Origin of the sequence: Sinorhizobium fredii (genome assembly GCF_002944405.1) — a bacterium.
GTDB classification, from domain to species: Bacteria; Pseudomonadota; Alphaproteobacteria; order Rhizobiales; family Rhizobiaceae; genus Sinorhizobium; species Sinorhizobium fredii_C.
This window is the reverse complement of the sequence record NZ_CP024307.1, coordinates 419,701-476,231: the sequence shown is the minus strand read 5'-3', so window position 1 is coordinate 476,231 and position 56,531 is coordinate 419,701. Positions and strand designations below refer to the sequence as shown.

The following is a 56,531-nucleotide window of genomic DNA, read 5'->3' as shown; positions in this document are numbered from 1 at the left end:
CGGCGATGCTTCTGTCCATCGCCGCCACGCCCGCGGCTCGCGCCGCCGAGCTCACTGCCGCCGAGCAATGCGATCGGGAGGCCGGCAGCGAACTCGATCTCGAGCGCAACAGGGCCTTTCCGGCTGTCGCGACGCAGGATATCCGCATCGGCGTCGCACTGTCGGCCTGCCGCGAAGCCTATAACCAGAATGGCGGCGCGCGGACGCAGTTTCAGCTTGCCCGCGTGCTCGAACGCGCCGGCGAAAGGCTAAAGTCGCTTCGTATTCTCGGCGAGGCGGCGCAAAACGGCCATGCGCTGGCGATGGCTGTCTACGGCACCCGGCTGGCGGAGCGCGGCGAGCCGGAAGCGGCCTTCGAGCTCTATCAGCGCGCCGCCTCCGAGGGCAATCGCGCCGCCGCCCAGTATCTCGCCGCCGCCTATCGGGATGGTGTCGGCACGCGGGTCGACGGCGTCCTTGCGGCGCAATGGCTGGAGCGGGCGAAGACGAACGATCTCCAGTGAGGACGCTGGCTACGCGAAATCCACCGAAGCCGGCACCTCGTGTGCTTAGAGCTAGCGGATCTCGCCCGCCTGGGGGCCCCAGGTATCGGTCAGCGCAAAACCATCGGCGAGCGGATCGAACGGATCGAGCGCCAGCTGATGCAAGCCGAAGGTCCAGCCGCGGCCGGATATGGTCGGAATGATCGCCTTCCGCCCGGCGACCGTCGTCTCGGCTTCGAGGCCGACCTCGAATTCCGATCCTATGATCGAGCGCGATTTCAGGACGTCGCCCGGCTTGACCCTGCCGCGCGCATGGAGCGTCGCAAGATTTGCCGAGCTGCCGGTGCCGCAGGGCGAGCGATCGACACGGCCGGGCCACATGGTGGTGCAGGTTCTGACGGCGCCGTCTTCCTCCGTGTCGCGGAACATCACATAGGCAACGCCGCTGATCTCGGGGATTACCGGGTGCACCACCGGTATGGTGCGATTGATGATGTCCTTCAGTGCCATGCCTGCCTCGACGATCCGGCGGGCATTCGCCTTTTCGATCGTCGTGCCGATCTGGCGGACGTCAACCAGAGCGTAAAACACGCCGCCGAAGCAGAGATCGAGCTTGATGCGGCCCCATTCCGGCGTGTCCAGCTCGACATCCAGCTCCTGGACGAACGACGGAACCATGGTGAGCTTCACCCGCTCACAACGGCCGTCGCGGCAGCTGGCCGTCGCCTTCACGAGACCCGCGGCGGTGTCGAGCATCACCACGGTTTCCGGCTCCTTCATCTCGATCATGCCGGATTCGAGCAGCGCCGTCGTCACGCAGATCGAATTGGAGCCGGACATCGCATGCGCCTGGTCGGCCTGCAGGATGATGAAGCCGGCATCGGCCCCCGGCCGCGTCGGCGGCAGCAGCAGGTTGACCGAGCCAATCGATCCGGAGCGCGGCTCGAGGCAGAGGAACCGGCGCAGGCTGTCATCCACCGTGTTGATGTGGTTCAGCTGCTCGGCGATAGAATTGCCTGGGATCTTCGGCACGCCGCCGATCGCCACCTTGCCGATCTCACCCTCGCAATGGACGTCCAGCAACTGGATCGTGCGCTTCCATCTCATGACCGTCTCTCCGGATATCGACTGATATATCAGCGTCAGCAACCCATAGCGCGTTCGCCATCGAGCCGCAAGAGACTGCCTGCCGGCCCAGTCGCAAGCGTGCCTGATCGATCCACCCAAAGATGCCGCTTGACCGGCGGAGCCAAGGGGAGGAGCGTGCCGTCAGATCAGTATTGCGACGCCCCCTCATGACAAAGTTCATCATCTTCACCGATCTTCACATGGTTCCCGACGGCACGACGATCATTGGGATCGACCCCTATCGGCGGCTCGCCAACGGCATCGACCATGTCAATCGCTACCATGCCGATGCCGACCGGGTGATTTTTGCCGGCGACCTCACGCACCAGGCGGACCGTGCCTCCTATGAACGGTTGAAGGATCTGCTTTTCGAGTTGATCCCGCCCGCGGCCGTGATGCTCGGCAATCATGATCGGCGCGAAGTTTTCCTGGAAGTGTTCCGGGAGGCCGCGAGAGACGAGAACGGCTTCGTGCAGCAGGTGATCGATTTTCCCGATTGCCGGGCTGTGTTGCTCGACACGCTGTTTGCACCGCCTTACGACTATCCGATGAGCCATGCCGGCCAACTCTGCGAGAGGCGCCTCAACTGGCTCGACCGGCAGCTCGGCAGCGCCGACGACCGGCCGGTCCTCATCTTCATGCACCACCCGCCGCATGCCAGCGGATTTGCGGGCATCGACATGATCCGGCTGATCAACGAGGAGCAATTCTACGGGCTCGTGAAACGGCACGGCAATGTACGCCACATCTTTGCCGGACATGTGCATCGCACCATCAGCGGCTCCAGCCGCGGCATTCCCTTCTCGATCTTCAAGAGCCCGGTCCACCAGCAGCCGATGCCCTTCGACATCGCGGATGCATCGCTTTCCGTCGATGAGCCGGCGGCCTACGGCATCGCGGTGGTCACCGCCGATGGCGTGCTGGTGCATACCGAAGACTACGAGATCGCAAAGCGCGACGCGGCGGTGGCGTGAGACCCGCTTGGCCAGTTCCGACGCCACCGGCTTCGTGATAGGCTGGCGCCATGACCCTCTCCCTTTCCGCCAGCCGCGACTTCGCCAGTCACGATTTCGATTGCCAGAGCTGCGGCGCCTGTTGCGCCTATTCGGCCGAATGGCCGCGTTTCTCGCTGGAGACGGACGAGGAACTGGAACGAATACCGGCGGACCACGTCGCCGCCGACCTTGGCGGCATGCGCTGCGAGAACGAGCGCTGCACGGCGCTCGAGGGCACGCTCGGCAAATCTGTCGCCTGCAAGGTCTATGCGGTGCGACCGATCGTCTGCCGGACCTGCATGCCCGGAGACGACGAATGCCTGATGGCCCGACAACGGCTTTTCGGCGCCGCGGCTTGATGTGGAATCGTCTGGATCATTCTTCCTGATCCGTACATTTCACTACCTTGGTGATATGGGTAGCGAAACATCCTGGGAGATGGCGAATTTGCCGGATGGAGGTTCGGCACCATAAAGCGTATTGTTCGGCCACGAATTCCCGCGTGGAGGATCGCGTTCGATGAGCCAGACCCGACTTCAAAAACCAACCGTTACGACCGACGCCGACCCGGCGCCGTTTGCGAACTTCGCGCCGCCGATCCGGACCCAGAGCACGCTGCGTCAGGCGATCACGGCCGCCTATCGCCGGCCTGAGACGGAGTGCCTGCCGCCGCTCGTCGAGGCCGCAACACTGCCTCGGGAAATGCGGGACGCCGCCGCACGGACCGCTCGCAAGCTGGTCGAGGCACTGCGCGCCAAGCACAAGGGTTCGGGGGTCGAGGGGCTGGTGCAGGAATACTCGCTTTCGAGCCAGGAGGGCGTGGCGCTGATGTGCCTTGCCGAGGCCCTTCTCCGCATTCCCGACACGGCGACGCGCGACGCGCTGATCCGCGACAAAATCTCCGATGGCGACTGGAAATCGCATCTCGGCGGCGGCCGATCGCTCTTCGTCAACGCCGCCACCTGGGGCCTGGTCGTCACCGGCAAGCTGACGTCGACGGTCAACGACCGCAGCCTTGCCGCGGCGCTGACGCGGCTGATCTCCCGCTGCGGCGAACCGGTGATCCGCCGTGGCGTCGACATGGCGATGCGAATGATGGGCGAGCAATTCGTCACCGGCGAGACGATCGACGAGGCGCTGCGACGCTCCCGCGCGCTAGAACAGAAGGGCTTCCGCTATTCCTACGACATGCTTGGCGAAGCGGCGACGACCGCCGCGGACGCGAAGCGCTACTACAAGGACTATGAGAACGCCATCCACGCGATCGGCAAGGCTTCGGCCGGACGGGGCATCTATGAAGGTCCCGGCATCTCGATCAAGCTCTCCGCGCTCCATCCGCGCTATACGCGGGCGCAGGCGTTGAGGGTGATGGAAGAATTGCTGCCGAAGGTGAAGTCGCTCGCGATCCTCGCCAAGAGATACGATATCGGCCTCAACATCGACGCCGAAGAGGCCGACCGGCTGGAACTCTCGCTCGACCTTCTGGAAGAGCTCTGCCTCGACGCCGATCTCGCCGACTGGAACGGCATGGGCTTCGTCGTGCAGGCCTATGGCAAGCGTTGCCCCTTCGTGCTCGACTTCATCATCGACCTGGCGCGGCGCGCCGGCCGGCGCATCATGGTCAGACTCGTCAAGGGCGCCTATTGGGACGCCGAGATCAAGCGGGCGCAACTCGACGGGCTCGAAGATTTCCCGGTCTTCACCCGCAAAATTCACACCGACGTCTCCTACATTGCCTGCGCCCGCAAGCTGCTTTCGGCGACCGAGCTGGTATTCCCGCAGTTCGCCACCCACAACGCCCAGACGCTCGCCGCCATCTACCACATGGCCGGCAAGGACTTTCACGTCGGCAGATACGAATTCCAGTGCCTGCACGGCATGGGCGAGCCGCTCTATGAGGAAGTGGTGGGCCGGGAGAATCTCGGCCGGCCCTGCCGCATCTATGCGCCGGTCGGCACGCACGAAACGCTGCTTGCCTATCTCGTGCGCCGCCTGCTCGAGAACGGTGCCAACTCCTCCTTCGTGCATCGCATCGCCGATCCGATGGTCTCGATCGACGAGTTGGTCGCCGATCCCGTGGAGATCGTCCGCGCCATGCCGGTGGTCGGCGCAAAGCACGAGAAGATCGCGCTGCCGGCCGAGCTCTTCGGCGCTGCACGCCCCAATTCGGCCGGCCTCGATCTTTCCAACGAAGCGACGCTCGCCTCCCTGACGGAGACGCTGAAGGCGAGCGCCGCGATCGCCTGGACGGCGGTGCCGCAACTCGCGACCGGCGCGGCGGGCGGCGAAACCCGGCCGGTCGTCAATCCGGGCGACCATCGCGACCGCGTCGGCTCGGTCACAGAGACGTCGGAGGAGGATGCAAGACGGGCCGCTCGCCTAGCCGCCGATGCCGCCTCGAATTGGGCTGCCGTTCCGCCGGCGGAACGGGCCGCCTGCCTCGAGCGCGCCGCCGACCTGATGCAGGCACGCATGCCGACGCTTCTCGGGCTGATCATGCGCGAGGCGGGCAAGTCGGTGCTGAATGCCATTGCCGAGGTGCGCGAGGCGATCGATTTCCTGCGCTATTACGCCGAGCAGACGCGCCGCACCCTCGGTCGCGGCCATAGGGCGCTCGGCCCCGTCGTCTGCATCAGCCCGTGGAACTTCCCGCTGGCCATCTTCACCGGCCAGGTTGCTGCAGCCCTTGTCGCCGGCAACCCGGTGCTCGCCAAGCCGGCGGAGGAAACGCCCCTGATCGCCGCCGAGGGCGTGCGCCTTCTGCATGAGGCCGGCGTGCCGGCAAGCGCGCTGCAGTTCCTTCCGGGCGACGGCCGAGTCGGCGCCGCGCTGGTCGCAGCGCCCGAGACTGCGGGCGTGATGTTCACCGGTTCGACGGAGGTCGCGCGGCTCATCCAGGCTGAGCTCGCCGATCGGCTTTCGCCCTCCGGCCGGCCAATCCCGCTGATTGCCGAGACCGGCGGCCAGAACGCGATGATCGTCGATTCCTCGGCGCTTGCCGAACAGGTCGTCGGCGACGTCATCGCCTCGGCCTTCGACAGCGCCGGACAGCGCTGCTCGGCGCTGCGCGTGCTCTGCCTGCAGGAGGATATCGCCGACCGGACCCTCAACATGCTGAGGGGAGCGCTGCACGAATTGAACATCGGCCGCACCGATCGCTTTTCCGTCGATGTCGGTCCGGTCATCACGGCAGATGCGAAGGAGACGATCGACAAGCACATCGAGCGGATGCGCGGGCTCGGCCGCAAGGTGGAGCAGATCGGCCTCGCCGCCGAGACGCAAAAGGGCACCTTCGTGCCGCCGACGATCATCGAGCTGGAGAAGCTCTCCGATCTCCAGCGCGAGGTTTTCGGGCCGGTGCTGCACGTCATCCGCTACCGCCGCGACAACCTCGACCGGCTGATCGACGACATCAATGCCACTGGCTACGGACTGACCTTCGGCCTGCACACCCGCCTCGACGAGACGATCGCTCATGTGACGAGCCGCATCAAGGCCGGCAATCTCTATGTCAACCGCAACATCATCGGCGCGGTGGTGGGCGTGCAGCCCTTCGGCGGCCGCGGCCTTTCCGGCACCGGCCCCAAGGCCGGCGGGCCGCTCTATCTCGGCCGGCTGGTGACGACGGCCCCGGTGCCGCCGCAGCACAGCTCCGTGCATACCGATCCCGTTCTGCTCGATTTCGCCAAGTGGCTCGACGGCAAGAGCGCCACAGCGGAAGCGGAAGCAGCGCGCAACGCCGGCAGCAACTCGGCTTTGGGGCTCGATGTGGAACTCCCCGGCCCGGTCGGCGAGCGCAATCTCTATGCGCTGCATCCGCGCGGCCGCGTTCTCCTTGTGCCCGCGACCGAGAGCGGCCTCTATCACCAGCTCGCCGCGGCGCTCGCGACCGGCAACAGCGTCGTCGTCAACGCCGCCTCCGGCCTGCAATCCTCGCTCAAGAACCTGCCGCACAGCGTCGCGCTGCGCGTCTCCTGGTCGAAGGACTGGGCCGCCGACGGCCCCTTTGCCGGCGCGCTGGTCGAGGGCGACGCCGAACGCATCCGCGACGTTAACAAGGCAATTGCGGCGCTTCCCGGTCCGCTCGTGCTCGTCCAGGCGGCTTCCGGCGAGGAAATCGGCCGCAATCCGGACGCCTATTGCCTGAACTGGCTGGTCGAGGAGGTTTCCACCTCGATCAACACGGCCGCCGCCGGCGGCAATGCCAGCCTGATGGCGATCGGCTGAGACTCTGGACATACCCCTCCCCACAAGGGCCCACAAGGCGGAGGGGCTTGAGCTGCCGCACCCTTTAGGCCCGCGTTTGGTCGTTGCAGCAGGCGAGAGTGTTCCGGCATGGCAGTCGGCCGCAGCGGAGGCTCAAGCCCCTCCCCCGTGTGAGGAGGGGTTGGGGAGGGGCGAGGTGCGCCTCGGCAGGCAATTCATCACAGATGACGAAGTGCCCCCATTCCGCTATGACCGCTCCCAAACCGGAAACAGCGGATGTTCACCCTTCAGCGCATCGAGACCTCGACACAGGAAATCAAGAAGAGCCGCTTTCTGGCGATCGCCGGTCCGATCGACGACGAGCAGGCCGCAAAGGCCTTTCTCTCTGCCCATTCCGACCCCACCGCCAATCACAATTGCTGGGCCTGGCGCATCGGCCAGACCTATCGCTTCAATGATGACGGCGAGCCGAGCGGCACCGCAGGTAAGCCAATTCTCGCGGCGATCGACGGACAGTCGCTCGACCGGGTCGCAGTCGTCGTCACGCGCTGGTTCGGCGGCATCCTCCTCGGCAGCGGCGGACTGGTCCGGGCCTATGGCGGCACTGCCGCGCTCTGCCTCAGGACCGCGGAAAAGGTCGAGTTGGTCGAGACGCTGCGGGCCACGGTCGCCTGCGATTTTGCCGATCTCGCCCTCATCAAGGCGCGGCTTGCCGCTCGCGGCGTCTCGATCGCCAGCGAGAGCTTCACCGACACGGGCGCGGTGCTGGCGATCGGGCTGCCGAAGGACGCGGCAGACGCAACACGCGCACTCGTGAGCGATCTCAGCCGCGGCAGGGCTATCCTGTCGAGCGAGGACTGAACGCCTTTTCCTCGGCCTCACAATCATCATACAATTGATCGATAAGCACGCACGGCGCCGCTGCGATTTCAGGATAATGGAGGAGACCTGCAGATGAAGACGAGAATTTTGGGACGGACGGGCGCGGCGATTTCGGAGCTTGGCTTCGGCGCCTGGCAGATCGGCGGCTCCTGGGGCGATGTCAGCGAGGAGGACGGCAAGCGCGCCCTGCACGCGGCGCTCGATAGTGGCGTGACCTTCATCGACACGGCCGACGTCTATGGCGACGGGCGCTCGGAAAAGATCATCGCGGCGGTGCTGAAGGAACGCGGCGGTGAGAAGCCCTTCGTCGCCACCAAGGCCGGCCGCCGGCTCAATCCGCATGTCGCCGACGGCTATACGGGCGCCAATATCGAGCCCTTCATCGACCGCAGCCTCGAGAATCTCGGCGTCGAGACGCTCGATCTCGTGCAACTCCACTGCCCGCCGACCGACGTCTACTACCGGCCGCAGTTTTTTGAAGCACTCGACCAGCTCAAAGCTAAGGGCAAGATCCGCCACTACGGCGTTTCGGTCGAAAGGGTCGAAGAGGCGCTGAAGGCGATCGAGTATCCGGGCGTCGCCACGGTGCAGATCATCTACAACATCTTCCGCCAGCGGCCGCACGATCTGTTCTTTGCCGAGGCAAGAAAGAAGAATGTCGGCATCATCGTGCGCGTACCTCTCGCCTCCGGGCTGCTTTCCGGCAAAATCGGCAGGGACACGGCGTTCGCCGCGGACGACCACCGCAACTTCAACCGCCATGGCGAAGCCTTCGATGTCGGCGAGACCTTTGCCGGCGTGCCGTTCGAGGCGGCGCTGGAGGCGGTGGAGGAACTGCGTGCTTTCGTGCCGGCCGGCGTGCCGATGGCGCAGTTCGCGCTCCGCTGGATCCTCGAGCAGGAAGCGGTTTCCGTCGTCATCCCCGGCGCTCGCAATGCCGGCCAGGCGCAATCGAACGCGGCGGCGAGCGCCCTTCCGCCGATCGACGGAGCGGCCATGGAGGCAATCGCCGCACTTTACGAGCGGCTGATCAAGGTCCATGTTCATCAGCGATGGTAGGGGCCGCGACAGCGCCTGCCTGACGGCGGCACAAGGCAAGCCGATGAGCAACGCCTTCGATCTCGAACGTTTCGTCACGGCACAGCAAGGCGTCTATGAAACGGCGCTGGCGGAGCTCCGCGTCGGCGCCAAGCGCAGCCATTGGATGTGGTTCATCTTTCCACAGGTTCAGGGCCTCGGCCATTCCTCGATGGCGCAGCGCTACGCGATAGCGGATATCGATGAGGCGCGAGCCTATCTCAAGCACCCGCTGCTGGGCCGGCGCCTCATCGAATGCACGGAGGCGGTGAACCTGGTAGCAGGGCGCAGCGCGCTGGAGATTTTCGGCCGGCCGGACGATCTCAAGTTCCGCTCGTCGATGACGCTCTTCGAGGCCGCCGACCCGGCCGGCGGCGCCTTCGCAAGGGCGCTCGATCGCTACTACAGCGGCGTCCGAGACCCTCGAACGATGGAAATTCTCGAAAGTATCTGAAGACCGGCCAACATCAAGGCGACGCGCCCGGGATCTGGGTGACGAGAAGGATCAGAAGGGCACAGGCGCCCACCGGCGATGATCAGCATCGGCTCCTTCATCATATAGCCATGCACTCGCGGCCCTCCTTTCTCATCATGGCCTCACAATCGGTTTGCAGACGGAAATCATGTAGGAATCCGCCGGAGCCGTTTTGAGGCCGGTTCCGTGCACAACCGCGTGAACGCGCCGAAAATGCCGCCCGCGCTTGCCGCAAACGTGCCCCACTGCGCCGCTAAGTTCGAGGACACCGGGCGGGGCAGCATGGATGTTGCAAGGGAGTTCACCGATGGTCGCCAGGTTGATCACTCAGACCGTCGTCTGGTTCGGCATCATGGGAGTCGTTCTCTTCGTATCTGCCGGAACCTTCGACTGGACGGCGGCATGGATCTACCTCGCCCTCATGCTGGCACTCTCGCTCGGCACCGGGTTCCTGCTTGCCTGGCACGATCCGGCGCTGCTCAAGGAGCGATTGGCCGCACCCATCCAGAAGGACCAGCCGAGGGCCGACAAGGTGCTCATCTGCGTGCTTGTCCTGTTCCTGTTCGGCGCCTTCGCCTTCATGGCGCTCGATGCCGCCCGGTTCGAATGGTCGGCAGTGCCGCCCTGGGTGCAGGCGGCGGGCGCACTGCTGGTCGTTCTGTCGGTCGGCTTCAGCTACCGGGTCATGCGCGAAAACAGTTTTGCGGCGCCGGTAGTCAAGGTGCAGAGCGAGCGGGGACAACGGGTCGTCACCACCGGACCCTATCGCTATGTCCGCCATCCCCTCTACAGCGGCAGCCTGCTTTTCGTCGCCGGGACGTCGCTGCTGCTCGGCTCCTGGTGGGGACTGCTTGCCGCATTGGGACTCGCGGCTCTCCTCGCCATCCGCATCGGCATCGAGGAAAAGGCGCTGCGCGCCGGCCTTGCGGACTACGACGCCTATGCGGAACGGGTGCGCTATCGGCTCGTTCCGTTGGTGTGGTGACGGTCGTCGCCGCGTCCATTCGCCGTTGACTCCGCAGACGATCAGAGCAGAATAAAATCATTCCTGCGTCACTGCTCAACAGAAGGGACGCCTACGATGACCATCGCCAGGAAACTCCAGCACTATATCGAGACCGAGGGTGTCGACTACGACACTGTCCCTCACCACCGGACCGCAACGACCAGCCAAACCGCCGAGGCCGCCCATGTTCCGGGCAACAGGCTGGCCAAATCCGTGGTCGTACACCACGAGATGGGCTACGTGCTTGCCGTCGTGCCGGCCACGCACCGGGTCGAGCTCTCGACGTTGCAGGATGTGATGAACCGGCGTCTCGGCCTCGCCTCGGAGGAAGAAGTCAGCACGCTCTTCAACGATTGCGAGATCGGCGCCGTGCCGCCCATCGGATCGGCCTATGGCGTACCGGTCATCCTCGACGAGAGTCTCGACAAGGCCAATGACGTCTATTTCGAGGGCGGCGACCACCGAACCCTGGTGCATATGAGCGGCACCAGCTTCCGCAACCTGACGAGGGATGCTCAGGTAGCCCGTTTCAGCCATCCCGGTTGAACGGCGCAGCAGGCCCGTGTCGTCGCAGGGCTACGCTGTTGTCTACGCGCAAGCTAAGCAACTAACTCCGGAGTGGACTTCTGACGATGTGAAAAAGGGCGCTTGAACCCGAGAGCTTGAGCTTGGCGGATGGCTGGCGAGACGCGGTCAGCACAGCCTACTGGAGCATCTGCCGTCGCCTTCGTGCCGCGAAGGCTCAGGACCATGCCGACGAGGAGGAAGGAACTGCTATATGATTGTTTTCACAATTTAATTCTTCATCGAAGAAACAACGCTCACGCCAACCGCACTCACTTTGGCCTGCCCCGGCTGAATCGACAATTTCCTTCTGCAAAAGCATTCGTTCATCAGGGGTAAGTTCAGCTTCTACTCTTGGCAAAAATGCTTGCGCGAGCGGATTACCTTACTCGGCGCTCGCCCTAAGCCAACGTGTAGCACGCAGTCGATCGAGCTCCACACCGGCGCCAAGGTGCACCGATCATCGCTTGCGCGCCAGCATGACCTCGTTGAGCCGCTTGCAAAAACCAGAATGCGGCTTGCTTTGGATCCCCCGGACCTGAGAGGTAGGTGACGTTTCGTACCGAAGACGTGGGTGGGGTGACAATCTCGTGCCGTACGGATTGTGACCCATGTGGCAGGGACATTCCGTCATCCCCTACCTGTCCAGGAGGGACACAGAGAGAATGGCGCACCCGAAGAGATTCGAACTCCTGACCCCCAGATTCGTAGTCTGGTGCTCTATCCAGCTGAGCTACGGGTGCGTGGCTGAAGCGGTGACCACCGCTTGCGTGGCGATCCTCTAAAGCGTCCTTTCGGGGATTGCAAGCGCCTTTCGGCAAAAAACTTCATTTTTGCGACAGCGGTGGACAAGCCGGCGTTGCGCTAACATCCCGGTCGCAGGAGAGGCGTCAGGAGCGTCCCTTGGCGCGGAAAGCATCGAGGCGCACCGGGCGGTCCGGAAGCTCGATGCGGAACAGCGTGCCGGGCGTCGGCTTCTCGACGAGCGCGATCGTGCCGCCATGGGCGAGAACAAGCTCACGGGCGATCGCCAGGCCGAGCCCGGTGCCGCCGGAGCGCGCCGAGCCGCGGAAGGCCGCGAAGAGGTTCTCGCGTGCCTTGGCCGGCATGCCCGGGCCGGTATCCTCGATGGAGATCGTCACGACGCTGCCGGTCCGCACCGCCGAGACGGAGACCACCCTCGGGCGGCCGTTCTCCGGCTGGTGGTTCGTCAGTGCCTGGACGGCATTGCGGCAGATATTGTGGACGACGCGGAAAAGCTGCTCGCTGTCCGCATCGACTAGGATGTCGTCGCGGATCTGGACGTCGAATTCGATGCCGCTCTGGCGGTCAACGGCCAGGAGCTCGCCGACATCCTGGACGAGCGGGCGAAGCGCCACGAAGCGGCGATGCGGTTCGGCCTCCGCAGTCCGCCCGTAGGAGAGAACCTCCTGCGTATAGCCGACGGCGCGGTCGATGGTTCTGAGCAGCGTCGGCGCAAAGCGCTTGACGACGGGATCGTCAACATCGGCAAGCCGGTCCGAGATGAGCTGCGCCGAGGACAGGATGTTGCGCATGTCGTGGTTGATCTTCGACACCGCAAGGCCGAGCTCGGCGAGGCTCTTCTGCTGCTTCAAGGTCTTCTGCAACTCGCGCTGCATGCTAGCGAGGTGCTGACCGGCGACCGCCAGCTCGTCGCCGCCGTCGGGCGGCACGAGGACGCGTTCGGGGCTCGAAGGCTCGTCGGAGAACTCCTGCATGCTTGCCGTCAGGCGTTTTATCGGCACGATCAGCATGCGGTTGATGGCGAGGAAGATCAGCGCCGCGGTAATCAGCGAAATGACGATCGACAGCAGGAAGACGTTGCGCGAATAGACGAGCATGGCCTTGCGCAGGCTCGCATCCTTCATCACCAGCTCGATCGTCGCATCGCTCTCGCCGAGCGGCCCGTAGACGCGCATGATGCGGCTGCCGCCAAAAAGCAGCGTGTCGAACGCGTCGCGGATCGCCCCGAGGGCCGTAAAATTGGCGATGTCGTATTCGCGGTCGATCGCCGGCGGCATGTCGACGGTCGCGATCATCCGCGAGGCATCCTTGCGGCGGATGACGATCGCCTTGGTGCCGGTGGCCATCAGGGTCTCGCGCTGTACGGCGCGCGGCAGCTCGATGTTCTGCAGCCCGTCGACGACGACGGCGGCGGCGGCCACGGTGTTCAGCCGGTCCTCGAGCCAGCGGATGCGCATGTTGGCGACGGAGGGCACGAAGATCAGCACCTCCGCCAACATGACGAAGGCGATCGTCAGCAAGAGGAGCTTGCCGGAGAGTCCGCGCAGAAATCCGACGGCCGCTCGCGGCGGCGCACTCTCTTTGGCCGGACGTGCGTCTTCTACCATCACCAGTGACTATTCCCTGCCCTCAGCCGAAACGCCGCAGGATGCGGATCGCGGAGCGAACGAAGCGATTTCGCGCCAGTGGAGAATAATAGGAGATCGCCGCCTGTTTTCCAATCTCGGAAAGGGTGGGATAGGGCGCGACATAGTCGCGAAAATTCTTGAGTGTCAGCCGGTTGGCAATGGCGAAGGCCCAAAGGTTAATCATCTCGCCCGCACCGGCGCCGGCGATCCCGGCGCCGAGAATGCGCCCGCCGCGGCCGGCCACGACCTTGACCATCCCCCGGCCCAGGCCGTCCGTTCGGGCCCGGTCGTTTCCTGCCAGGTCCCAACGGACCACGTCAATCGCGCTAAAGCTTGCGCGCGCCTCCTCCTCAGTCGGTCCAACCTGGGCAATTTCCGGGTCCGTGAAGGTGACCCGGGGAACGATGTCCCGGATTTCGTGCGCCGGCAGTCGAAAGAGGATTTGCTGCAGGACGAGCCGGGCATGATAGTTCGCGGCATGTGTGAATTGCAGGCCGCCGGCCGCGTCGCCGATCACATAGACGCGGCGGTTGCTGGTGCGCAGGTCAGCGCCGACGAAAATCCGCTGCGCATCGTGGCGGATCCCGGCCGCACCAAGGTTCAGGGCCGCATGATTCACGGTGCGGCCCGCGGCAAGCAGCAGATCGCTGCCATCGATGTCGAAGGCGGCATTTTCGCCCACGCAATGCAGCCGGATCCCCTTGCCATCGCGCTCGACCGAGCGAATGTCGGTCCTCTCGTGCAGCACTGCGCCTTCAGCGCGGACGGCATCGAGCACGATCGCCTTCAGTTCCGGGTCCTCCCTCGACAAGGCGTCCGCCCTCTCGACGACCGTGATGCTGGCTCCCAATCGGCAATGGGCCTGCGCCATCTCGAGACCGAACGGCCCGGCGCCGATGATGACGAGATGGCGCGGCAGAGGGGTGAAGTCGAACAGCGATTCGTTGGTCAGGAACGGCGTCTCCGCCAGGCCGGCGATCGGCGGAATGGCGGGCGAGGAGCCCGTGGCGATGACGAAGCGCCGGGCGCGGATGAGATGATCGCCGGCGGCGACGGTTCGGCCGTCGACGAAGCGGGCCGGCTCCTGGATGACCTCTACGCCAAGGCCGGAGAAGCGCTCGACCGAATCATGCGGCGCGATGCCCTCGATCACCGAGCGGATGCGCGCCTGCAGCCTTTCGCCGTCGATGAAGGGCTCCGCCGACAGGAGGCCGAATTCGCCGGCCTGGCGCATCGCCTGCGCCCGTCTTGCCGCCGCGATCAGCGCCTTCGAGGGCACGCAGCCGTAGTTCAGGCAGTCGCCACCCATCTTGCCCTGTTCGACGAGAACGACCGGAACGCCGAAGGCGGCCGCACCGGCGGCGAGCGACAGGCCGGCCGCCCCGCCCCCGATCACGCAGATGTCCGGATTAAGAAGCTTCCCCACGCCGCCCGCCTTCCCGCCATCAGCCTTGTCGACGTGACTTTATTAGCCTGTAGGCCAGAGGCAATGCCGCAAGAAGGGCCAGCGCGAGAAGGGCGAGCGAAATTTCCTTGGTGGCGAAATCCGAAAGCGACAGCGCGTGGCCGCTCTCGCCGGCGCGGGCGATCACGTCATCGAGTTCGCAGCCCAGCCACGCATAGGCAAAGGTAGCCGGAACGATGCCGATGAGGGTGGCGGAAACAAAGGTGCGCAGCTTCACGTCGAAGAAGGCCGGCGCGATATTGACGATGAAGAAGGGAAAGATCGGCGCCAGCCGCAAGACCAGCAGGTAGAGGAATGCATTGCGCCGGAATCCTCCCGCGAGGCGCTCCAGAAAGCGTCCGGCACGCCGGCGCAAGAGATCGGCGAGGACGCCGCGCGCCGCGAGGAACAGGAGGCTCGAGCCCAAGGTAGCGGCAAGAACAGTGATCGCGCCGCCGAGGAAGGGGCCGAACAGAAAGCCGGCGGCAATCGTCAGCACCGACGCCGCGGGGATTGAGAAGACCACCGCCGCGACATAGAGGACGAAGAAGGCGAGGCCCGAGCGAAGCGGAAAGGCGTCGACATGGAGGCTCAGCGCCTCCTGATGACGGACGAGCGCCGACAGCGAAACATAGTTCTGCAGCCCGAGGGCGTAGGCGGCCACTCCGCCCGCAAACAACAGCGCCAGCGGCACGACCCGCCAGCGCGACGACCGGCCCCCTCCAAAAACATCGTCCTTCCGGCCCGGCGACACTCTCAGGGCCGCTCCTTCTTCCGCCCTGTTGCTGACATCCTGGCTCATGAACTTTGCTTTCGACGAGACTTGCTCCTGACTTAAAAGGACTCCGAGCCGCGGACCAGTAAAGAATGGTCGCGCCCTCAAACGTCACTGTGAAAGGGCGGCGATGACAACTCACTTTGCCGTGAGACGAAAAGAGCCCGCGGCCGGCGGCCGGCGGCTCCTTGAGATCGCTCGGGTCTGCCGTGCCGACGCTTGCAGCGCCGCGCGTCTTTTCAGACGCGCAAAAGACGCTGTAACACTTGAACATCGTGCTTTCCGAAAATCGCCTCCGATTTTCGGGCCGATGCGCTAGAACTCTTCCCATTCGCTGCGGGCGGCGGCGGCCGAGCCGCCGCCGAAGGCGCGGGCGACCGTTCCGATCATGCGGCGGGCGGGCGAAGCGACCGGGCGGCTCGTCTCCCTGGCCGGGCTGGCTGCACGCGCCGGCTCGCGCTCGACCTTGAAATAGGTGATGAGCGTGGCGAGAGCGTTCGCTTCGGCGGAAAGCTTGTGCGTCGCCGCATTCGCCTCCTCGACCATTGCGGCGTTGCGTTGCGTCACCTGATCCATCTGGTTGACGGCGGTACTCACCTCGCCGAGCCCTGTCGACTGCTCGCGTGCGGCGGTGGCGATCGAATGGATGTGATCGTTGATCTTCAGCACCCGCGTCTCGATCTCACCGAGCGCGGCGCCGGTCGCCTGCACCAGCTTGACGCCGGTCGCCACCTCGCTGCCGGATTTCGAAATGAGCGCCTTGATGTCCTTGGCGGCGCTGGCGGCGCGTTGGGCGAGTTCGCGGACCTCCTGCGCGACGACCGCGAAACCCTTGCCGGCGTCCCCCGCCCGGGCCGCCTCGACGCCCGCATTCAGCGCCAGCAGGTTCGTCTGGAAGGCGATCTCGTCGATGACGTTGGTGATCTGGCCGATCTCACTCGAAGCCTGCTCGATGCGCCCCATCGCCTCGATGGCATTGCGGACAACCGAGGCGGATTCGGCGGCGTTTTCCTTCGCCTCGGTCACCATGACGGTGGCCTCATGCGCCCGCTCGGTGGAACTCTTCACCGCCGCGGTGATCTCGTCGAGGGCGGCGGAGGTCTCCTCCAGCGCGGCCGCCTGCTGCTCGGTCCGCTTCGACAGGTCGTCGGCTGCCGAGCGCAACTCGGACGCGTTGCCGTTGATCGAATCCGTCGCCGAACGCACCTCGCGCATGGTCTTCTGCAGGGTCGAGAACGTCTCGTTGACATTCTTCTGCAGTTCGGCGAAGGCACCCTGGAAGCGGCCGTCCATGCTTTGCGTCAGGTCGCCGGCGGCAAGGCTCGCGATCACCCGACGCGTTTCGGCGATGCCGCTGTCGACGCTGCCGACGAGCTCGTTGACGCTGGCGGCGAAGCGGTTCAGATCGTCGTTGTCGTAATCCTTGCCGATGCGCTGGGCGAAGTCGCCGGCGGCCGCGGCCGCAACGACGATGCCGATGCTCGACTGGAGGTCGGCGCTCTTTTCGCGCAGCGCCGCTTCCTGGGCATTCAACTCGCGCACGGCGAGCCCGTTCTGCTTGAAGACTTCGACGGCCGCCGCCATGTCGCCGATCTCGTCCTTGCGCCCGGCAAAGGGCACATCGACCAAGAGGTCGCCGCTGGCCAGCAGCTTCATCCGGCCGGTCAAGTCGACGATCGGCCGGCTGAGATGATTGGTGCCGATATAGAAGGCCGCACCTATGCCGGCAGCCATGCCGAGGCCGGCCATGCCGAGGAGGACGAGAACGACGGCGTCTTCGAAGGCGGCGATTTCATCGTTGATGGCTTGAAGCGACTCACGGTCGGCGTCGACGACGACGTCGATCTCCGCCTGGAAAGCCTTGCGGTTGGCGCGGTTCGCCTCGTTGTTACCCTGCTCGTTGGCGGCCTGCGGCGAGACCTCCCGGCCGAGCCGCGCGGTTTCGGTGCGGAACGTCTTGAATTCCTCGGCCCGTTTGGCGACCGCATCGAAGGCCGGCAGCCTGTCGGCCGGAACCAGCGGCCGCCAATCCTTCAGCAGCGCGTCGATCTTGTCGAGGTTCTTGAGGATGCCTTCGGCGAAAGGGGTTGCCTTCTCGATCGTCGGTGCGGCGTAGACGCCGCGCGACTCCATCACCACGGCCGTGACCAGGCGATTGAGCCGCTCGCCCTTGAAGCTCCGTTCGGACGCGTTCTGGAGTTGCTGAAGCTCGTCGTTGTATCTGGATACGATCATCAACGACATGCCGGTGATGGCGATCGCCAGCAGGCCCATGATGCCGACGATCAGGTAGATCTTTCCGCGAATTCTCATTTCCTGCTCTCCTCGCCGCAGCCACTCACGCCTAGCGAGCATGGGCACGCGGTATACACGTTTCAGTAAATTCTAAAATACCGGAGGTTAACAAAGACCTCAGCATTTCATGAAATGTGCCGGAACGAGGCGTCTCCCTGATCGATATCGCCTTCTGCTCGGCTTTGCGCGGGGGAAAAGTGGCGGGAATTGACTTTACCGGACATTTGTCCTTATAAGCCGCGCACGTCCGGTCAAGCCGCGCGAAAGCGGAGCCATGCCCGGTAACGTAAACGCTCTTGCAAATTGCAAACCCAAGAAGGGCCGCACACCGCGGTATTAAAATAAATGAAGCGTACCTACCAACCGTCCAAGCTTGTTCGCAAGCGCCGTCACGGCTTCCGTGCACGCATGTCCACCAAGGGTGGCCAGAAGGTCCTCGCAGCCCGCCGGGCTCGAGGCCGCAAGCGTCTTTCGGCCTGAGCCGAAGCTGCCCGAAAGCATTGTTTGGGCACATGACGTCAGAAAAAGACAAGACCACTGTCGGACGGCTGAAAAGCCGTCCGCAGTTTTTGGCGGTCAGGGCGGGAGAAGCCCGAAAAGGGCCGCACTTCCTCCTTGAAGTGCTTGACCGGGACGATCCGGAAGGCGAGGCCCGCGTCGGCTTCACCGTCACCAAAAAACACGGCAATGCCGTCGAGCGAAACCGCATGCGCCGACGCCTTAAAGAAGCCGTGCGGCTGTCCGCCGGGTTTGCAATGAAACCCGGACACGACTATGTGATTGTCGCCCGACGCGATCTCCTGAATGCACCTTTTGACGCATTGACCCGGGCGCTCAAGGATCGCATCGAAAACAAGCCGAAACCGAAACGGCCGCCGGCCGGTTCCAGGAAACCATGATGGAAAACAACCGCAATTATTTCGTGGCGATAGCGCTCTCGGTGCTGATCCTCGTCGCTTGGCAGTTCTTCTATGTCAATCCACGGATGGAAAAGGAGCGGATCGCTGCGGAAAATGCCCAGCAGACGCAGCACGCGCAGCCCCAGCAGGGCGGCGAGCCCGCCGCGCCCGGCCAGGCACTGCCGGGCGGCGCGGTCCCCGGCGAAAGCCGCGATCAGGCGGTCGCCAAGTCTGCACGCGTGGCGATCGACACGCCGGCGCTTTCCGGCTCCATCAACCTGACCGGCGCCCGTTTCGACGACCTGAAGCTCAAGGGGTACCACGAGACAGTCGACCCGAAGAGCCCGGTCATCACCCTTTTCAGTCCGGCAGAAACCGCCGACGGCTATTTCACCGAGATCGGCTATATCGGCAGCGACGCGACCGGCTCGGTGCCGGGCCCGCAGACAGTGTGGACGCTCTCGGGCGGCGACAAGCTGACGCCGGCAACGCCCGTCACGCTCACCTACACCAACGACAAGGGCATCACCTTCGCGAGGACCATCTCGGTCGACGATCGCTATATGTTCCAGGTCGTCGACAGCATCAAGAACGCGGGCTCCGCGCCGGCCTCGCTTTCCTCCTACGGCCGGGTGACCCGCTTCAACAAGCCGACGACTCCGAGCATCTACGTGCTGCACGAGGGCTTCATCGGGGTCGCCGGCGAGAACGGCCTGCAGGAAGTCGGCTATTCGAAGGTCGAGGACGACCAGCCGGTCGAACCGGGCAAATCGACCGGCGGCTGGCTCGGCATCACCGACAAGTACTGGGCTGCGACGATCGTGCCGCCGCAGCAGACGCCCTTCGACATTCGCTTCTCTCACTTCGCCGATGGCCGCCCGCGTTACCAGAGCGATTACAAGAGCGATGCGATCACCGTCGCCCCGGGGCAGGCCGCGGAGGTCAAGAACCTTGTCTTCGCCGGCGCCAAGGAAGTACCGGTCGTCGACAATTATGAAGTGGCCTACGCGATTCCCAATTTCGACAAGCTGATCGACTGGGGCTGGTTCTACTTCATCACCAAGCCGATGTTCAAAATGATGGACTTCTTTTTCCGTCTGTTCGGCAATTTCGGCATCGCGATCCTGATCACCACGATCGTCGTCAAGCTGATCTTCTTCCCGCTCGCCAACAAGCAATATGCCTCAATGGCAAACATGAAGAAGGTCCAGCCGAAGATGGAGGAACTGAAGAAGAAGTTCGGCGACGACCGCATGGGGCTGCAGCAGGCGATGATGCAGCTCTACAAGGACGAGAAGATCAACCCGCTGGCGGGCTGCTGGCCGATCCTCATCCAGATCCCGGTGTTCTTCGCGCTCTACAAGGTGATCTACGTCACCATCGAGATGCGTCACGCGCCGTTCTTCGGCTGGATCAGGGATCTCTCCGCCCCCGATCCGACGACGATCGTCAATCTCTTCGGCCTGCTTCCCTTCGACGGGCCGGCCTTCCTGCATCTCGGCATCTGGCCGATCGTCATGGGCATCACGATGTTCCTGCAGATGCGCATGAACCCGACGCCGCCGGATCCGACCCAGGCGATGCTGTTCACCTGGATGCCGCTGGTCTTCACCTTCATGCTGGCGTCCTTCCCGGCGGGTCTGGTGATCTACTGGGCCTGGAACAACACCCTGTCGATCCTTCAGCAGGGAATCATCATGAAGCGCCAGGGCGTGAAGATCGAGCTCTTCGACAACCTGAAGGGGATGTTCGCCAAGAAACCCAAGCCGGCGGAATAGCCGGCACTTTGCTCCCCTGCGCCAGTTTGCGGCCCCGGATCACAAAGATCCGGGGCTTTCTCATTTCCCGTGAGAGGAACCGCCGCGGCGGCCGAAGGTGCGGCTGCGCTTGACAAGCGGGGCCAAAAGCCCGATGCCGGCCCGGCAAAGAGGAAGGTCAGGACATGTCCGGGAAGAACAATCAGAACGCCTCGAGTGTCTTCGGCCGGCCATGGATCTTCATCCGCGGCGTGCCGGCGATGAAATTCCTGCCGCCCGAGGGCCCGGTCGAGATCGCCTTTGCCGGACGTTCCAATGTCGGCAAGTCCTCTCTGATCAATGCGCTCGTCGGACACAAAGGGCTCGCCCGCACCTCCAACACGCCAGGCCGCACCCAGGAACTCAACTATTTCGTGCCCGACGGCTATTCCGGCGAGGCCGATGATCTGCCGCCGATGGCGCTCGTCGACATGCCCGGCTACGGCTACGCCCAGGCGCCGAAGGAGCAGGTCGATGCCTGGACGAAACTCGTCTTCGACTATCTGCGCGGCCGCTCGACGCTGAAACGCGTCTACCTGCTGATCGACGCACGCCACGGCATCAAGAAGAACGACGAGGAAGTGCTGTCGCTCCTCGACAAGGCGGCGGTCTCCTACCAGATCGTGCTGACCAAGGCCGACAAGATCAAGGCCGCCGGCGTACCGCGGCTGGTCGCCGAAACGCTCGAGAAAATCAAGAAGCGGCCGGCCGCCTATCCCGAGGTGTTGTCGACCTCGTCGGAGAAGGGCGCCGGGATCGAAGATCTGCGCACGGCGATCGAGCAGGCCGTCCTGCGCTAAAACCGTCATGCGCGGCACCGGTCGCCGGTGCCGCCAAAGACATCTGCCGCAACTCACTACCCGGCGACTTCGGCCGCTCTATCTCCTCGCTGGCGACGACAGGTGCTCGTCGCCTCACGGTCAGAGGAGAGAGAGAGATGTCCGACTTGATTGTCATTGGTTTCGACACGCCGGAGGAGGCCGACCGGGTCCTCCTGAAGCTCCACAGCCTGAAGAAGGAATATCTGATCGATCTCGAAGACGCGGTCGTCGTGGTGCGCGACGCCGAAGGCAAGGTGCATTTGAAGCAGAGCCTCAATCTCACCACCGTCGGTGCCGCCTCGGGTCTTCTGTCAGGCTCGCTCTGGGGTGGACTTGTCGGCTTGCTTTTCCTGAACCCGCTCGCCGGCTTTGCCATCGGCGGCGCGCTCGGCGCAGGCGCCGGAGCCCTCTCCGGTTCACTTGCCGACTACGGCATCGACGACGAATTCATCAAGTCGCTCGGCAGCACGATCCCGAACAATTCGTCGGCCCTTTTCATCCTAGTGCGCAAGGTGCAGCCCGAGAAGGTTCTGGCCGAACTCTCGGGGCTTCGCGGCCGCGTATTGAAGACTTCGCTCTCGCCGGAGCAGGAGCAGAAACTGCAGGCCGCCCTCTCCGAGGCACAGACGCCGTCGCCGCAGGCGGGGAGCTTTTAACTCTTCAGTTGATGAAGAAACCCCCACTCCCAGCCGCGGCGTGTGCGCGTCCAATTGGACGCGCGGCGCTGGAGAAGGTTGCGGCAGCCGGATGAAGGTCTAAAAGCATTGCCGGCATGTCTCGCGAGGTCAGCGATAGCCGGCAGTGCCGCGGGCGAGGAATGGGCCGCTCGGCAAGCCGGTCGGTGAACCGCCGCGCGGCTCGAGGCTGACGGCAAGCGTCGAGCCTTCGGTTATCTTCGTCCGCATGGCAGGAGGAACCCGGAACTCGCCTTCGCCGGACTGCGGCAACACTCCGAGGGAGATCGCCGGGTCGCTGCCCCGCAGCAGCCAGAACTCGAGGGATCTTTCGCCGTCACCGCCTGCCGCGACCGGCGTCAGGCGCAATCGCCCGGAGCCGACATCGAAGGTTGCGACGAAACCGATCGCATTGCCCTCGCCCGAAAGCTCGGCCAGCAACGGCCGACCGCCCGATCCGCCGCCGAACAGCCCCGCCAAAGAGACCACCAGGACCGCGACGGCGGCCAGCGAGGCAAAGGCGAGGCTGCGCCAGAACGACAAGGAATCCCACAATCCGATGGAATCGTCGGCCCCCGCCTGAGCCTCGAACGCCCGGTGCTCGGCGGTAGGCAAGGCGCGCGCCTGCGCGATCGTTTCATAGGCCGTATCGAAAGTGGCGAGATTGTTGCGCCAGCGGAGAACCATTGCCGCAAAATCCCTATCCGTCGCCATGCGCGCTTCGACCTTGCGGCGGTCCTCGGCGGACAGGACGCCCAACACGTATTCCCCGGCGATCACCTCATCGCGGCGAGAATCCCCGCTCTCGGGCTTCTGCGTGGTCATCGTTCCATGTTCTCTCACATTCGAGAGATTGCACCGTAGCAGGATCGGTCAAATCACAAATCTCGTCAATCGTGCAGGCGGCCGGTTTTTCGCCATGGACCGGCGCCAATCTTCGGCGACTTGTGTTGCCTGGATCATTCCATCAGCGGGCAACATGCGCTAGATAGCAGCCGGTATATTTCGAGGGTCGCCATGTCCGCATCAGAAAGTGAAATCCAGGCACGCCTGCTGGCTCAGGCCCTGCCCTACATGCAGCGCTACGAGAACAAGACGATCGTCGTCAAATATGGCGGCCATGCCATGGGCAATCCCGAGCTCGGGCGCGCCTTCGCCAGCGACATCGCGCTTCTGAAGCAGTCCGGCGTCAACCCGATCGTCGTCCACGGTGGCGGCCCGCAGATCGGCGCCATGCTCAACAAGATGGGCATCGAATCGAAGTTCGAGGGCGGCCTGCGCGTCACCGACGAGAAAACCGTCGAGATCGTCGAAATGGTGCTCGCCGGTTCGATCAACAAGGAGATCGTCGCGCTCATCAACCAGACCGGCGAATGGGCGATCGGCCTTTGCGGCAAGGACGGCAACATGGTCTTTGCGGAAAAGGCGCGCAAGACCATCAAGGACCCGGATTCCAATATCGAACGCGTCCTCGATCTCGGCTTCGTCGGCGAAGTGGTCGAAGTGGACCGCACGCTCCTCGATCTGCTGGCGCGCTCGGAAATGATCCCGGTGATCGCGCCGGTGGCCCCCGGCCGTGACGGCCATACCTACAACATCAACGCCGACACCTTCGCAGGCGCGATTGCCGGCGCGCTCAACGCGACGCGCCTCCTGTTCCTGACCGACGTTCCGGGGGTTCTCGACAAGCAGGGCAATCTCATCAAGGAGCTTTCGGTCGCCCAGGCGCACGCGCTGATCGCCGACGGCACGATTTCCGGCGGCATGATCCCCAAGGTCGAGACCTGCATGGAGGCGATCAAGTCCGGCGTCCAGGGCGTCGTCATCCTCAACGGCAAGACCGCTCATTCCGTGCTCTTGGAGATCTTCACCGAACGCGGCGCCGGCACGCTGATCGTGCCGTAAGGCGGCCGACTCGCGAGAATTGCCCCTCTCCTCGGGTTTAACCCGGGTTTAACCCGAGGACCAACCCCCTCCCCGCGCGCGGAGAGAGGGAACTGAGGCGGCGCGGCATACCCCTTCGCCCCGCTTGTGGCGAGAAGGTCGCGGCAGCGGGATGAGGGGCAGTTCCCTCTTACGAGCGCTTCCGCCCCGACCTACTTCCTAGGGCCCTCATACACCTTCTCCGCCTCGCCGCGCAGCCAGGCGATCATCGCCCGGTAGGGAAACGGTCCGTAGCTGACCCGAGCGACGCCCGCGGCGGCAAGCGTGGCGAGGTCCGGCGCGCCGGGCCGCATCATCACGTTCACCGGCAGCGGCGACGCAGCGCAAAGCTTGCCGATCAGGTCGACATCGACGAGCCACGGCGCGAAGAAGCCGCTCGCCCCCGCTTCGGCATAGGCCTTGGCACGGGTGATCGCACCCTCCAGCAAACCTGCATGGCGCGTCGTATCGTTTTCCTGCAGGAACAGGTCGGTGCGGGCGTTGATGAAGAGCGGCACGTTCTGGCGCTCCGCCATGTCGCGGATCGCCCGGATGCGGGCCGCCTGCTTGTCGATCGGATGAACCCCGCCCTTGCCGACGATCTGGTCCTCGAAATTGATGCCGATTGCACCGGCATCGATCAGTTGCGCCACATTGGCGGCACCCTGGGCCGGGTCTTCCGAATAGGCGCCTTCGAAATCGACCGACAGCGGCAGGTCGGTCGCCGCGACGATCTCGCGGGCGATCTCGACCAGCAATTGCAGCGGGATCTTCTGCCCGTCGCCGAAACCATGCGCGGCCGCCACCGACCAGCTCCCCGTGGCCAGCGCCTTGGCGCCGGCCTCGGCCACGCAATGGGCACTGCCCGCATCCCAGATATTGTAAAGAATGATCGGATCGCCCTTGCGGTGCAGCGCCTGAAAGGCACGCGCCCTTTCCTCCTGGTTCATCGCATCTCCTCCGTAAACAGTCCGACAGGTCTCATCTTTCCTTCATGCCGAAGCAGCCACTGCTTTCGCTCGAGGCCGCCACCGTATCCCGTCAGCGATCCGTCCGCGCCGACGCAGCGATGGCATGGGACAACGATCGCAATGCAGTTGGCGCCGTTGGCTCTCGCCACGGCCCGCACAGTCTCAATGGTAGCGACTTCCCGGGCAATGTCGCTATAGGATCGCGTCTCGCCGATCGGGATTTGCATGAGCCTCGCCCATACCTGCCGCTCGAAGGCGCTGCCGTCGAGAGCGAGCGGCGTCAGAAACTCACCGGACAGTCCGGCGAAATAGGCCTTGAGTTCCGTCTCGATCTGCTCGATGGGCGGCGTCCTGCCCGGCACGAGGGCCGACCGCGCCGTTCGCTTCAGCCTCTCCATCTCGGCGGGCAAAGCCTTGCGATCGTGGAACTCGAGCAAGTGCAGGTGCGTTTGGTCGGCGACCGCTACCATCGGCCCGAGCGGCGTGTCGATCCAATCGGCAAAGAGCAGTTCACGGCCCTGCGCCTTCGCCGGCGCCTCGCCGATCAGCCGCGCGAAGGCAGCGCGAAAACCGCTTGGCGACTCGTAGCCCGCATCGACCTGCGCCGCGATGACGCTCGCCCCGGCGGAAAGCTGCCGCGCAGCCTCCCCCATGCGCCGCTGGCGGGCGAGGTCGAGAAAGGTCACGCCGAGGCTTCGCTTGAACGTGCGGCGGACGGTCGACGGATCGAGACCGCGCCGCACGAGGTCGTCCTCGGTCCAGCGACGGTCCGGATGCCGATCGAGGAGCTTCAGCAGTTGTTCGACGAGCGGCTCCTTGCCGGCAGCCTGCTCCAGCGGCCGGCATCGCTCGCAGGGCCTGAAACCCGAATTGACGCAGGCCGCGATGCTGTCGAAAAACAGGGTGTTCTCCCGCTTCGGCTTGCGGGCCGGGCAGGAAAGCCGGCAGAAGATGCCAGTGCTCTTCACGCAGGCGAAGGCCTGGCCCTCATAGTCGGAACTGCGGGCCAGCAGCGCGTCGTAAAGGATGTCGTCGTTCGGCAAATCGAAAAGCATGCCCGCGTTGTAGCACCCTATGATTGAATCTTCCGCCGAAATTCGGGCGCTTATTCTACATCGGAATGCGCCGACTAGAGCACGAGCAGCATCACGACGCCGAGCACGATCAGCAGGCAACCGACGAGTTCGAGCCTGTTGATCCATTCGCGGAAGACGAAGAAGGACGAGGCGAAGGTGAACAGCATCTCGACCTGCGCCACCACCTTGACGATCGCCGCCTGCTGCAGCGTCATCGCCATGAACCAGCCGAAGGACGCCGAGGCGCCGACGAAGCCGACGATGAAGGCGGGCTTCCAGGCCGCGCCGATCCGCGTCAACTCGTCAGGCTCGCGGGCGACGATCCAAAGGAGCATGACGACGGTCTGCAGCAGGATGACGAAACCGAGCGTGAAGCTCGCCTGCATCATATAGTCCGGCGCCGGCAGGCTGGGCGCCAGCGCCAGCGAGGCCGAACGATAGGACACCGCCGAGAGCCCGAAGAACGTGCCGGAGAGCAGGCCGATCGCCGCGGTCGGGCTGAAGACCGAGGTCAGCAGCGACCGGGCGCTGAGCGTCGTGCGGGCAACGGAGATCAGCATGACCCCGACCACCGAGATGGCGATCGCCACCAGCGTCCCCTGGCTTGCCTTTTCGCCGAGAAAGATCAGCCCAAAGAGCGCCGCCTGGGCCGGCTCGGTGCGGGAATAAGCGGTGCCGACCGCGAAGTTGCGGAAGGAGAAGAGGTGAACGAGCAGGAATGTCGCGGCGATCTGCGCCAAACCGCCGATGATTGCCCAGATAAAGAAGGAGCCGTTCGGCACCGGCAGAGGGTGGCCCGAAACGCGCCAGAGCAGGAGGAGATAGAGGAGCGCGAAGGGCAGTCCGAAGCCGAAGCGCACGAAGGTGGCGCCGGTCGTGCCCATGGCGCCCTTCAGGTGCTTCTGGATGGAGGAGCGGATATTCTGCAGAAAGGCCGCGCCGATGGTGATGAGAACCCAGGTTTCCATGGTTGCGAGCTAGCACGCAGGTCAGGACATTGCCAAGAACTCCGTGGAGCTACGGTGTTTCGGTCCGCTTTTCCTGGACCTCCGCCAGATCGATGGCGTGACCGAATACGAGCGGCGGCCCGTCCTCCTCGAATGTCTTCACGCGCTGGTCGTAGCTCGGCGAGATCGTGCCCAGCACACGATCTTAGAACGAGAAATAGTTGCCGTAGTTGTACCGGAACCCCGAATGATGCTGGTCATGGAACGTCGTGGACAACAGAGGGGACGGATAACGCGTCGTCGATGAGGCGAAATACTCGAAGCCACAGTGCCCGAACATGCCGTTGAAATGCTCGAACAGTCTTTGTCCGATGAGAATCGCCGGCGGAAACGGAACGACGAAAACGATGACGGCTGAAAAGCCCTGCAATAGAAAATTGTCTAAGACATCCTCCGAATAGGTGCTCCAGATCGTTGGTGCGACACTTTTGTGATGGAGTGCGTGCAGGGGATAGAGCCACTTGGTGTGCAGCAGCCGGTGCATGAAATAGAACCAGGTATCGTAGAGGAACATGCACAGGACAAAGAGCGGCACCGCCGTCCACCAACTGAAGGCCCAGGGCGCCGGCGCGCAGCCCTTTTGCTGGGCGTAGAGGCCGATCGTCAGCGGCAAGCAGGCGCTGAACATCGACGCCAGGCTCTGGCGGATTTCCGCCTTGCGGCGCTTGTCGGAACCGCGCCCCTTCTGAATCTTCCGCTGAGGATTGCGGTCGTTGACCCAGGTCAGGCCGTAGCCGAGGGCGAAATAGGTAACGACCGTCGTGGCGTAGAATCCGAACAGAAACATGAGATAGAACAGTTCGTCCGACATCAGCACCTGCATCCCCCGAGCGAAAGCTGCGCCGGGCGGAAGATGCCATGCCTCTTTGACAATTCAAAGTAGAAATGTTCACGGCAGCAGGCGGGCCTCTGAGGCGCGGGACGCATTTTCTCGTTTGCCGCCGCCCATACCCATGTCATAACCCGCTCATGAAAAAGCTCGACCGCCTGCCGACCCACGCCGAATTCGCCCATGTCACCGAGTGGGTCTTCGATCTCGACAACACGCTCTACCCGCATCACGTCAATCTCTTCGCGCAGATCGACCGCAACATGACGGCCTATGTGGCCGAACTCCTGTCGCTCGAGCCCTCGGAGGCAAAGAAGCTGCAGAAGGAATATTACCGCGATCACGGCACGACCCTGCAGGGCCTGATGCTCCATCACGGCATCGATCCGAACGATTTTCTCGAACGGGCGCATGCGATCGACTACAGCGTGGTGCCGGCAAATCCCGATCTCGGCGAGGCGATCAAGGCACTCCCCGGCCGCAAGTTCATCTTCACCAATGGCAGCGTCGCCCATGCGCAGATGACGGCCCGCGCGCTCGGCATTCTCGACCATTTCGACGACATTTTCGACATCGTCGCCGCCGGCTACCTGCCGAAGCCGGCCGGCGATACCTACGACAAGTTCATGAGCCTGCACCGCGTCGACACGCAGCATGCAGCAATGTTCGAGGACCTGCCGCGCAACCTGCTGGTCCCGAAGGCCCTCGGCATGACGACCATCCTGCTGGTGCCGCGCAATCTCGAATATGAGTTCGCGGAAGCCTGGGAGACCTCCAGCGACGCCGACGAGCAGATCGATTACGTCACCGAGGATCTCGCCGGCTTCCTGCGCCGCGTGGTGGCGGCGGACTAAACGCCCGCCCGAACCCTACCGCCTGCCCGACGCCATAGGCACGGCGTGGGGATCCACCGACTCGTAGAAGCGGGCAATGATCTGCCACGCCTCTTCGGCGGTTTCCACGAAATGCAAGAGGTCGATATCGTTTGGGGCGATCGTGCCGAATTCGGCGAGCGCCTCGAAATTGATGATCGAGCGCCAGAACTTCTCGCCGAACAGAACGAGCGGCACGAGTGCCAGGCGACCGGTCTGCATCAGCGTCATGGTCTCGAACAGCTCATCGAGCGTGCCGAAGCCGCCCGGGAAGACCGCCACCGCCTTGGCGCGGAGCAGGAAATGCATCTTGCGAATGGCGAAATAGTGAAAGTTGAAGGACAGCTCCGGCGTGACGTAGCTGTTCGGCGCCTGCTCGTGCGGCAGGACGATATTGAGGCCGATCGACGGTGCGCCGACATCCGCGGCACCGCGGTTTCCGGCCTCCATGACGCCGGGACCCCCGCCGGTCACGATCACATATTCCTTGTGGCCGAGCTTGGCGGACTGCTCGGAACAAAGCCGCGCGAACTTGCGCGCCTCGTCGTAATAGACCGAAGCGGCTTCCAGGTTCTTGCGCTGCGTCTCGTTCTTGGCCGCCCAGGCTTCGCCGCCCGGTTCCGGAATGCGCGCGCCGCCGAACATGACGACGGTCGAGTTGATGCCGCGTTCCTCGAGCATCATCTCCGTCTTCAGAAGCTCGAGCTGCAGGCGCACGGGCCTCAGTTCCTCGCGGCACAGGAAATCGTCGTCGATATAGGCTAGCCGATAGGTCGGAGAGGCCGATTGGGGCGTCAGCGGAACGGTCGAGGCGCGCTGCCTGCTTTGCGAGCTGTCTGCCAGCGGATCCCAAACCCCGCCCTTGCCGCGCAAACTGCGCTTCTTCATGCGTCCCATATGTCCTCGTCCCGTCGTGTTCCGAACAGCCGGCACCTCGTCCGGACATGTCCTTTCATGCTTTTCAGCCATAAGTGCGTCTCTCTGCCGGAAACGGGCAGGCTTGCCAAGTCCCTCGTTCGGAGAGCGGGCCGAAAAGCCCTTCAACTTTTCGGACCCGGGCGCCGCAAGGATGCACTTTTTTCGGGCGTGAATGGGGGCTGCCGCCCTCTGAATTGCCCGCCAAATCCCTCCTTTAATCGGTTCCGATTCGAGGGATTATGCAGTAGAGCTTGCTGGACAACGCGAACATAAGGAAATCCGATGACGAACCACGACCTCGCCTCCCTGTCGCAGACGATCGAGACCGCCTTCGATGATCGCGAGGCCGTCAGCACAAGCACGCGCGGGCCGATACGCGACGCCGTAGAGACGGCACTGAACCTGCTCGACGGCGGCAAGGTGCGCGTCGCCGAACGCGGCGCCGACGGGATCTGGACCGTCAACCAGTGGCTCAAGAAGGCCGTGCTGCTCTCCTTCCGGCTGAACCCCATGGAGCTCGTCAAGGGCGGACCGGGCGAGTCGGTCTGGTGGGACAAGGTGCCGTCCAAATTCGACGGCTGGAGCGTCAACGAGTTCGAGAAGGCCGGCTTCCGAGCCGTGCCGAACTGCGTCGTGCGGCGTTCCGCCTATATCGCCCCCAATGCAGTCCTGATGCCCTCCTTCGTCAATCTCGGCGCCTATGTCGGCGAGGGAACGATGGTCGACACCTGGGCAACCGTCGGCTCCTGCGCGCAGATCGGCAAGAACGTGCATCTTTCCGGCGGCGTCGGTATCGGCGGCGTGCTCGAACCGATGCAGGCCGGGCCGACGATCATCGAGGACAATTGCTTCATCGGCGCCCGCTCCGAGGTCGTCGAAGGCTGCATCGTCCGCGAGGGCTCGGTCCTCGGCATGGGCGTCTTTATCGGCAAGTCGACGAAGATCGTCGACCGCGCCACCGGCGAAGTCATGTATGGCGAAGTGCCGCCTTATTCCGTCGTCGTCGCCGGCTCGATGCCGTCCGGCTCGACCATGGCCAACGGCCAGCCGGCGCCGAACCTCTACTGCGCCGTCATCGTCAAGCGGGTCGACGAGAAGACCCGGTCGAAGACCGGCATCAACGAACTGCTCCGGGATTGATCATGGCCGAGGAGGGGCGGCAGCCGAGCATGACCTGGCTGTTCTTCAGCCCCTCCGGCCGGATCGGCCGCCTGCCCTTCTTTCTCTCCTGGCTTTTCTGGTTCGTCGTCGGCGGCATCATCCTGATGCAGATGCTGAAATACGAGGACCAGGACGCGGCGCTGGCGCTCTGGACGCTGGCTGTGATCGGCTCCGGCATCGCCTCGACCATTTCGATCGCCATGCTGGCGATCAAGCGGCTGCACGATATCGGCTATCCGGGCCCGCTCGCGCTCTGCCTGTTCATCCCGGTATTGAGCCCCATCGTCTTCATCGCACTCTGTCTCTGGCCCGGCGCGCCAGGCGCCAACGAGTTCGGCGGGCGCCGCAACGGCCCCGCGCGTTGACCATCCGGCCCTGTACATTCCCTCTCCCAACGCGTATGTAGCCCCGCAAATGAACAGGGCCGCGACGTTGGCCGCGGCTATCGACGCCTGAGGACGACCCGACTTATGGTCCGCTCGTCTTCGGCGCGACGACCGAAATCCGAAAGACAGGACATGACAGAGTTCGAAGGGATCGCGCCCTCGATCGCCGCGGCATTGGCGAAACGCGGCTACAACACGCTGACACCGGTTCAGGAGGCGATGCGCGACCCGGCGCTCGACGGCGCCGACGCGCTGGTTTCCGCTCAGACCGGCTCCGGCAAGACCGTTGCCTTCGGCTTGGCGCTGGCGCCGACGCTGCTCGGAACGGCAAGGCAATTCGGCACTCCGGAGGCGCCGCTGGCGCTTGTCATCGCGCCGACGCGCGAGCTGGCCCTGCAGGTCAAGCGCGAGCTTGAATGGCTCTACGAGATTGCCGGGGCGACGATCGCGTCCTGTGTCGGCGGCATGGACATCCGCAGCGAACGACGCGCGCTCGAACGCGGCGCCCACATCGTCGTCGGCACGCCGGGCCGGCTCTGCGACCATATCCGCCGCGACTCGCTCGACATCTCGGCGCTGCGCGCCGTGGTGCTCGACGAGGCGGACGAGATGCTCGATCTCGGCTTCCGCGAGGATCTGGAATTCATTCTCGAGGCGTCGCCGCCCGAACGCCGCACGCTGATGTTCTCGGCGACCGTGCCGCGCTCGATCGCCACGCTTGCCAAGAACTACCAGCGCGACGCGGTGCGGATCGGGGTTGCATCCGAGCAAAAGCAGCACGGCGATATCGAATACCGGTCGCTTCTCGTCGCTCCGAGCGATCGGGAGAACGCCATCATAAACGTGCTGCGCTACTACGAAGCCCGCAACGCGATCGTCTTCTGCTCGACCCGCGCTGCGGTCAACCACCTGACGGCCCGCTTCAACAATCGCGGCTTCTCGGTGGTCGCGCTCTCGGGCGAACTCAGCCAGAACGAGCGCACCCACGCGCTTCAGGCGATGCGCGACGGCCGTGCCCGGGTCTGCATCGCCACCGACGTCGCCGCCCGTGGCATCGACCTGCCGGGCCTCGAGCTCGTCATCCATGCGGATCTGCCGACCAATTCCGAGACGCTTCTGCACCGCAGCGGCCGCACCGGTCGGGCGGGCCAGAAGGGCGTCAGCGCATTGATCGTACCGGTCAATCAGCGGCGGAAAGCGGAGCGGCTCCTGGATGGCGCCCGCATCACCGCCGCCTGGGCGAAGCCGCCGTCGGCAGAAGACGTGACAAGCCGCGACGACGAGCGTCTGATTGCCGACGCGGCCTTCGACGAGGCGCTGCGCGACGACGAGCAAGCGATCGTCGAGGCGCTGATCGCGCGCCATGGCGCCGAGAAGCTGGCCGCCGCCTTCGTGCGGCAGTTCCGCTCGCGGCACTCCGCCCCCGAGGAGCTCTCCGAGGTCTCGCTCGCGGACGATCGGAAGAAAAGCCGCCGCGACGGACCGGCTTTCACCGGCGACGAGGGCCCCGCGCCGCGCGCGGACTTCACAGACGGCCAGTGGTTCTCGCTCTCCGTCGGGCGCAAGCAGAACGCCGAACCGCGCTGGCTCATCCCGATGCTCTGCCGCCATGGCAAGCTCAGCAAGCGCGACATCGGCGCAATCCGCATGCAGCCGGAGGAAACCCATGTCGAGCTGACTGCCGAGGGCGCCGAGCGCTTCCTCTCCGCAATCGGCCCAAACCGGACACTGGAAAAGGGCATTCGCGTCAAGTCGCTGCCGGGCGCCCCGGACGGCTCGCGGTGGCGCGACGACAAGCAAGAATTCGCGAAAAAGCGGCCGCGGCCGGCAGAGGCTCAGCCGGAGCGTGGCCACAACGACTTTCAGCCGAAACGCAAGTACGAGAAGAAGCCGCCCGTCAGCCAGGACGCGCATCCGGAGAGGCGCGACGAAAAGGCCTGGAGCAAGAAGAAGGGGAAGCCTGACGCGAGAAAGGCGGCCGGCGACTTCAAGCCGAAAGCCAAGCGCAACAACGCCAAGAACCGGCAAGCCTGACTTCGCATTCTCGGGTTACGCGCCGTCGAGCTGCGATTGCGCGACCACTTTCACCACCCAGTCGGCGAAGACGCGCAGCCGGCTGCTCAAATGCCGGTTCGGCGGATAGACCAGATAGATCGGCATCGGGTCGACCTGCCAATCGGCGAGCACCGGGACCATGGTGCCGGCGCGGAGATCGTCGCGCACCATGAACTGCGGCGCCTGGATGACGCCCATCCCCGCCCTCGCGGCCGCGACATAGGTCGTCGCCTCGTTAGCTGCGACTGTATAGCGGCAATTGACCTCGATTTCCTCGCTGCCGCGCCGGAAGTGGAAGGGCATCTGCTGACCGGTGGTCGGCCGGAAATAGCCGACGGCATAGCAGTTCTTCTCGAGGTCGGAGGGATGCTGCGGCGCCGGGTGCCTTTCGAGGAAATCCGGCGTGGCGCAGGTGGTGAACTTCATCTCCGTGATGCGTCGGGCGATCAGCGACTGGTCCGTCAGCGCACCGCCACGGATCGCACAATCGACGTTCTCGGCCAGATAATCGACGTTGCGGTCGGACACGCCGAGATCGATCTGGATATCGGGGTACTTGCGGTGAAACTCAGGGAGCGCCGGAATGATGATCAGGTTGGCGAAGGCGCTCGCGGTTTCGACGCGCAGCCGGCCCTTCGGCAGGCTCTGGGCGCTCGACAGGCTGCCATCCAGTTCGTCGATGTCGGAGAGCAGGCGCGCGGCGCGTTCGTAGTAGAGCGCACCGTCCGGCGTTACCAGAACCCGCCGGGTCGTGCGATTGAGAAGCTTGGTGCGAAGATGCGCCTCCAGGCCTTGAATGAGATTGGTGACGGTCGCCTTCGGCATGTTGAGCGAGGCGGAGGCCCGGGTGAAATTGCCGGTCTCCACCACTCGAAGGAACACGCGCATGGCCGTAAGCTGGTCCATTTTCAATAGCCAATTGTTCGAAATACCGAATAGTGTAATCAGAACCCACTGACTATTCCAGAAGAAAGACAATGTTAGGATGTGACCGTCGCGGGTTGTCCCTCATCTAGGGATTCACCCATTTTCGAGGCAAGAGATGGACACGCATTTTACCGAAGAGACGATGCAGACGGGCCAGGGCTCGTGCCGCGCACGCGTCTACAAGGGTGCGTCGTTGCTCGCGCCGCCGCCGGTCGTCCTGCATCTGCACGGCGGAAGCTTCACGGGAGATTCGGTCGCGGCCGGAGAGAAGGTTGCCGGGGCCCTCGCCGCTGCCGGTGCGGTCGTCGTCTCGCCGGAATATCCGTCGGCCTGCCTCAACCCGTTTCCGGCGGCTCTCGACACCGCCTATGCCATGCTGGCTTCCATGCGCAGCCGCTGCCCGCAGTTCGCGCACAAGAAGTCGCTGCTGTTCGTCGCGGGCGAGGAGGCAGGCGGCAACCTCGCCGCCGGCTTGGCGCTGATGGCGCGGGACCAGTTTCTGACCGACCTCAAGGGCCAGATCCTGCTGTCACCGCTGCTCGACCCCTGCCTGGCGACGCCGTCGTTCCGCAAGTTCTGTCCGCAGAGCTCTGTCCAATCGATCGCCGACGGCTGGCAGCAATATCTCGGTGAAGGCAGCGGCCTGACCCACCCTTACGCGGCGCCCGGCCATTGCACCCGGCTCGGCGGTCTCGTTCCGGCCCTCGTGGTCACCAGCGAGGAGTGTCCGATGCGCGACGAGGCAAAGGCCTATGCCGAGCGCCTGCGCGCAGCCGGCGTTCCGGTGGAGATGCACGTCCTGCCCGGCCGTGCCGCCTGGGTCCCGGCCAATGTCTCGGCCCAGAAAAGCTGGCCCGAACAGGAAGAAATCATATCCGGCATTTTCTCCCGCTTCTTCGAGAAGGCGGGAGCGAAGGCCACACAGAAGTAAGCAGACATTTTTTAGAGCCGGCTCCCAACCGGCAAGGAGAGATCATGACGTCGAGCGTTACTCGCCGCGCCCTGTGGGGTGCCGGCCTCAGCATTCTATTGTCCGTCGCCGGCGGCGGTGCCGTCCTTCTCGGCCTGCCTGCCCGCCTGCAGGCGGATGCCACAACTGAAGCGGCGTCCGCCGCGCCGCCGGCCGTGCCGGTTTCCGTCGCCCAGGCGGAAACGCGCCGGATCACCACTTGGGAGAGCTTCTCCGGCCGGCTCGAGGCGATCGAGCGGGTCGAGGTTCGCCCGCGCGTCGGCGGGGCGATCCTTAGCGCCCATTTCCGGGAGGGTGCGCTCGTCGAGAAGGGCGACCTGCTCGTGACCATCGACCCCGAACCCTATGCGGCAGCGGTCGAGCGCGCGGAAGCGGAGGTGGCGGCCGCGGAAGCCCGGGTGGCACTCGCCAAGACCGAGCTCGAGCGCGGCCGCAAGCTGGTTTCCACCAGCGCCATTCCGCAGAGCGGCGTCGACCAGCGGCTCAGCGCCTATGACGAGGCGCAGGCGAATGTCCGGTCGGCCAAGGCGGCGCTGCGCTCCGCGCGGCTCGACCTGCAATATACCGAGGTGCGCGCCCCGATCAGCGGCCGTGTCGGCAGGCTCGAGGTTACGGCCGGCAACCTTGTCGCGGCGGGCTCCGCCTCGCCGGTGCTGACCACGCTCGTCTCGGTCGACCCGATCTATGCGAGCTTCAATGTCAGCGAGGAAGTGGTCGCGGCAGCGCTCGCCAAGCTCTCCGCTTCCGCCGGTGCCGAGTCGATCGAGCAAATACCCGTACAGATCGGCACCGCCGCCGACGAGGGCACGCCGATCAGCGGCCATATCCAGTTGATCAACAACGAGGTGGATGCGGCAACCGGCACGATCCGCGTGCGGGCGGCGCTCCAAAATGCCGACGGCCGGCTGATCTCGGGCCAGTTCGTCCGCATCCGCATCGGCGATCCGGCGCCGGCAGAGAAGCTGGTGATCAGCGACCGCGCCATCGGCTCCGACCAGGACAAGAAATTCGTGCTGGTCGTCGGCTCCGACAACAAGGTCGAATACCGGCAGGTCACCCTCGGACCGACGGCGGACGGCCTGCGGATCATCGAGACCGGCCTGAAGCCCGGCGAGAGCATCGTCGTCAACGGTCTGCAGCGCGTCCGTCCGGGCGTCGTCGTCGCGCCGCAGCCGGCCGAGCAGGCAACCGCGTCGATCGCGAAACCATAGTTAGGCGCGCCCTGCCGCTGAGAGGCAGGGAAGCGCTTAGACATCCAACGGCATGCATCGGCGCGCGGCGGACGCTTTTCCGCCGCAGAAGCTCTTTGTTTGCCTGAAGTTCCCAAGGGGGATCGTTATGAACTTCTCACGCTTTTTCGTCGACCGCCCGGTCTTCGCGGGCGTTCTCTCCGTGCTCATCTTCGTCGCCGGCCTGATCGGCATGACCGGCCTGCCGATCTCCGAATATCCGGAGGTGGTGCCGCCGCAGATCGTCGTTCGCGCCCAGTATCCGGGCGCCAACCCGGCCGTCATCGCCGAAACTGTCGCCACACCGCTCGAAGAGCAGATCAACGGCGTCGAAGGCATGCTCTACATGCAAAGCCAGGCGACCGCCGACGGGCTGATGACCCTTACCGTCACCTTCGAGCTCGGCACCGATCCGGACCAGGCCCAGCAGCTGGTGCAGAACCGCGTCTCGCAGGCCGAGCCGCGGCTGCCGGAGGAGGTGCGCCGGCTCGGCGTCACCACCGTCAAGAGCTCGCCCGACCTGACGCTCGTCGTGCACCTGATCTCGCCGAACGGCCAGTACGACATCAACTACCTGCGCAACTACGGCGTCCTGAACGTCAAGGACCGGCTGGCCCGCGTCGAAGGCGTCGGCCAGGTCCAGATCTTCGGCGGCGGCGACTATTCGATGCGCGTCTGGATCGACCCGGAAAAGGCCGCCGAGCGAGGCCTTGCCGCGAGCGACATCGCCAATGCAATCCGCGGACAGAACGTCCAGGCGGCCGCCGGCGTGATCGGCGCCTCGCCCTCCGTTGCCGGCCTCGACCTGCAGCTCTCCGTGAACGCCCAGGGGCGTTTGAGGACGCCTGAGGACTTTGCCGATATCGTGCTTAAGTCGGGCGCCAATGGCGAGATCACCCGCCTCGGCGACGTCGCCCGCGTCGAAATGGGCGCGGCGGACTACTCGCTGCGCTCGCTACTCGACAACAAGGCGGCCGTCGGCATGGGCGTCTTCCAGGCGCCGGGCTCGAATGCCATCCAGATTTCCGAAAACGTCCACAAGGCAATGGCCGAGCTGAAGCAGACCATGCCGGAAGGCGTCGACTACGAGATCGTCTACGACACGACGCAGTTCGTCCGGGCGTCGATCGAATCGGTCGTCCATACGCTGCTCGAAGCGATCGCGCTCGTCGTGCTCGTCGTCATCGTCTTCCTCCAGACGTGGCGCGCCTCGATCATTCCGCTGGTCGCGGTGCCCGTCTCGATCGTCGGCACCTTCGCGGTGATGTATGTCTTCGGCTTCTCGATCAATGCGCTCAGCCTCTTCGGCCTGGTGCTGGCGATCGGCATCGTCGTCGACGATGCGATCGTCGTCGTCGAAAACGTCGAGCGCAACATCTCCCAGGGTCTCTCGCCGGTGCAGGCGACATATCGCGCCATGCAGGAGGTGTCCGGGCCGATCATCGCGATCGCGCTGGTGCTCGTCGCCGTCTTCGTGCCGCTCGCCTTCATCACCGGGCTGACCGGCCAGTTCTACCGCCAGTTTGCGCTGACGATCGCGATTTCGACGGTGATCTCCGCCTTCAACTCGCTGACGCTGTCGCCGGCGCTCGCCGCCCTTCTCCTGAAGGACCATCACGCGCCGAAGGACCGCCTGACGCGCATCATGGACGCGCTGTTCGGCTGGTTCTTCCGCGGCTTCAACCGCTTCTTCGGGGCGAGCTCGGAAGCCTATGGCCGCGGCGTCGGCGGCATTCTGACGCGCAAGTCGCTGATCATGGGCCTTTACGTCGTCCTCCTCGGCGTCACCTTCGCGCTGTTCCGCTCCGTTCCTGGCGGTTTCGTGCCGGCGCAGGACAAGCAATATCTGATAGGTTTTGCGCAATTGCCGGACGGGGCGACGCTGGACCGCTCGGAGGACGTCATCCGGCGGATGAGCGACATCGCGCTGAAGCACCCCGGCGTCGAACATGCCATCGCCTTCCCGGGCCTGTCGATCAACGGCTTCACCAATTCCTCGAACTCCGGCATCGTCTTCGTGTCGCTGAAGCCATTCGAGGAGCGGAAGACGCCGGAACTCTCGGGCGGCGCGATCGCCATGCAGCTGAACCAGGAGTTCGGCGCGATCCAGGACGCCTTCATCGCCATGTTCCCGCCGCCGCCAGTTCAGGGGCTCGGCACGACCGGCGGCTTCAAGCTGCAGATCGAGGACAAGAATGGCCTCGGCTATCGGGCGCTGGACGACGCGGCCAAGGCCTTCCTGGCGCAGGCTGCACAGACACCGGAACTGGCCGGGCTCTATTCGAGCTACCAGATCAACGTGCCGCAGCTCTATGCCGATTTGGACCGCACCAAGGCGCGCCAGCTCGGCGTCGCGGTCACTGACGTGTTCGAGACGCTGCAGATCTATCTGGGTTCGCTCTACGTCAACGACTTCAACGCCTTCGGCCGCACTTACAGCGTGCGCATCCAGGCCGACGCGAACTATCGCAGCCACGCCGACGACATCGGCAAGCTGAAGGTCCGTTCGCAGTCGGGCGAGATGATCCCGCTGTCGGCGCTCTTGAAGGTGGAGCAGACGGTCGGTGCCGAGCGGGCGATCCGCTACAACGGCTTCCTCGCCGCCGACATCAATGGCGGCCCGGCACCGGGCTTCTCCTCCGGCCAGGCGCAGGCCGCCATCGAGCGAATCGCCGCCGAGACGCTGCCGCCCGGAATCTCCTACGAGTGGACTGATCTGACCTACCAGCAGATCCTCGCCGGCAATTCGGGCATCCTGATTTTCCCGCTGGCGCTGCTGCTCGTCTATCTGGTGCTCGCGGCGCAATATGAGAGCCTGTTGCTGCCGATCTCGATCATCCTGATCGTGCCTATGGGCATCATGGCGGCGCTCACCGGCGTCTGGCTGACCGGCGGCGACAACAACGTCTTCACGCAGATCGGCCTGATCGTGCTCGTCGGCCTCTCGGCGAAGAACGCGATCCTGATCGTCGAGTTCGCCCGCGAGCTCGAGTTGTCCGGAAAGAGCGCCGTCAGCGCCGCGATCGAGGCGAGCCGGCTGCGGCTCCGGCCAATCCTGATGACGTCGATGGCCTTCATCATGGGCGTCGTGCCGCTCGTCACTTCGACCGGCGCCGGTGCTGAAATGCGCTCGGCCATGGGCGTGGCGGTCTTTGCCGGCATGATCGGCGTCACCGCCTTCGGCATCTTCATGACGCCGGTCTTCTACGTGCTGATCCGCAAGCTCTCCGGCGAGCGGCCGCTGAAGCACGCGGGAGCGCATATCGAGGCGCCGCATCTCGCCCCGGGCGAATAGCCTTCTCCCGGAACACACATCCGACGGGCCGGACGATCGTCCGGCCCGTTGCGGTCTCCAAGCGCGTCGCCCTCTCATCGGGCGTGACAGCCGGGGAGCGATCGGATAAACCAGCAAACTCAGTTCCTTGGCCCACCGGCTCCGCAGGCATTCCGTTCGATGTTCCCGACCGATCCGATCTCCAATCTCTCCGCCCTTATCCGTTGCCCCTCGGTCACCCCGGCCGAAGGCGGTGCCTTGTCGGCGCTCGAAGGCATGCTGGCGCCCCTCGGCTTCACGCTCGATCGGGTAATGGCCAGGGAGGCGGGAACGCCGGATATCGAGAACCTCTATGCCCGCCTCGGCACCGAAGGCCCGCATCTAATGTTCGCCGGCCATACGGACGTGGTGCCGGTCGGCGACGAAGCCGCCTGGACCCATTCGCCCTTTTCGGCCGTGATCGCCGGCGGCGAAATGTACGGGCGCGGCGCTGTCGACATGAAGGGCGGCATTGCCTGCTTCGTCGCGGCGGTTGCCCGCCACATCGAAAAGCATGGCCGACCCAAGGGATCGATTTCCTTCCTCATCACCGGCGACGAGGAAGGACCGGCGATCAACGGCACGATCAAGCTTCTCGAATGGGCTGCCCAAAAAGGCGAGCGCTGGGACGCCTGCCTCGTCGGAGAGCCGACCAATCCGGATAACCTCGGCGACATGATCAAGATCGGCCGGCGCGGATCCCTCTCCGGCCGGATCACCGTCCACGGCGTCCAGGGGCATGCCGCCTATCCGCACCTTGCCGACAATCCGGTGCGCGGCATTCTGCAGCTGACGCAAGCGCTGATGGACCCGCCCTTCGACGCCGGCACCGAGAATTTCCAGCCGTCCAACCTGGAGGTGACGACGATCGATGTCGGCAATGCCGCCGTCAACGTCATTCCGGCCAAGGCCAGTGCCGCCTTCAACATCCGCTTCAACGACCGCTGGACGGCCGAAAGCCTGAAGGCGGAGATCGTTGCCCGCCTCGGCCGTGCCGCAAAGGACGGTGCGCTTCGGCCCGGTCGCGATCCGGTCAGATACGACATCGTCTGGAACGAGCGCCCGAGCCACGTCTTCCTGACGCGCAACAACGCGCTGATCGATTCGCTTTCCGGCGCAGTCGAGGCCGTGACCGGCCGCCGGCCGAAGCTCTCCACCACCGGCGGCACGTCGGACGCCCGCTTTATCAAGGACTATTGCCCGGTGGTCGAATTCGGTCTCGTCGGCCAGACAATGCACATGGTCGACGAGCGCGTCGCGGTCGCCGATCTCGAGACCCTGACCGAGATCTATGAAACCTTCATCGCCCGCTGGTTCGGCCATGCCGCTGCTTGACGAGGTTCTCGCCTATATCAAGGGGCTCTGGCTGCTGATCCAGGGCAACCGCGAAGGCTATAACTGGCTGGACATCAGCGAAAGCGGCTTGTGGCGCTCCTTTTCGGCGATCCTCTGGTCGCTGCCGGCCATGGCCGTTTCCTGGGCGTCCTGGCGCCTCTATTATCTTTCGGCGATGCCGAGCGGCTCGACCGTCGGCATCGGCTTTTTCCTAAAGCTGCTCGTCGTCGATCTCGTCAGTTGGCTGCTGCCGGTCATGCTCGTTGCTGGCCTTTCGCGGCCCCTCGGATTTGCCGGATTGGTCGTGCCTGTGATCGTCACCACCAATTGGCTCTCGGTGCCGCTTTCCTATGCGATGGCGATCCCGGCCGCGCTCCTCCTTCTCGCGCGTGGAGGCCATCAGCTCACTGCTCTCCTGTCGCTGATCGTCCTCATTGCGGGCGTCGTCCTGCTCTTCCGGCTGCTGCGCTCGATAACCGGCAATCAGAACCTGCTCGCTTCCGCCCTGACGGCCCTTTACCTGCTGCCGCCGATGATGCTCGCCCAATATCTTCAGCACTTCTTCGGACTGATCCCCGGCTGAGCTGGGTGAGCGCGAGCGGTCAGTAATCGACCTGCATGAAGAACAGGCCATCCGGCGGGGCAACGGGTCCGCAGGCCTTGCGGTCGCGCGCCTCGAGTGCGGCCTTGAGGTCGTCTGGCGTCCACTTGCCCTCGCCGACGAGCTTCAGTGAGCCGGCGAAGGAGCGTATCTGGTTGTGCAGAAAACTTTGCGCCGTCGCGCGAATCTCGATCAATTCGCCGCTGCGGGTGACATCCAGCCGATCGATGGTGCGCAGCGGACTGGTCGCCTGGCAATGGGCGGACCGGAACGTCGTGAAATCGTGATGGCCGACGAGATGTTGTGCGGCCGCATGCATCGCCTCTTGGTCGAGCGTCTTCGGCACCCACCAGGCGCGCCGTGCCTCGAGCGCCAGCGGCGAACGGCGGGAGATGATGCGGTAGAGATAATGCCTGCGGACGGCCGAAAAGCGCGCGTCGAATTCCGGCGGAACTTCGGCCGCGTCGAGGATCGACACCCGCTCGGCGGCGAGCGTCAGGTGGGCATTGAGCGCATTGCGCAGCGTGTGGGTCTTCCATTCGCGGGTCAGGTCGAGATGCGCCACCTGGCCCCTGGCGTGGACGCCGGAATCGGTGCGTCCCGCGCCGCGGATCGAGACGGTCTCGCCGGTCAGGGACAGCACCGCCTTCTCGATCGCCCCTTGCACGGAGGGACCGTTCTCCTGCCGCTGCCAACCGACATAATCGGAGCCGTCATATTCGACGGTCAGCCGGTAGCGCGGCATCAGGAAATCCTCGTGCCGGCGGCGATCGGCGTGCCGCGCAGAAAGTCAGGCGCAGCAAGCGCCTTGCCGCCTGCCCGCTGCAGGCGCGTCGGCCGCACCGCCCCTTCGCCGCAGGCGATCGTCAAGCCGTCGTCCAGGATCGTGCCCGGCGTGCCGGCCCCTGCGGCAAGCTCCGACCCCAGCACCTTGATCCGCTCCATCCGCCCGGCGACCTGAAGTTCGAACCAGGCGCCCGGAAAGGGCGCGAGGCCGCGGATATGATTGTGAACGTCGGCCGCCGGCCGCGTGAAAACGATCCGCGTCTCGTCCTTCGTAATCTTGGCGGCGTAGGCGACGCCTTCCTCGGGCTGCGGTGTCAGCGTCAGTTCGCCCATCTCGAGCCGCACCATCGCCTCTTTCATGAGCGCCGCTCCGACATGCATCAGCTTGTCGTGCAGCTCGCCGGCCGTCATCGTCTCGCCGATCGGAACAGACTTGACGAGCGCCACGGGCCCGGTGTCGAGCCCCTTATCCATTTTCATCACCATCATGCCGGTCTCACGGTCCCCGGCCATGATCGCCCTCTGAATCGGTGCGGCACCCCGCCAGCGCGGCAGGAGCGAGGCATGGCCGTTATAGCAGCCGTGGCGAGTGCCCGAGAGGATCTCCTCCGGCAGCAGCAGGCCATAGGCGACGACGACTGCCACATCGGCACCGAAATCGCGAAAGATCTGCCGATCCGCGGTTTGCCTGAGGTTGACGGGTGTCAACACCGGAACACCGAGAAGTTCGGCCGCCTGATGCACCGGCGACTTTCGCAGATCGAGGCCGCGCCGGCCGCCGGGACGCGGCGGCTGCGTGTAGACGGCGACGATCTCGTGACGCGCCTCGACGAGAGCAGAGAGCGTCGGCACGGAGAATTCCGGTGTGCCCATGAAGATGATGCGAAGCGGCAAGGCGGTGAACTCCGTCTTTCTCAAATGCCCCAAGCAGGGCAGCGGCTCCGAGTCAAACGCCTCTAGGCGCGGGGCGCGACGGTCAGATGGCCTTGGCGCCGCGCGTCTTGGCCGCCTTGGCGAACTTGCGGATCACCATGTCGCGCTTGAGCTTGGAGATGTAATCGATGAACAGGACGCCGTTCAGATGGTCGATCTCGTGCTGCAGGCAGGTGGCGAGCAAGCCGTTGGCCTCAACTACCTGCTCCTTGCCGCCGCGGTCGAGATATTCGACGGTGATCGCCGCCGGTCGCTCGACTTCGGCATAATAGTCAGGGATCGACAGGCAGCCTTCCTCGTAGACGGAGCGCTCCTCGGAGGATTTCACGATCTTCGGATTGAGGAAGACCAGCGGTTTCTTCTCCTCGCCCTCCTTCGAAACGTCGAGAACCAGAAGGCGCTTCGGCACGCCGATCTGGATCGCCGCCAGTCCGATGCCGGGAGCGTCATACATGGTCTCGAGCATATCGTCGGCAAGCCGGCGAATGTCGGCGTCGATCGTCTCAACGGGCGTCGAAACCTGGCGCAGAAGCGGATCGGGAAGGATGATGAGCGGCTTGATCGTCATGCTCCCCCATAGCCGATCTTTCCGTCGCTGCGCAAGAAAATTGCCGTGTGATGAGTTGAGCCGTTTGTTCTTGTTTTGATCTAGTTTTCAGATGCGAATCTGTTTAGGCTGCCGCCATGGAGCCCACTGCCTTCGCCATCGACCAGCCGCTGTTCCTCATCGGCACCTTTCCCCTAACGGCTGGCCATCTGCTCAGCCTCGCCGCTCTCCTGTTCGTTTTGCTGGCAATTGCGTCGGCCCGCAGGGCGCGGGCGCTTCGCGCCGACGACCGGGACCAGCAGCTATCGGCGCTGCTCGCGGCACAGACCGAAATGCAGGGACGCATCGCCGCGATGGCCGATGTCTTCGGCACACGGCAGGCGGAACTCAACCAATCGCTCAGCCAGCGCATTGACGGCATGACGCACCGGATCGGCGCGTCGATCAGCGAACAGACGAAGGCGACCCACGAGAATTTAAGGCGGCTGCAGGAGCGGCTGGCGGTCATCGACAGCGCCCAGAATAATATCCAGTCTCTCGCCAGGGACATGGCCGGGCTGCAGAGCATTCTTGCCAACAAGCAGACGCGCGGCGCCTTCGGCCAGTCGCGGATGGAGGCGATCGTTGCCGACGGCCTGCCGATGGGCGCCTTCACCTTCCAGGCGACGCTTTCGAACGGGGCGAGGCCGGACTGCATCATCCGCATGCCGAATGCCCAGCCGCCGCTCGTCATCGACGCAAAATTCCCGCTCGAAGCCTGGAATGCCATGCGTGATGCGGAAAGTGCCGAGCGGCGCCAGCAGGCGGCGCAAGCCTTCCGACGCGACATGGAGGTCCATATCCGCGATATCGCCAGCAAATATCTGCTCGCTGGCGAGACGCAGGAAACCGCCTTCCTGTTCGTTCCGTCCGAATCGATCTTTGCGGAAATCCACGAGCATTTCGAAGCGACCGTCCAGAAGGCGCACCGCCAGCGCATCGTCATCGTCTCGCCGTCGCTGCTGCTCCTTTCCATCCAGGTGATCCAGTCGATCCTGAAGGACGCCCGCATGCGCGAGCAGGCGCATCTGATCCAGGGCGAGGTGGTGCGCCTGATGGAGGATCTCTCGCGGCTCGACGAACGGGTCCGGAAGCTGCAGGGCCACTTCGCGATGACCCAGAAGGATGTCGAGGACATTCTGATCTCCTCCGACAAGCTGACGCGTCGCGGCGCCAAGATCGAGGCGCTGGAACTGGAGGCCGCACCGGCGAACCACGGCGCCAGGGAGCCGGCCGACAAGAGTGAGCGGGCAGTCGACAACCGCATCGGGCAATTGAAGCTGCGGGTGGTTGACGAAGACTGACGGCCTCGGGCACTCTCCGGCACAATCAGCAACCCGACGGGACATCTCCACATGATCACTGTTCTTGGGTCCATCAACATGGACCTGATCGCCACGACCGCACGCCTTCCGAAGCCGGGCGAAACCGTTGCCGGAACGGGCTTTTCCACCGCCGCCGGCGGCAAGGGGGCGAACCAGGCGCTGGCAGCCCGGCGCGCCGGCGCTTCCGTGCGGATGGCCGGCGCCGTCGGCTCGGACAGCTTTGCGGAAGGCGCGCTTACCCTGCTCAAGGAGGCGGGCACGGACCTTGGCCTCACCAAGACCGTGAGCGAGCCGACCGGGACCGCCCATATCCTCGTCGGCGGTGACGGCGAGAACGTCATCGTCGTCGTCGCCAGCGCCAATGCGACGGTGAGCGAGAGCGACGCGGTCACGGCCCTCGAGCAAATGGCGGCCGGCGACACGCTGATGCTGCAGCTCGAAATTCCGGCGGCCTCGGTGGAGAAGGCGCTGGTGGAGGCCAGACGCCGTGGCATCCGCTCGATCATCAACATCGCGCCGTTAACGCCGGAGGCGGCCCGCCTTGGCCGCATGGCCGACATCGTCATTGCAAACGAGACCGAGTTCGAGCTTTTGGCGGGCAAAAGCGGTATCGCCGGCGCTGAGCGTGAAGCGGCAATGAAGGACCTCCACGACGAAACCGGACAGATCGTCATCGTCACCCTCGGTGCCGAGGGTGTCGCCGCCGTCCATCAGGGCGATATTCACAGCGCCAAGGGGCTGGCGATCGAACCCGTCGATACGGTCGGAGCTGGAGATACGTTCTGCGGCTATCTCGCGGCAAGCCTCGACGCGGGCCTCGCCTTCCCCGATGCGCTGCGCCGTGCCGCCGCCGCCGGATCGCTCGCCTGCCTGAAAGCGGGAGCACAGCCGTCCATACCGCTCGCCTCCGAGGTCGCCGCGCGCCTTTGACTGCCGCAGTCTATTTTTGGTCCGTTTCGCGATCTGGATAGGATTTGGCGCGGCAACGATGCTCGCCGCGCAGAATCCACTTTGGACGGCCAGGAATTGGCCCGGATGTTGGCCTTAAATTAATCTTTGATGATCTATCCAGATTGCGAGGCAGCCCGCTCGCATCGGTCCGGCTCCTGTATGCCGGTCGGCATCACGCGCTCCATGATGGAGCTTCACCCACATTTGGAATGTCATGCCGCAGGCAAGAAACCTGCGGACCTCTCAGTGCGTGAGGATTTCATGTTCAACTTCCATGCAAAATCGCTGGCCACCAAGCTGATCGCCGTCACGGGCGGCACGATCGCTCTCGTGTTGCTCGCATCGAATTTCGTTCTCATTTCGCAGACCCAGGATCGTGTCGAAACGCTCGTCTTCGACGGCGCCAAGACGGAGGCCCGCGCGATTGCCGCCGAAATCGCCGGCAGCGTCGGAGAGCTGGCGGCCGCCGCCAACACGATGTCGGGCGTGCTCGGCCGCGGCCATGCCGGAAAATCCGTCGACCGCGCCGGCGCCATCAACCTATTGAAGGCCAACCTCGATCAGCATGACTTCGCCTTCGGCAGCTGGTTCGCCGAGGCGCCGAAGGCATTCGACGGCAAGGACGTCGTCAACAACACCGAGCTTGGCGGCAATGCGGAAGGCGCCTTCACGCCCTATTGGTCGAAGGACCGCAACGGCAAGGCACAGCTTTCGACCTTCCGCGCCGACTACGCGGCCGAATGGTACGCGCTAGCCGCGAAGAGCGGCAAGGGTGCCATCACCCAGCCCTACATGGCCGAAGGCACCGACGTTCCGACGACGATGACGTCGATCGCCTATCCGGTGCTGTCCGACGGCAAGATGATCGGCGTCTCGGGCGTCGACATCTCGCTCGCTTCGCTTGCCGACCGGCTCGCGACGTTGAAGCCCTTCGGTTCGGGCCGCGTCTACCTGCTGTCGCAGAGCGGCAAGTGGCTCGCGGCGCCAATTCCCGATCTCCTGATGAAGGATTACGAGGGCGAGGGTGAGGATATCATCCAGAAGGCGCTCTCGTCCGACGCGTCAGGCATGATCAGGAACCTGACCTATGACGGAAACGCGCCCTTCGACCGGGTCGTCTATCCCTTCAAACTGCCCAATGTGGCTGCGAACTGGCTCGTCCTCGTCGACGTGCCGCGCACCGCCATCAATGCACCGGTCAACGATCAGACCTATATGATGATCATCGGGGGCATCGTCGTTCTCGCCGCCGTGCTCGCCGGCCTCCATCTCGCCGTTCGCCGCTTCGTCCAGAAGCCGCTCGCGGGCCTCGTCCGCGACGTCGAAACGCTCAGCAATGGCGACTATGCACAGCCGATCTCCGGGCAAGACCGCTCCGACGAGACCGGCTCGGTCGCCAAGGCCCTCGAAGGTTTCCGTCATCGGTTGGCCGACGCCAAACGCCTAGAAGGCGAAGCCCGCCACGAGCGCGAACAGGCCGAGCTGGAACGCAGCCGCTCGGAGAGCGAGCGCGCCGAGACCGGGGCGCTGCAACGCGACATCGTCGCACGTCTCGGCAAGGGTCTCTCGCATCTCGCCTCCGGCGACCTCGCCTACCGGATTGCGGACGAGTTCCCGGGCGAATATGCCCAGCTGAAGCGCGACTTCAATGCGGCGATGGAGAGCCTTGAAGAGACCATCCGCACCGTCAACCACTCGGTCGTCAATATCGGCAGCGGCACCAGCGAGATTTCCAACGCCGCCAACGACCTGTCGCATCGGACCGAGCAGCAGGCCGCAAGCCTGGAGGAAACCGCAGCCGCCCTCGACCAGCTGACGTCGCAAGTGGATGCCAGCGCCGAAAACGCCAAGGTCGCGGCAAAATCCGTCGAACTGGCGAGCAGCGATGCGGAGCAGTCCGGCGCGGTCGTGCAGAAGGCGATTGCGGCAATGCAGGGCATCGAGCAGTCCTCGCACGAGGTCAGCCGCATTATCGGTGTCATCGACGAGATCGCCTTCCAGACCAACCTGCTCGCACTCAATGCGGGCGTCGAGGCCGCACGCGCCGGCGAGGCCGGCAAGGGCTTTGCGGTCGTCGCGCAGGAGGTCCGCGAGCTTGCGCAGCGCTCGGCCAATGCCGCCAAGGAGATCAAGACCTTGATCAACACCTCGGCCGGACAGGTGCGCGAGGGCGTCGATCTCGTCGGCAAGACGGGCGGCGCACTCAAGAAGATCGCCGAGCAGGTGGTGCAGATCAACGGCTTGATCCGGCAGATCTCCAGCTCCGCCTCGGAGCAAGCCGTCGGCCTCAAGGAGATCAACGCAGCGGTCAACCAGATGGATCAGGTGACGCAGCAGAATGCGGCCATGGTCGAAGAGACGACGGCGGCCAGCATGACGCTGAACGAGGAGGCCCGGACACTGAGCGGGCTGGTTGCGCGGTTCCGCGTGGTCCAGCGAGAGCCGGTACAGTCTTCCGCCGAAAAGCTGCGTGGCGCCGCCGCCAGGATGCGAACCGCAGAAGCTCCCCGCCCGGCAGCGGAACCGCCGGCGGCACGCGGCTATTCGAGCTCGACGCAGCGGGTTCTCGTCCAGACCTCCGGCGCAAACGCCCTCGCTCAAGGCAATTGGGAAGAGTTCTGATCGAAACAGACAAGACTAAAGCGGCGCCCGACGGGCGCCGCTTTCATTTTCAGAGGCGCGCCAGGCGATCGGTCAGGAGCTCGAAGAATCCCTCGTCGTCGATATGGCGCATCACCTTGGCATTGTGCTTTCGGCCGGTGACCTGCCACCAGTCGACGACGGTCATGCCGGTGGTCAGCGCCGACGCCGTCTCGATCTCGACATTGCAGTCGCGGCCGGTGAAGAGCTCCGGCCGCAAGAGATAGGCGATCACCGTCGGATCGTGCAAAGGCCCGCCATCGGTGCCGTATTTCTCGATGTCGAAGCGTTCGAAGAATTCCAGCATTTCAGCGAGCGCGACCGCCGCCGGGCGGCCGATGGCGCGGATTTTCTCGACCCGGACCTTATGGGTGAGGACGCGATGCGTCACGTCGAGCGGCATCATGACGATGGGAATGCCGGAGCGGAAGACGATCTCGGCGGCTTCCGGATCGACATAGACGTTGAATTCGGCCGCCGGCGTGATGTTGCCGCCTTCAAAGAAGCCGCCGCCCATCATCACCAGCTCCCGCACCCGCGGCGCGATTTCCGGCGTCCTCGTGAGCGCCAGGGCGATATTGGTCAACGGACCCAGCGTGCAGAGCGTCACTGTGTCCGGCGCTTCGGCAAGCAGCGTCTCGATGATGAAGTCGACGGCGTGCTGCTCCTGCAGCGGCAGGGTCGGCTCGCTGAGTTCAGGACCGTCGAGGCCGGTCTTGCCGTGCACATGTTCGGCCGTCACCAGCGGCCGCGCCACGGGCCGCTCGGCCCCGGCAAAGACCTTGATGTCGGTCCTGTTGCAAAGTTCGCAGACGATCCGCGCATTGCGCGACGTCAGCGTCAACGGCACGTTGCCGGCAACCGTGGTGATGCCGAGCACGTCGATTTCCTCCGGACTGCCGAAGGCCAGCATGATGGCGGCCGCATCGTCCTGTCCCGGATCCGTGTCGATGATGATCTTTCTCGCGCTTGTCACTGTCTTCCTCCTGCGAGTCGGATGGTATCGGATCGCCAGGCCATGACCTGGTGAGGTGAGCCGGTCACGGGGAGACTTGAGCAGCCTGCGCGTGCGCCGGGGAATTGGACCTCCGCAGCGGACTATGATTTGCGTCAGCGGCCGAGGCAAGCCGCTTGCACTCGTTGCGCACAGCTACCATATTGCTGTCGAAGGATGCTGCCTGGCAGGTCCGAAAGATGGTCGCTTGAGCTCACAAGGACTTGGAATGAGCAGGATTACGCCCTTTACGAGCCCGCTGCTGGTGGGCTTCGACAGCATGGAAAAGACCCTCGAGCGGATCGCCAAGGCGAACGACGGATACCCTCCCTACAATATCGAGCGCATTCGCGGCGATAGCGCCGCCGGTACGCCGGAACGGCTGCGGATCACGCTTGCCGTCGCCGGATTCTCCGAAGAGGATCTGGAGGTCACGACGGAGGAAAACCAGCTCGTCATCCGTGGCCGCCAGGTCGAAACCGGCGAACGGGATTACCTGCATCGCGGCATCGCCGCCCGGCAATTCCAGCGGACCTTCGTGCTTGCCGACGGCATGCGGGTGCTCGGCGCCGAACTCCGCAACGGTCTTCTGTCGGTCGATCTGGTGCGCCCCGAGCCGGTCCGTATGGTAAAGAAAATTAACATTTCGGTCCCAGAATAGGATAACCGGCGGGATTTTCCTCCCGCGCCGGCGACCACGGAGCATGACCATGGGACTGAAAACCATCACCTCATCGCTGTCGAAAAACGACCTTGCGCATCTCGGCGCCGGCGAAGTCGGCTATATCCGCAAGATGCGGTCGGAGGAGGTCTCCCGCTGCTTTCCGGAAGCGCCCGAGATGGGACCGGGCATCGATCTCTGGGCCCTGTTTGCGGCGGACGGCACGCCGATCCTGTTGACCGACAACCGCTCGAGCACCTTCTTCAAGGCCGCCGAGGACGACCTTCGCACCGTCAGCCTGCATTGAGCAGCTGAGGCATTCCAGCTGAATTTGGCGCCTCATCCAGCTGCGCCACCTTCTCCCCGCAGCGACGGGGAGAAGGAACAAGGGGCTATGTCCCACCGCCCATTTTCCGCACTAGCTGGGGTAAGGCCAAAGCGCAAAGAGTCCTAAACGCGCCGAAACGTCAGATAGGCCGAACTTCTGCCTTCCCGTCGGGCCTTGGCCTCGTAGCGCGTGCTCGGCCAGCCGGCAAACGGGGTCAGCCAATCGGCCGATCTTTCCGCCGTCCAGTCGAAGGCGGCGTGGTCGCGGCAATGGATGAGCGTCCAATTGACATAGTTGTCGATGTCCGAGGCGAAGCAGAAGAGGCCGCCGGGTTTCAGGACGCGCGCGAAGCGGTCGAGATTGACCTTTGAGACGAACCGCCGCTTCCAATGCTTCCGCTTCGGCCAGGGATCGGGATAGAGCAGATCGATCTGATCGACGGAAGCCTGCGGCAGCCAGTCCAGCACCTGCGTGGCATCGTCGTCATAGAGGCGGACATTGTCGATCTCCCTCGCTTCGATCTGGCCGAGCAGCTTTGCCATGGAATTAACGAAGGGTTCGACGCCGATGAAGCCGGTGGACGGATCCTCCGCCGCCCGATGAATGAGATGCTCGCCGCCGCCGAAGCCGATTTCCAGGCGAATCCGCTTGACCTCCGCGGGAAACAGCGCCGACAGATCGTCCGGCGACGGTTGCTTGAGATCGAGCCTCAGGACCGGCAGCAGCGTCTCGAGCTGCGCTGCCTGGCGTTCCCGCAACGGCTTGCCCTTGCGGCGCCCGAAGAAGGCCTCCGTCGATCTGGCACCACGCGGTTCGGTCATATTTGTTCTTCCTTGGATCATGACGATTTTCGGCCTCATTCGACCGAAGATCACAAGCATGATCGACTTCATTATGTCCAGACGCCGGCGCCTGACCGCTCACATCTTCCCGCGCAAGCAGAGGGGCGGAGGCTCCTTCGAGCATCCGCCCCGATCTGCTTTTCACTTGCGTTCAACCGCGGCAACACCGTGGCGCTGACGCCAGCCTCTTCGGCCCACCCGTGTGTGAATATCAAGCGGCGCGGCTGCTGATCGGCGCAGAATCGAGCGAGATCGCTTCCTTGAGCGGCTTGACGAGGTCGAGCTTCTCCCAGGAGAAGGAGCCGTCGCGGCCAGCCTTGCGGCCGAAGTGGCCATAGGCGGAGGTCTTGGCATAGATCGGCTTGTTGAGGTCGAGGTGGCGGCGGATGCCGGTCGGCGAAAGGTCCATCGTCTTGCGGATGGCCTTCTCGACCTGGTCTTCCGAAACCTTGCCAGTACCGTGCAGGTCGACATAGATCGACAGCGGCTGGGCGACGCCGATCGCATAGGAAAGCTGGATCGTGCAACGTTCCGCGAGGTTGGCCGCCACGACGTTCTTCGCGAGATAGCGGGCGGCATAGGCGGCCGAGCGGTCGACCTTGGTCGTGTCCTTGCCGGAGAAGGCACCGCCGCCATGCGGTGCGGCGCCGCCATAGGTGTCGACGATGATCTTGCGGCCGGTGAGACCCGCGTCGCCGTCCGGTCCGCCGATGACGAACTTGCCGGTCGGGTTGATGTACCAGGTGCAGTCGTCGGCGATCTTCAGGTCGTCGAGGGCCTCGCGGATATAGGGCTCCACGACCTTGCGGACCTTGGCGGAATCCCAGCTGTCGTCGAGGTGCTGGGTCGACAGGACGATGGAGGTGACTTCGCTCGGCTTGCCGTCGACATAGCGTACCGTCACCTGGCTCTTGGCGTCCGGGCCAAGCTTGGCAACGTCGCCCTCGCCCTTCTTGCGGGCGGCGGCGAGCAGATTGAGGATGCGGTGCGAATAGTAGATGGGCGCCGGCATGAGCTCGGCGGTCTCGCGGCATGCATAGCCGAACATGATCCCCTGGTCGCCGGCCCCCTCTTCGCCCTGCTTGTCGGCGGCATTGTCAACGCCCTGGGCGATGTGCGCCGACTGGAAGTGCAGCAGCACGTCAATCTTCGCCGTCTTCCAGTGGAAGCCGTCCTGCTCGTAGCCGATGTCGCGGATCGCCTTGCGGGCGGCCGCCTTGAACTTCGAGGGGTTGATGACGTCGTTGCCGTTCTTGTCCTTTTTCAGAAGGCTCGGCGGCAGGCGTACTTCACCGGCGATGACGACGCGGTTGGTGGTCGCCAGCGTTTCGCAAGCAATGCGCACGGTCCACGGGTCGACTCCGCATTTCGCCGCTTCGCGGTAGACCAGGTCGACGATCTCGTCGGAGATGCGGTCGCACACTTTGTCCGGATGACCTTCGGCAACGGATTCGCTGGTGAACAGGTAATTTGCGCGCATACGGGAAGTCCCCTCAATGAAAGAAGCATGTTCACTGTTAGTGGTTTTGCCACCGAAAAACAAGCGCACAAGGACATAAATATATCTTTATATCGATATCGCGACGACGATTGGAACGGCATTTCTCCAAGCCGCGCCGACCGACAAAAACAGTCTCAGGAGCCCCCGGCACCTACGAAAAAAGCGGCCCTGGGCCGCTTTTTCGTAAGGTCGGAAAGTTCTGCTATTCGCTCTCGGCTTCGGCCGCCAGTGCCTTCACCAGATCCACCAGCTTGCGGCGGACCTTCGGATCGGAAATCTTCACGAATGCCCGGTTGAGCTGCAGGCCTTCGGAAGAGGAGAGGAAGTCCACCACATAATTGGAGCTCGGCGCTTCCGCCATGCCTGATCCGGCGCCGCCCTCGCCCGGAGCATCCTCGAAAAAGAACGAGACCGGGACGTTGAGGATGGAGGAGATGTTCTGCAGCCGGCTCGCACCGACGCGGTTCGTTCCCTTTTCGTATTTTTGGATTTGCTGGAATGTGATCCCCAGACTCTCGCCGAGCTTCTCCTGGCTCATGCCAAGCATCGTCCGGCGAAGGCGAATCCTGCTACCGACATGAATGTCGATCGGGTTCGGCTTCTTCTTGTTTTCAACCATAGTCGCGTTCCTGAACACGCTGTTTCGATAGGCCACAACCCATCATTGACGCAGCAATTGATGAACAGCCTGCCAGCGAAAGCAGGGCTCCAGTGGCAGGCATGGGTTGATGGTGAAATCCACTATGCAATTTTAGGGGTTTTAGGTCAATTCGTCCAAAAGTTAAAACCCCTGCGCGAGATTACCGCAACCAACAATAGAAACGCCGCCGTGAACCAGAAGATCCTGCCACGCATCGTGCTGTCGGTCATGGTGGGCATCTTGCCCGGCAGAATTGTGTCCGTCACTCCCTTGTAATTGTATCCCAATCCTACCACTAAAACACCACGTGCATCAACAATTGCTGATATACCGGTGTTGGCGGCTCGGATCATTGGCGTGCCGGTCTCGATTGTGCGCAGCCGAGCCTGATGGAGATGCTGGCGCGGGCCGGGCGTGTCGCCGAACCAGGCGTCATTGGTGACGTTCAGGAGAGCGTCGGAGAGCTGCGCATTGCCGTCGATTTCGTCGGCAAAGATCGCCTCGTAACAGATCAGCGGATAGAATGTCCTGCCGCCGGGCAGCGTCAGGACCGAACGGTTCGGCGCCGCCGAGAAGCCACCAGGCATATTCGCGGCAATCGAACTCAAGCCCCAGGAATTGAGGACGTCCTCGAACGGCAGATACTCGCCGAATGGAACGAGATGCACCTTGTCCGCCGCGCCGACGATCTGGCCGCGGTCGTCGATCACGTAGATCGAATTGTAGTAGCGCGGCGGCAGGCCCGCCCCCGCATCCTCGGCCCGCACGGCGCCCGCCACGAGGATTTGCCCCTCCTGGAGAACCTCCGCGATCCGGGTCAGCGCGTCGGGATTGTCCGTCAGGATGAAGGGGATCGAGGTTTCCGGCCAGACGATGATATCCGGGCGCTTGCCGCCCGCCTGCGGCGGCGCGGCGGTCAAGGACAGATGCTCCTCGAAGATCGCCGCACGCTCGCGGTCGTCCATCTTCTTCGCCTGGTCGATCACCGGCTGCACAAGACGAACGGTGCGTTCCGGCATCATCGGCTGCGGCGCCGGCAGGGAAAGCCGGTGATAGCCGTAGCCGGTATGCGCAGCGAAGAGCAGTGCAGCGGCGGCAAGGCCGATCCGCGCGCCCCTGCCGGTGCCGACGAGGGCCGGAGCGGCAAACACGAAGACCGCAAGCATATTGATCGTCGCCACATTCAGGACGCTCGCCGATTGCATCATCAGCGGCATCGGCATTGCCGCATAGCCGATCGCATTCCAGGGGAAGCCGGTAAAGAGGAAGCTGCGCAGCCATTCAGAGAGGCCGAAGCCGACCGCAAGCGCAGCAATACGTCCGACGCCGTCTGACCAGAGGCAGCGGGCGATGATCACGGCGAGCGCATAGAACAGGGCGAGCGCGGCGGGAAGGCCGATGACGGCCAGCGGCAAGGCCCAGGCGAAGAGATCCGCCTCCACCAGGAGCGCGTTGCCGAGCCACCAAAGACCGCCGAGGAAATAGCCGAAGCCGAAACTCCAGCCGATCGCAGCCGCCGGCAGGAGCCGCCGGACGACGCCGTCGTCGGGATGGGTCGGTACCCCGTCGATCAGCCAGACGAGCATCGGAAAGGAAATGAAGGCCGCCGCGAAGATGCCGAAAGGCGGCTGGGCGAGCATCGCCAGCACGCCCGCGAGGAAGCCGACCAATGCGCGAGACGCCCCGGAGAGCAATATGATCCTGCCTGCCAGTTTTTCCATGCAGCCTCCAAGTCGCGCCGGCGAAGGCCTCGCGCGTAAGATCAATCGAATCAGTGCCGGCAGTTTTCCAAAAAACCGCTTGCTTGTCCCGTGGCCGTGGCGGCGCCGCGCCGCTGCTGCATGGTTTGGCCTTGGGTCGGTTCCGCTTCACGAAATCATGCAGCAGATCGTGGCGAGATGAAGAGAGAGGGCAATTACCCGGATCACCGCCCGACTGGTTGAGATAGGAGCCGGATTAACCACACCCGGCAGAATTCACGCTCCGGCCACCGCTGGTTGTTCCCTCCTGGGGACGATGCCGTTAGTCTGGTCCAACTACTCGGCACTGGGCCCATGTGACGCGTCTACTGCATCACTCCTAAAATTCGAGAATTGATTTGAGGAGGAAATCATGCAGCAATTCAAAGTGCTACAGCGACCTTTGCACGTCTCTTGACCGCGCGGCGTTGTAGGAGAGGCGATCCAGAACAGCATCTCGGACAAATAAGGGGTCCCCATGTTCGATACCCGCGAAAAGATCGCGCTTTTCATTGACGGCGCCAATCTCTACGCGACATCGAAGAGCCTCGGCTTCGACATCGATTACCGGAAGTTGTTGACCGCATTCCACAAACGCGCCTATCTGCTGCGCGCCTACTACTACACGGCGCTCATCGAAGACCTCGAATTTTCCTCGATCCGGCCCTTGATCGACTGGCTGGACTACAATGGCTACACGGTCGTGACCAAACCGGCCAAGGAATTCACTGACGCCCAAGGCCGGCGCAAGATCAAGGGGAGCATGGATGTAGAACTCGCGATCGACGCGATGGAACAGTGCCGCGTCGTCGACCATTTCGTCCTCTTCTCCGGCGACGGCAATTTCACCACCCTGGTGGACGCGTTGCAGCGCAGGGGACGCAAGGTTTCCGTCGTTTCGACGCTCACGACCCAGCCGCCGATGATCGCCGACGAACTGCGCCGCCAAGCTGATCATTTCATCGATCTCATCACATTGCGCAGCGAGATCGACCGCCATCCACAGGCGTCGCCCCAGACCGCCAAGCCGGTCGACGAAACGCTCACCACCTAAAACATATCATTCCGCCGAGCTCGGAGGCGGGGCGTTTGCCTGAGCGCCGCCATTCGCCGGCAGCGC

The 56,531-nt window shown here is 64.2% G+C and carries 52 protein-coding genes and 1 tRNA gene (2 of these 53 only partly in view); 30 read left to right on the top strand and 23 right to left on the bottom strand.

What is annotated here, in order from left to right; translation table 11 throughout:
• Positions 1-503, top strand: partial view of an SEL1-like repeat protein gene (locus NXT3_RS02305; RefSeq protein ID WP_097537773.1) — the 3' portion only. It extends 55 nt beyond the left edge of the window; the window shows 503 of its 558 coding nt (coding positions 56-558); its start codon lies off the left edge, out of view; its stop codon occupies positions 501-503.
• 51 nt (positions 504-554) lie between these two features.
• On the opposite strand, the gene NXT3_RS02300 is transcribed toward NXT3_RS02305, so the two are convergent.
• Entirely contained in the window at positions 555-1,589 is a 1,035-nt protein-coding gene (locus NXT3_RS02300) for a proline racemase family protein (protein ID WP_097525579.1), read from the bottom strand.
• A 188-nt stretch (positions 1,590-1,777) separates the two neighbouring features.
• Here NXT3_RS02300 and NXT3_RS02295 point away from each other — a divergent pair, with 188 nt between their 5' ends.
• The 8 genes from NXT3_RS02295 (at position 1,778) to NXT3_RS02260 (ending at position 10,797) form a co-directional block, all read left to right on the top strand.
• Positions 1,778-2,584, top strand: a complete 807-nt coding sequence (locus tag NXT3_RS02295) for a 2', 3'cyclic nucleotide phosphodiesterase SpdA (protein WP_037420615.1) — start codon at positions 1,778-1,780, stop codon at positions 2,582-2,584.
• A 50-nt stretch (positions 2,585-2,634) separates the two neighbouring features.
• Positions 2,635-2,964: a YkgJ family cysteine cluster protein gene (locus NXT3_RS02290; RefSeq protein ID WP_097525578.1), complete on the top strand. Its 330-nt coding sequence runs from the start codon at positions 2,635-2,637 to the stop codon at positions 2,962-2,964.
• A 160-nt stretch (positions 2,965-3,124) separates the two neighbouring features.
• Positions 3,125-6,832: a trifunctional transcriptional regulator/proline dehydrogenase/L-glutamate gamma-semialdehyde dehydrogenase gene (gene putA / locus NXT3_RS02285; protein WP_104838734.1), complete on the top strand. Its 3,708-nt coding sequence runs from the start codon at positions 3,125-3,127 to the stop codon at positions 6,830-6,832.
• 255 nt (positions 6,833-7,087) lie between these two features.
• Positions 7,088-7,672 (top strand): IMPACT family protein, encoded by a 585-nt coding sequence (locus NXT3_RS02280; protein WP_037420624.1) that lies wholly within the window; start codon positions 7,088-7,090, stop codon positions 7,670-7,672.
• A gap of 93 nt (positions 7,673-7,765) precedes the next feature.
• On the top strand, positions 7,766-8,752 hold the full coding sequence (locus tag NXT3_RS02275; RefSeq protein ID WP_037420627.1) for an aldo/keto reductase: 987 nt from the start codon (positions 7,766-7,768) through the stop codon (positions 8,750-8,752).
• A 43-nt stretch (positions 8,753-8,795) separates the two neighbouring features.
• Positions 8,796-9,224, top strand: coding sequence for a DUF1810 domain-containing protein (locus NXT3_RS02270; RefSeq protein ID WP_097525669.1), 429 nt, complete (start codon positions 8,796-8,798; stop codon positions 9,222-9,224).
• A gap of 328 nt (positions 9,225-9,552) precedes the next feature.
• The gene (locus NXT3_RS02265) at positions 9,553-10,230 is read left to right on the top strand and encodes a methyltransferase family protein (protein WP_037420629.1); all 678 of its coding nucleotides are present in this window, start codon (positions 9,553-9,555) and stop codon (positions 10,228-10,230) included.
• Positions 10,231-10,326: 96 nt separating this feature from the next.
• Complete coding sequence (locus tag NXT3_RS02260) at positions 10,327-10,797, top strand: aminoacyl-tRNA deacylase (protein ID WP_037420633.1); 471 nt, start codon at positions 10,327-10,329, stop codon at positions 10,795-10,797.
• A 684-nt stretch (positions 10,798-11,481) separates the two neighbouring features.
• On the opposite strand, the gene NXT3_RS02255 is transcribed toward NXT3_RS02260, so the two are convergent.
• The 5 genes from NXT3_RS02255 to NXT3_RS02235 form a co-directional block, all read right to left on the bottom strand.
• Positions 11,482-11,558: transfer RNA gene (locus tag NXT3_RS02255), tRNA-Arg, on the bottom strand.
• Between the two features lie 147 nt (positions 11,559-11,705).
• The gene (locus NXT3_RS02250) at positions 11,706-13,187 is read right to left on the bottom strand and encodes a sensor histidine kinase (protein ID WP_037420636.1); all 1,482 of its coding nucleotides are present in this window, start codon (positions 13,185-13,187) and stop codon (positions 11,706-11,708) included.
• A 22-nt stretch (positions 13,188-13,209) separates the two neighbouring features.
• On the bottom strand, positions 13,210-14,634 hold the full coding sequence (locus NXT3_RS02245) for a dihydrolipoyl dehydrogenase family protein (RefSeq protein ID WP_104838733.1): 1,425 nt from the start codon (positions 14,632-14,634) through the stop codon (positions 13,210-13,212).
• Between the two features lie 19 nt (positions 14,635-14,653).
• On the bottom strand, positions 14,654-15,454 hold the full coding sequence (locus NXT3_RS02240; RefSeq protein ID WP_104838732.1) for a TVP38/TMEM64 family protein: 801 nt from the start codon (positions 15,452-15,454) through the stop codon (positions 14,654-14,656).
• Between the two features lie 288 nt (positions 15,455-15,742).
• Entirely contained in the window at positions 15,743-17,740 is a 1,998-nt protein-coding gene (locus tag NXT3_RS02235; protein ID WP_097525572.1) for a methyl-accepting chemotaxis protein, read from the bottom strand.
• Between the two features lie 327 nt (positions 17,741-18,067).
• On the opposite strand from NXT3_RS02235, the gene rpmH reads away from it, so the two are divergent.
• From rpmH to NXT3_RS02210, 5 genes are all read left to right on the top strand, one after another.
• Positions 18,068-18,202, top strand: coding sequence for a 50S ribosomal protein L34 (rpmH, locus tag NXT3_RS02230; protein WP_012706673.1), 135 nt, complete (start codon positions 18,068-18,070; stop codon positions 18,200-18,202).
• 32 nt (positions 18,203-18,234) lie between these two features.
• On the top strand, positions 18,235-18,621 hold the full coding sequence (gene rnpA / locus NXT3_RS02225) for a ribonuclease P protein component (protein ID WP_083854109.1): 387 nt from the start codon (positions 18,235-18,237) through the stop codon (positions 18,619-18,621).
• Entirely contained in the window at positions 18,621-20,399 is a 1,779-nt protein-coding gene (yidC, locus tag NXT3_RS02220; protein ID WP_199773318.1) for a membrane protein insertase YidC, read from the top strand. Before rnpA ends, yidC begins: the two co-directional genes overlap by 1 nt.
• Positions 20,400-20,563: 164 nt before the next feature.
• Positions 20,564-21,217, top strand: a complete 654-nt coding sequence (gene yihA / locus NXT3_RS02215) for a ribosome biogenesis GTP-binding protein YihA/YsxC (protein WP_037420653.1) — start codon at positions 20,564-20,566, stop codon at positions 21,215-21,217.
• 137 nt (positions 21,218-21,354) lie between these two features.
• Entirely contained in the window at positions 21,355-21,894 is a 540-nt protein-coding gene (locus NXT3_RS02210) for a DUF1269 domain-containing protein (RefSeq protein WP_037420656.1), read from the top strand.
• A 129-nt stretch (positions 21,895-22,023) separates the two neighbouring features.
• Here NXT3_RS02210 and NXT3_RS02205 read toward each other — a convergent pair whose 3' ends face one another.
• Positions 22,024-22,737: an anti-sigma factor gene (locus NXT3_RS02205; RefSeq protein WP_104838730.1), complete on the bottom strand. Its 714-nt coding sequence runs from the start codon at positions 22,735-22,737 to the stop codon at positions 22,024-22,026.
• Between the two features lie 192 nt (positions 22,738-22,929).
• Between NXT3_RS02205 and argB the strand changes: the two genes are divergently transcribed.
• Positions 22,930-23,817 (top strand): acetylglutamate kinase, encoded by an 888-nt coding sequence (gene argB, locus NXT3_RS02200; protein WP_097537764.1) that lies wholly within the window; start codon positions 22,930-22,932, stop codon positions 23,815-23,817.
• 191 nt (positions 23,818-24,008) lie between these two features.
• Here the strand turns inward: argB and NXT3_RS02195 are convergent, their stop codons facing one another.
• The 5 genes from NXT3_RS02195 to NXT3_RS02180 form a co-directional block, all read right to left on the bottom strand.
• A complete protein-coding gene (locus NXT3_RS02195; RefSeq protein ID WP_104838729.1) occupies positions 24,009-24,785 on the bottom strand; it encodes an isocitrate lyase/PEP mutase family protein in 777 nt (258 codons plus the stop codon).
• Positions 24,782-25,861: a bifunctional transcriptional activator/DNA repair enzyme AdaA gene (locus NXT3_RS02190; protein ID WP_104838728.1), complete on the bottom strand. Its 1,080-nt coding sequence runs from the start codon at positions 25,859-25,861 to the stop codon at positions 24,782-24,784. Before NXT3_RS02190 ends, NXT3_RS02195 begins: the two co-directional genes overlap by 4 nt.
• Before the next feature lie 74 nt (positions 25,862-25,935).
• A complete protein-coding gene (locus NXT3_RS02185) occupies positions 25,936-26,850 on the bottom strand; it encodes an EamA family transporter (RefSeq protein ID WP_104838727.1) in 915 nt (304 codons plus the stop codon).
• 49 nt (positions 26,851-26,899) lie between these two features.
• Positions 26,900-27,028: a hypothetical protein gene (locus tag NXT3_RS32885; RefSeq protein ID WP_272939858.1), complete on the bottom strand. Its 129-nt coding sequence runs from the start codon at positions 27,026-27,028 to the stop codon at positions 26,900-26,902.
• Between the two features lie 6 nt (positions 27,029-27,034).
• Positions 27,035-27,700, bottom strand: a complete 666-nt coding sequence (locus NXT3_RS02180; RefSeq protein WP_234828075.1) for a sterol desaturase family protein — start codon at positions 27,698-27,700, stop codon at positions 27,035-27,037.
• 158 nt (positions 27,701-27,858) lie between these two features.
• On the opposite strand from NXT3_RS02180, the gene NXT3_RS02175 reads away from it, so the two are divergent.
• The gene (locus tag NXT3_RS02175) at positions 27,859-28,572 is read left to right on the top strand and encodes a pyrimidine 5'-nucleotidase (protein ID WP_083854110.1); all 714 of its coding nucleotides are present in this window, start codon (positions 27,859-27,861) and stop codon (positions 28,570-28,572) included.
• A gap of 15 nt (positions 28,573-28,587) precedes the next feature.
• Here NXT3_RS02175 and NXT3_RS02170 read toward each other — a convergent pair whose 3' ends face one another.
• A complete protein-coding gene (locus tag NXT3_RS02170; protein ID WP_037378215.1) occupies positions 28,588-29,487 on the bottom strand; it encodes an LOG family protein in 900 nt (299 codons plus the stop codon).
• A gap of 303 nt (positions 29,488-29,790) precedes the next feature.
• On the opposite strand from NXT3_RS02170, the gene dapD reads away from it, so the two are divergent.
• The 3 genes from dapD (at position 29,791) to NXT3_RS02155 (ending at position 33,089) form a co-directional block, all read left to right on the top strand.
• Positions 29,791-30,648, top strand: coding sequence for a 2,3,4,5-tetrahydropyridine-2,6-dicarboxylate N-succinyltransferase (gene dapD, locus NXT3_RS02165; protein WP_104838726.1), 858 nt, complete (start codon positions 29,791-29,793; stop codon positions 30,646-30,648).
• A 2-nt stretch (positions 30,649-30,650) separates the two neighbouring features.
• Positions 30,651-31,034, top strand: coding sequence for a DUF805 domain-containing protein (locus tag NXT3_RS02160; RefSeq protein ID WP_037420680.1), 384 nt, complete (start codon positions 30,651-30,653; stop codon positions 31,032-31,034).
• Between the two features lie 153 nt (positions 31,035-31,187).
• Positions 31,188-33,089, top strand: coding sequence for a DEAD/DEAH box helicase (locus tag NXT3_RS02155; RefSeq protein WP_104838725.1), 1,902 nt, complete (start codon positions 31,188-31,190; stop codon positions 33,087-33,089).
• Positions 33,090-33,104: 15 nt separating this feature from the next.
• Here the strand turns inward: NXT3_RS02155 and NXT3_RS02150 are convergent, their stop codons facing one another.
• The gene (locus tag NXT3_RS02150) at positions 33,105-34,016 is read right to left on the bottom strand and encodes a LysR family transcriptional regulator (protein ID WP_104838724.1); all 912 of its coding nucleotides are present in this window, start codon (positions 34,014-34,016) and stop codon (positions 33,105-33,107) included.
• A 136-nt stretch (positions 34,017-34,152) separates the two neighbouring features.
• Between NXT3_RS02150 and NXT3_RS02145 the strand changes: the two genes are divergently transcribed.
• From NXT3_RS02145 to NXT3_RS02125, 5 genes are all read left to right on the top strand, one after another.
• The gene (locus NXT3_RS02145; RefSeq protein WP_037420689.1) at positions 34,153-34,968 is read left to right on the top strand and encodes an alpha/beta hydrolase; all 816 of its coding nucleotides are present in this window, start codon (positions 34,153-34,155) and stop codon (positions 34,966-34,968) included.
• Between the two features lie 44 nt (positions 34,969-35,012).
• Positions 35,013-36,218: an efflux RND transporter periplasmic adaptor subunit gene (locus NXT3_RS02140; RefSeq protein ID WP_104838723.1), complete on the top strand. Its 1,206-nt coding sequence runs from the start codon at positions 35,013-35,015 to the stop codon at positions 36,216-36,218.
• Positions 36,219-36,345: 127 nt separating this feature from the next.
• On the top strand, positions 36,346-39,531 hold the full coding sequence (locus tag NXT3_RS02135; protein WP_037420842.1) for an efflux RND transporter permease subunit: 3,186 nt from the start codon (positions 36,346-36,348) through the stop codon (positions 39,529-39,531).
• 159 nt (positions 39,532-39,690) lie between these two features.
• Positions 39,691-40,884: a succinyl-diaminopimelate desuccinylase gene (gene dapE, locus NXT3_RS02130; RefSeq protein WP_104838722.1), complete on the top strand. Its 1,194-nt coding sequence runs from the start codon at positions 39,691-39,693 to the stop codon at positions 40,882-40,884.
• The gene (locus tag NXT3_RS02125) at positions 40,871-41,467 is read left to right on the top strand and encodes a hypothetical protein (RefSeq protein WP_037420699.1); all 597 of its coding nucleotides are present in this window, start codon (positions 40,871-40,873) and stop codon (positions 41,465-41,467) included. Before dapE ends, NXT3_RS02125 begins: the two co-directional genes overlap by 14 nt.
• 19 nt (positions 41,468-41,486) lie before the next feature.
• Here the strand turns inward: NXT3_RS02125 and truA are convergent, their stop codons facing one another.
• From truA to def, 3 genes are all read right to left on the bottom strand, one after another.
• Positions 41,487-42,230, bottom strand: a complete 744-nt coding sequence (truA, locus tag NXT3_RS02120; RefSeq protein WP_104838721.1) for a tRNA pseudouridine(38-40) synthase TruA — start codon at positions 42,228-42,230, stop codon at positions 41,487-41,489.
• The gene (gene fmt / locus NXT3_RS02115; RefSeq protein WP_104838720.1) at positions 42,230-43,165 is read right to left on the bottom strand and encodes a methionyl-tRNA formyltransferase; all 936 of its coding nucleotides are present in this window, start codon (positions 43,163-43,165) and stop codon (positions 42,230-42,232) included. The genes truA and fmt overlap by 1 nt, the downstream gene beginning before the upstream one ends.
• 82 nt (positions 43,166-43,247) lie before the next feature.
• On the bottom strand, positions 43,248-43,772 hold the full coding sequence (def, locus tag NXT3_RS02110) for a peptide deformylase (protein ID WP_037420711.1): 525 nt from the start codon (positions 43,770-43,772) through the stop codon (positions 43,248-43,250).
• A 116-nt stretch (positions 43,773-43,888) separates the two neighbouring features.
• Here def and NXT3_RS02105 point away from each other — a divergent pair, with 116 nt between their 5' ends.
• The 3 genes from NXT3_RS02105 to NXT3_RS02095 all read left to right on the top strand — a co-directional run bounded on the left by NXT3_RS02105 (position 43,889) and on the right by NXT3_RS02095 (position 48,688).
• The gene (locus NXT3_RS02105; RefSeq protein ID WP_037420714.1) at positions 43,889-45,094 is read left to right on the top strand and encodes a DNA recombination protein RmuC; all 1,206 of its coding nucleotides are present in this window, start codon (positions 43,889-43,891) and stop codon (positions 45,092-45,094) included.
• 51 nt (positions 45,095-45,145) lie between these two features.
• Positions 45,146-46,045, top strand: coding sequence for a ribokinase (locus NXT3_RS02100; RefSeq protein WP_097525559.1), 900 nt, complete (start codon positions 45,146-45,148; stop codon positions 46,043-46,045).
• Between the two features lie 282 nt (positions 46,046-46,327).
• On the top strand, positions 46,328-48,688 hold the full coding sequence (locus tag NXT3_RS02095) for a methyl-accepting chemotaxis protein (RefSeq protein ID WP_104838719.1): 2,361 nt from the start codon (positions 46,328-46,330) through the stop codon (positions 48,686-48,688).
• A gap of 49 nt (positions 48,689-48,737) precedes the next feature.
• On the opposite strand, the gene NXT3_RS02090 is transcribed toward NXT3_RS02095, so the two are convergent.
• Complete coding sequence (locus tag NXT3_RS02090; protein ID WP_097525558.1) at positions 48,738-49,682, bottom strand: nucleoside hydrolase; 945 nt, start codon at positions 49,680-49,682, stop codon at positions 48,738-48,740.
• A 247-nt stretch (positions 49,683-49,929) separates the two neighbouring features.
• On the opposite strand from NXT3_RS02090, the gene NXT3_RS02085 reads away from it, so the two are divergent.
• Together NXT3_RS02085 and NXT3_RS02080 are read left to right on the top strand one after the other, a co-directional pair.
• A complete protein-coding gene (locus NXT3_RS02085; RefSeq protein WP_037378185.1) occupies positions 49,930-50,361 on the top strand; it encodes an Hsp20 family protein in 432 nt (143 codons plus the stop codon).
• Between the two features lie 49 nt (positions 50,362-50,410).
• Positions 50,411-50,668 (top strand): BQ00720 family protein, encoded by a 258-nt coding sequence (locus NXT3_RS02080; RefSeq protein WP_012706639.1) that lies wholly within the window; start codon positions 50,411-50,413, stop codon positions 50,666-50,668.
• Between the two features lie 143 nt (positions 50,669-50,811).
• On the opposite strand, the gene trmB is transcribed toward NXT3_RS02080, so the two are convergent.
• From trmB to lnt, 4 genes are all read right to left on the bottom strand, one after another.
• Positions 50,812-51,510 carry a tRNA (guanine(46)-N(7))-methyltransferase TrmB gene (gene trmB / locus NXT3_RS02075; protein WP_097525666.1) on the bottom strand — a complete coding sequence of 233 codons (699 nt, stop codon included), beginning with the start codon at positions 51,508-51,510 and terminating at the stop codon, positions 50,812-50,814.
• A 232-nt stretch (positions 51,511-51,742) separates the two neighbouring features.
• On the bottom strand, positions 51,743-53,011 hold the full coding sequence (gene metK, locus NXT3_RS02070) for a methionine adenosyltransferase (protein WP_097537753.1): 1,269 nt from the start codon (positions 53,009-53,011) through the stop codon (positions 51,743-51,745).
• Between the two features lie 223 nt (positions 53,012-53,234).
• Positions 53,235-53,651, bottom strand: coding sequence for a helix-turn-helix domain-containing protein (locus NXT3_RS02065; protein WP_097525555.1), 417 nt, complete (start codon positions 53,649-53,651; stop codon positions 53,235-53,237).
• A 146-nt stretch (positions 53,652-53,797) separates the two neighbouring features.
• On the bottom strand, positions 53,798-55,393 hold the full coding sequence (gene lnt, locus NXT3_RS02060; RefSeq protein ID WP_104838718.1) for an apolipoprotein N-acyltransferase: 1,596 nt from the start codon (positions 55,391-55,393) through the stop codon (positions 53,798-53,800).
• Positions 55,394-55,889: 496 nt separating this feature from the next.
• Between lnt and NXT3_RS02055 the strand changes: the two genes are divergently transcribed.
• On the top strand, positions 55,890-56,465 hold the full coding sequence (locus tag NXT3_RS02055) for a LabA-like NYN domain-containing protein (protein ID WP_037420733.1): 576 nt from the start codon (positions 55,890-55,892) through the stop codon (positions 56,463-56,465).
• Between the two features lie 6 nt (positions 56,466-56,471).
• On the opposite strand, the gene NXT3_RS02050 is transcribed toward NXT3_RS02055, so the two are convergent.
• A protein-coding gene (locus NXT3_RS02050) for a hemolysin family protein (RefSeq protein WP_104838717.1) crosses the window boundary here: on the bottom strand, positions 56,472-56,531 show its end. 1,101 nt of this gene lie beyond the right edge of the window; 60 of the gene's 1,161 nt are visible here — the last part of the coding sequence; its start codon lies off the right edge, out of view; it ends in the stop codon at positions 56,472-56,474.

Bases quoted from the DNA above. Each gene is read 5' to 3' on its own strand.
- NXT3_RS02185 (WP_104838727.1), bottom strand. From the start codon at position 26,850: ATGGAAACCTGGGTTCTCATCACCATCGGCGCGGCCTTTCTGCAGAAT.
- yidC (WP_199773318.1), top strand. From the start codon at position 18,621: ATGGAAAACAACCGCAATTATTTCGTGGCGATAGCGCTCTCGGTGCTG.
- NXT3_RS02085 (WP_037378185.1), top strand. From the start codon at position 49,930: ATGAGCAGGATTACGCCCTTTACGAGCCCGCTGCTGGTGGGCTTCGAC.
- NXT3_RS02265 (WP_037420629.1), top strand. From the start codon at position 9,553: ATGGTCGCCAGGTTGATCACTCAGACCGTCGTCTGGTTCGGCATCATG.
- NXT3_RS02125 (WP_037420699.1), top strand. From the start codon at position 40,871: ATGCCGCTGCTTGACGAGGTTCTCGCCTATATCAAGGGGCTCTGGCTG.
- NXT3_RS02235 (WP_097525572.1), bottom strand. From the start codon at position 17,740: ATGAGAATTCGCGGAAAGATCTACCTGATCGTCGGCATCATGGGCCTG.
- NXT3_RS02300 (WP_097525579.1), bottom strand. From the start codon at position 1,589: ATGAGATGGAAGCGCACGATCCAGTTGCTGGACGTCCATTGCGAGGGT.
- NXT3_RS02155 (WP_104838725.1), top strand. From the start codon at position 31,188: ATGACAGAGTTCGAAGGGATCGCGCCCTCGATCGCCGCGGCATTGGCG.
- rpmH (WP_012706673.1), top strand. From the start codon at position 18,068: ATGAAGCGTACCTACCAACCGTCCAAGCTTGTTCGCAAGCGCCGTCAC.
- NXT3_RS02145 (WP_037420689.1), top strand. From the start codon at position 34,153: ATGGACACGCATTTTACCGAAGAGACGATGCAGACGGGCCAGGGCTCG.
- NXT3_RS02260 (WP_037420633.1), top strand. From the start codon at position 10,327: ATGACCATCGCCAGGAAACTCCAGCACTATATCGAGACCGAGGGTGTC.
- NXT3_RS02280 (WP_037420624.1), top strand. From the start codon at position 7,088: ATGTTCACCCTTCAGCGCATCGAGACCTCGACACAGGAAATCAAGAAG.
- NXT3_RS02135 (WP_037420842.1), top strand. From the start codon at position 36,346: ATGAACTTCTCACGCTTTTTCGTCGACCGCCCGGTCTTCGCGGGCGTT.
- NXT3_RS02170 (WP_037378215.1), bottom strand. From the start codon at position 29,487: ATGGGACGCATGAAGAAGCGCAGTTTGCGCGGCAAGGGCGGGGTTTGG.
- dapE (WP_104838722.1), top strand. From the start codon at position 39,691: ATGTTCCCGACCGATCCGATCTCCAATCTCTCCGCCCTTATCCGTTGC.
- NXT3_RS02250 (WP_037420636.1), bottom strand. From the start codon at position 13,187: ATGGTAGAAGACGCACGTCCGGCCAAAGAGAGTGCGCCGCCGCGAGCG.
- argB (WP_097537764.1), top strand. From the start codon at position 22,930: ATGTCCGCATCAGAAAGTGAAATCCAGGCACGCCTGCTGGCTCAGGCC.
- trmB (WP_097525666.1), bottom strand. From the start codon at position 51,510: ATGACCGAACCGCGTGGTGCCAGATCGACGGAGGCCTTCTTCGGGCGC.
- truA (WP_104838721.1), bottom strand. From the start codon at position 42,230: ATGCCGCGCTACCGGCTGACCGTCGAATATGACGGCTCCGATTATGTC.
- NXT3_RS02065 (WP_097525555.1), bottom strand. From the start codon at position 53,651: ATGGTTGAAAACAAGAAGAAGCCGAACCCGATCGACATTCATGTCGGT.
- NXT3_RS02205 (WP_104838730.1), bottom strand. From the start codon at position 22,737: ATGACCACGCAGAAGCCCGAGAGCGGGGATTCTCGCCGCGATGAGGTG.
- NXT3_RS02055 (WP_037420733.1), top strand. From the start codon at position 55,890: ATGTTCGATACCCGCGAAAAGATCGCGCTTTTCATTGACGGCGCCAAT.
- dapD (WP_104838726.1), top strand. From the start codon at position 29,791: ATGACGAACCACGACCTCGCCTCCCTGTCGCAGACGATCGAGACCGCC.
- lnt (WP_104838718.1), bottom strand. From the start codon at position 55,393: ATGGAAAAACTGGCAGGCAGGATCATATTGCTCTCCGGGGCGTCTCGC.
- NXT3_RS02275 (WP_037420627.1), top strand. From the start codon at position 7,766: ATGAAGACGAGAATTTTGGGACGGACGGGCGCGGCGATTTCGGAGCTT.
- NXT3_RS02180 (WP_234828075.1), bottom strand. From the start codon at position 27,700: ATGTCGGACGAACTGTTCTATCTCATGTTTCTGTTCGGATTCTACGCC.
- NXT3_RS02290 (WP_097525578.1), top strand. From the start codon at position 2,635: ATGACCCTCTCCCTTTCCGCCAGCCGCGACTTCGCCAGTCACGATTTC.
- NXT3_RS02080 (WP_012706639.1), top strand. From the start codon at position 50,411: ATGGGACTGAAAACCATCACCTCATCGCTGTCGAAAAACGACCTTGCG.
- NXT3_RS02175 (WP_083854110.1), top strand. From the start codon at position 27,859: ATGAAAAAGCTCGACCGCCTGCCGACCCACGCCGAATTCGCCCATGTC.
- NXT3_RS02295 (WP_037420615.1), top strand. From the start codon at position 1,778: ATGACAAAGTTCATCATCTTCACCGATCTTCACATGGTTCCCGACGGC.
- yihA (WP_037420653.1), top strand. From the start codon at position 20,564: ATGTCCGGGAAGAACAATCAGAACGCCTCGAGTGTCTTCGGCCGGCCA.
- NXT3_RS02150 (WP_104838724.1), bottom strand. From the start codon at position 34,016: ATGGACCAGCTTACGGCCATGCGCGTGTTCCTTCGAGTGGTGGAGACC.
- NXT3_RS02270 (WP_097525669.1), top strand. From the start codon at position 8,796: ATGAGCAACGCCTTCGATCTCGAACGTTTCGTCACGGCACAGCAAGGC.
- NXT3_RS02100 (WP_097525559.1), top strand. From the start codon at position 45,146: ATGATCACTGTTCTTGGGTCCATCAACATGGACCTGATCGCCACGACC.
- NXT3_RS02195 (WP_104838729.1), bottom strand. From the start codon at position 24,785: ATGAACCAGGAGGAAAGGGCGCGTGCCTTTCAGGCGCTGCACCGCAAG.
- putA (WP_104838734.1), top strand. From the start codon at position 3,125: ATGAGCCAGACCCGACTTCAAAAACCAACCGTTACGACCGACGCCGAC.
- NXT3_RS02140 (WP_104838723.1), top strand. From the start codon at position 35,013: ATGACGTCGAGCGTTACTCGCCGCGCCCTGTGGGGTGCCGGCCTCAGC.
- NXT3_RS02105 (WP_037420714.1), top strand. From the start codon at position 43,889: ATGGAGCCCACTGCCTTCGCCATCGACCAGCCGCTGTTCCTCATCGGC.
- NXT3_RS02210 (WP_037420656.1), top strand. From the start codon at position 21,355: ATGTCCGACTTGATTGTCATTGGTTTCGACACGCCGGAGGAGGCCGAC.
- def (WP_037420711.1), bottom strand. From the start codon at position 43,772: ATGACGATCAAGCCGCTCATCATCCTTCCCGATCCGCTTCTGCGCCAG.
- NXT3_RS02095 (WP_104838719.1), top strand. From the start codon at position 46,328: ATGTTCAACTTCCATGCAAAATCGCTGGCCACCAAGCTGATCGCCGTC.
- NXT3_RS02240 (WP_104838732.1), bottom strand. From the start codon at position 15,454: ATGAGCCAGGATGTCAGCAACAGGGCGGAAGAAGGAGCGGCCCTGAGA.
- NXT3_RS02160 (WP_037420680.1), top strand. From the start codon at position 30,651: ATGGCCGAGGAGGGGCGGCAGCCGAGCATGACCTGGCTGTTCTTCAGC.
- rnpA (WP_083854109.1), top strand. From the start codon at position 18,235: ATGACGTCAGAAAAAGACAAGACCACTGTCGGACGGCTGAAAAGCCGT.
- NXT3_RS02190 (WP_104838728.1), bottom strand. From the start codon at position 25,861: ATGCTTTTCGATTTGCCGAACGACGACATCCTTTACGACGCGCTGCTG.
- metK (WP_097537753.1), bottom strand. From the start codon at position 53,011: ATGCGCGCAAATTACCTGTTCACCAGCGAATCCGTTGCCGAAGGTCAT.